Consider the following 57671-nt stretch of genomic DNA (forward strand, 5'->3'; position numbering starts at 1 on the left):
GGTCTACGGCCCCGACGACCGCCCTGCCGCCCCCGTCGCCTTCGTCGCCGCCCTGCAGCACCTGCTGGCCATCCTGGTGCCCATCGTCACCCCCGGCCTGCTCATCTGCCAGGCCCTGGGCGTCAGCAGCCGCGACACCACCCTGATCGTGTCCATGTCGCTGGTCATCTCCGGCATCGCCACCTACGTCCAGTGCAAGCGCTTCGGCCCCCTGGGCGCCGGCCTGCTCATCGTGCAGGGCACCAGCTTCAACTTCGTCGGCCCGCTGATCGCCGGCGGCTCGGTGATGGTCAAGCAAGGCACCCCGGTCGAAGCCGTCATGGCAGCCATCTTCGGCGTCGTCATCGCCGGGTCCTTCGTGGAAATGGGCATCAGCCGCATCCTGCCCTTCGTCAAGCGCCTCATCACCCCGCTGGTCACCGGCATCGTCGTGCTGCTGATCGGCCTGACCCTCATCAAAGTCGGTCTCATCAGCATGGGCGGCGGTTTCGGCGCCATGGCCAGCGGCACCTTCGCCAGCGCCGAGAACCTGACGCTATCCGGTCTGGTGCTGGGCACCATCATCCTGCTCAACCGCGTACCGGTCGTCTGGATCCGCAGCACCGCCCTGGTCCTGGCCCTGGCCGTCGGCTACATCGCCGCCGCCTGCATGGGCCGCCTGGACTTCACCGGCGCCCGCGAAGCCGCGCTGTTCCAGATTCCCATGCCCCTGCACTTCGGCCTGGGCTTCTCGTGGGCCCTGTTCGTGCCCATGCTGATCATCTACCTGGTCACGTCCCTGGAAGCCATCGGCGACGTCACCGCCACCAGCAAGGTGTCCAAGCAGCCCGTCGAAGGCCCGCTGTGGATGCAGCGCATCAAGGGCGGCGTGCTGGTCAACGGCGCCAACTCGCTGCTGGCCGGCGTCTTCAATACGTTCCCCAGCTCGGTCTTCGCCCAGAACAACGGCGTCATCCAGCTCACCGGCATCGCCAGCCGCCACGTCGGCGTGTGGATCGCCGGCATGCTGATCCTGCTGGGCCTGTTCCCGTCGGTGGCCGGCGTGCTGCAAGCCGTGCCCGAACCCGTCCTGGGCGGCGCCGCCATGGTCATGTTCGGCGCCGTGGCCGCATCGGGCATCAACATCCTGGCCGGCATCCACCTGGACCGCCGCGCCCTGCTGATCATCGCCGTGTCCCTGGCCCTGGGCCTGGGCGTGTCGCAAGTGCCGGAAATCCTGTCGCACCTGCCGCATGCCGTGAAAAGCGTGCTGGAATCCGGCGTGGCCACCGGCGGCATCTGCGCGCTGGTGATGAACTGGTTCCTGCCTGAGAAGAAGTGAGTGGTGGCAGGCCGGGCTTGCGCCACGCCACGGCGCGCGGGGTCCGGCAGGCCACACACCAGGCCAAGCCGGCCCGCCTTGCCCGCGCCGGCCCGCCGCCTGACAATTTTTTCCAGACCGCATATAATCGCGGTCTTCGCTTCTCCCGCAGCCGTCTTCAAGTAGCACAGGACGCGTTCGCGACCCCCTTGCCCGGGTGGTGAAATTGGTAGACGCAGGGGACTCAAAATCCCCCGCCGCAAGGCGTGCCGGTTCGATTCCGGCCCCGGGCACCATCTAAAAATCTTCTGAAATTTCAATAGATTAGAAGGTTTTGCAGTACAAGCCCCGCACCGGGGGATTTCCCCAGAATTTTGGTCAGGTACAGTTTCGGTACAGTAATGCGGCGCTAGCCTCATACCGGAGTACACATGGCTACGATTGTTAAGACTTCCTCAGGCACTTGGAAAGCCCTCATTCGCAAGACCGGCTGGCCTGCCACGGCCAAGACATTCCGCACCAAGCGGGACGCCGAAGACTGGGCGCGCCGTACCGAAGATGAAATGGTACGCGGCGTATACATCCAGCGGGCTCCTGCCGAGCGCATGACGGTCGAAGCAGCGCTGACCCGCTACCTCAAGGAAGTCACGCCCACCAAGCGCGCCTCGACCCAAGTCGGCGAACACAAGAAAGCACAGGTCATCATCCGGCATCTTGGCAAGTATTCGCTAGCCGCCCTGAACGCCGAGATCGTGGCGCAGTTCCGTGACACTCGCCTGGCTGGCGACCCGGACAAGAATGGCAAGAAGCTACGCCCGCGCAGTAACAACACGGTACGCTTGGAACTAGCGCTGCTGGGCCACCTGTTCACTGTCGCCATCAAGGAATGGGGCATTGGGCTACCCTTCAATCCGGTGTCCAACATTCGCCGCCCGGCTCCCGGCTCGGGCCGCAACCGACGGTTGACCCAAGAAGAACAGAACCGCCTGCTGCAAGCCGTTGATAAGCACTCGAACCCGATGTTCGGCTGGATCGTGCGCATTGCCGTCCAGACCGGTATGCGGCTGTCCGAGATTGCGACGCTGCGTATTCGGCAAGTGGACATCGAGCGGCGCGTCGTGCGGCTGGAGCACACCAAGAACTCTTCGCCCCGCACCGTTCCTCTGACTGCCGAGGCAACGCGCGCGTTCACCGAGGCACTTGCCAACCCCGTGCGCCCAGCCGAAACCGAACTGGTGTTCTTCGGCGAACCCGGCCGGGATGGCATACGACGCCCCTACCTGTTCGACAAAGCGTGGACCGATGCCAAGCGAGCAGCGGGCCTTGAAGACTTCCGCTTTCATGACCTGCGGCACGAGGCTGTCAGCCGGTTCGTGGAAGCCGGCTTGAGTGATCAGGAGGTATCGGCCATCAGCGGCCACAAGTCGATGCAGATGCTCAAACGCTATACGCATCTTCGGGCGGAAGACCTGGTGCAGAAGCTGGACCGCATTGCGCGAAGCGCGCCGTCCGCTTCTAAAATCCGAACTGAAGCCGACCGCCATGCAGAGAACAACGCATAATCGCTCCACCGCGTTGCCATAATGAATAACTTATTGTCTTAACCTACGGAGGAAACTCGTTTTGCATACCGCTATCAAGATCGTCGCCATCAGCAGCCTTGCGCTTACCCTTGCAGCATGCGGCAGCGCCAAGGACGCCAACAAGAGCAACTTCAGCAAGGCCGTACAGGCGTACCTAGACACTCAGAAGGGCCTATGCGCTGCAATACCTGCAAAGGGCTTGCCGTTCACCCTGGCGAATCAAGACATGCTGGGTGGTCAGAACAAGAAGCGCGCCGATGCGCTGGTCGATGCCGGGCTGCTGACGAAGCGAGACACCGAAGTCAAGGCCATGTTCGGCAACAAGATGGAGCCGGCCACCGAGTACCAAGTCACTGACACCGGCAAGAAATTCCTCGTCGCCAATGGTGCCAACACGCTGGCTGGACAAGATGCCTTCTGCACCGGTAAGTACACCATCGTGGAAGTGGACAACTTCACTGAGCCCAGCGACACGATGGGCGTAAAGCTCTCGCGGGTGAACTACCGCTACAAGGTAGAGGGTGCAGATGACTGGGCTAAATCGGAAGGCATGCGTGCCAATTACAAGAATTTTGAGGAACAGACTCAGGGAGATATACAGGGCAAAGCGGCTGTCATCCTGACCAACGATGGGTGGATGCACGAACGCCTGTTCAAGCGCGGATAAACAGCGCTGAATCAGCGCCAAAACGAAAGGCCTTTCACTAATGCGTGAAGGGCTTTTTGCTTATGGAATATTGCATCAGTGGCCCGACATGCCCGGATGGTGCCTGTCATACTCTCGCATCCTGCGACGCAGCTACTCGATACATGGATTTTTCATTGGGCCGGGCCTACCCAAATCTCAAAAAAATGGCATAGCCAACCTAATGCCCCCGTGGTGGGTACACCAAGAAACGAGGAACGGAGTGACCCGCATCAGGCCATTCGGAACATTCATATTTTGTGGATGCGCCAGACAGCGCAATCGACTACATCGCAAATGCCGCCTTGATACTCACTTTATCAGGTGCTTGTTATCGTACAGCGAGACGGGGTAGAGCCAGTTTCTTTCCCGAACTGGTTAGGTTTCCACCATTCGCCTGTTTATCCTGCCGGAGTCCGGGGCGAGACCTGAGCATCAAGGGTGCAGATATGGGTTTAATGTCGTTGAATGGTTTTAAGCTGGTAGTGACAATGCTAGCCAGCCTTGCTAGGATGAGATTGCTACGTCTGGTTCCTAGCAGGTATCTGCAAGAATTAGAGTACCGAAGCCCTGTGATTCTGTCACGGGGCTTTTGTACATTTATCACCGGTCATTTTTAGACGTATGAAACGTCGGCAATGGAAAAAATCTAATTACCGTGATGGCAGTTTCAACGTATGCAGATCCAGCAACGTAAAGCGACCAGCATCCTGCCATCCCCCGGTATCAATGTAATAGACATTGCCGAGTTTCATGGGCTTGCGCAGGGTCATATGCCCATGAACCACCGCGCGTACGTTGCGAACTGGTTGGGCGTACTGCGCTCGATAACGGTCTATTGACCACAGGCAGGCATTTTCATCTTCTTGGCTGAAACCAGCGCCATGAATGGCGTTCCAATCGTCATAGGGGAAGTCGGCGTGAACCATTCCGATCAAGCCAAGCGGCGTTTCCACCTCGATAGCCAGCGGCAACGCACTCAAACGAGCCGCAATGCGCCCGCGAATATCGCTCACACACGCATCTAACCATTCGCCGCCGTGGGCACGGTGATCGAAGTCCGGAATCGGATTGCCCATTGCCCGTCGCAACGTCATCAGGTCATGATTCCCACAGATCGCATGAAACCATGGGCGTTCCAACCATTTCAGTACGTCTGGGGATTCAGGCCCCCTGTCCACCAAATCACCCACGGAAAACAATCTGTCCTTTTCGGGTGCGAACTTGACGGCGGCGAGCGCGGTATCGAGCCGGCCAAAATGACCGTGAATGTCACCCACGGCGAAATCACGACCATTAGTATTCAAGCGAAAGCGCTGGACTCGGACATTACCGACGTCATTCCTAATTTCCATGCAACTCCATAGCGACTCGTCCTGCATATCTCTCATGATACTTGGACTTTAGGGCTGCATGAAGCCAAAACGATGATCTAGCCACAATCAACCAAAGGTCCTGTTCAACGTGCGACGAAGCTTTCGTCGTTGGAAATTTTCCACAAAATTTTTCATACACAAACACGATTCCGGCGCTGAAAAGTAGCCATTCCGAAGCCCTTTCCTAAGTCGTTGATTTCCAAATTTATTTGATGCGACTCGAGCACTCGTGAAAATCCAATATGCCCTATCTTGGCATTTGACGATGCCCAATTTTGGCTTTCGCAGATACCCAATTTTGGCCTTTAGAATCAATCACTTAAGTACGTTTTTAGGTTGACATTTATGCTCCCACAGTAAAGACTCGTATTACCTACTGTGAACTTGTGAGGCATATGAATGACTACTGGAGAATACTTGTTGGGACGGTTTGGGCCGTTAATGAGCATCGTTGATGTTGCCACATTGCTAGGCCGATCTCCCGATGGCGTCCGCGTGGCGCTTTATGCAGACACTGAATTTTCGCGCAGGATGAAACCCGCGATGCTGAGGGTCGGCCGCCGCCTCTATTTCCGGACCTTGCAGGTCACGGAAGCACTGAGCCTGGAGCAACCTACAGACGACGAAACTATGCCTGCAGCGACATCGACGAAAGGGCCACGAGCATGAGTCGACAAAGAACCGTCAGCGACCAGATATGGCGCTCCACTCGCATGTCAGGCTTTACAGAAGAAGACAGATATGCGCTGCTCTACTTTCTGACTTCGCCATTCAGCAACGTCATCGGCGCGTATGAAGTTGTCATTCGGATTGCAGCTTCGGAAATGGGTTGGGACCCCGAATCACAACTGATGCCAGTGATGCGTCGTCTCATCGATGCCGGCATCTTGGATTTTGATCCTCAGGCGAATTACATCTGGGTCAAAGATTGGTGGGATCATCACTCAGCCAAGATGGCAGTGGCAACGACACTTAGGACAAAAACACTCGAACAGATTGAGGCACTACCTCATGGCTGGCGTGACGCATACGTGAGTGACTTTATCAATCGCCTGCCTGTCGGCGATCCCCTGCGCAGAACAGTGGCGAAAGCCCTCGCATACGGTCCATATAGGCTATCGACACCCTATGCAGAACCCGACGACGGTCGGATGTCCATTTCGGCATGCGCAAAGGATCTCCATAGAAATCAATCACTTAATGAAGGACATACGCTAGGGATAGCCTATCCCGAGGCTATGGACAGAGGCCCGGGTAACACTACTACTAACACTAACCTTATCTATAACCCTACTACTACGAGAGGCGACGACGGCCTGCATTACCCTAGAGCGCTCGTTACCGCTGAAAAGATGTCGATCCAAAACCTGCTGACCGACGTCCCATTAGCGGATGCGCAGGCGTTACTTGACGAACTGGAAGGGGCGATCAAGAAACCCGGGACCATCCAAAAATCAAAGGTCGCGTATTTCAAAGGACTCCTTAACAATCACCGCAAGGGTGGCTTCGTGCCGGCCGCAGGTATCCTGGTCGCAACAAGAAGGGAACATCAGACAGCGACCCATGATGCGTCGCGGGCATCGGATTCAGTGCAGCTCAGTAAGACTGAAACTCAAGCCCAGATTCAAAACCTCAAGGCTCAGTTGGGCATGCACACGAGGATGCCGAAATGAAAAACGACAAGGCCACCCTCAGTGTTCGACTCAATGGCGATCTAAAGCAGCGTTGGCAGGCGTTCTGCGCCCGCCAAGACACCAACCCCAGCGATGCACTGCGACAGGTGATCGTGCGGCTGCTCAACGGTGTGTCAGCGAGCGATTCGACCAAGCCGTCAGCGTATGAGCAACCGGACACCTCACGCCGCCGCATGGAAGTCCGCCTGACCGAAACGGAATATGCACGCGTCGAGACACTGGCCTTTCAGCAGGGCATGTCAGCCAATCGCTGGGTCATTCACCTGATACGCGCCAATCTCAGCGGCGAACCGCAGTTCGGCATGTCAGAACTGCGAACGCTGGGCGAATCGAATTCGAGGCTGCTTGCCATCGGCCGCAACCTTAACCAGATCGCCCGGCACATAAACGCAGGACGCACGCCGGAGACGGTAGTCACTGCCGAGCGTATCGACACACTGACCCGTCACATCAAAGCCCATACCGCGCGGGTGGCAGACATCATGCGCGCCAACATTGACCGCTGGAGGTTGGAATGAGTCGAGTCATTGATGGGATTCTGAAAGACTGGGGCGAACGCATCTATACCAAGCCCGTCACCAGCCAAGGGACAAAGCGCACAGTGACGCGGTCACGCACGTCGCCGCCGTCCAAGCCGCTACTGTTGACCGGTAGCGCTCGCGTTCGCGACAAGTTGATGCTGACCACCCGCAAAGCGCCCGAAGTCATGGTGAAGATCTCCGGTGGCGGCAAAGGCATCGCGCAGGTCAAAGCGCACCTCGACTACATATCGCGCAACGGCCTGGTAGAACTGGAGAACGAAGACGGCGAAATCATCCTTGGCCGTGAAGCGGTGCAGGACGTGCGCGACGAATGGAAAAGCGGCCAGTATGGCTTGCCTGACAACGGCACGCGCCGCGAAACGTTCAATATCGTGCTGTCCATGCCCCCTGGCACCGACCGGCGCGCAGTCAATGATGCCATCCGTGCATTCGCGAAAGCAGAGTTCGGCGACAACCATGCGTATGTCTTCGCCATTCATGACGATGAAGCGCATCCCCACGGCCACCTTTGCGTCAAGGCTCTGGGCATCGACGGCAGCCGGCTCAATCCGAGAAAAGCCGACCTGCAACGATGGAGAGAACGCTTCGCCGAAGCGCTGGGTGAACAAGGCATCGAGGCCAACGCCACACCGCGCAGGGCGCGGTCACACACGCGCGTTACCGTCAAGCAGGCGACGCGACATGCCGCCAAGCGTGGCAAGAGCACCAAAGCGACCGAGCGGGAACAGCGCAGGCGTTCCGGCGTTTCACGCGCCATCAGGAATGGCTACGGGCACATCGCAAAAGCCTTGGCCGCTGGTGACGACAAGGACAAATCGCTTGCCCTGAAAATTGTTCGGTTCCTCGATCCCACGCAGGACAGGAAGCTACAGGCTCCACAGCATAGCCAGAGCGACACCGAAGCGACCAAGGACGCTCAGCGACTGGATAAGACCCACCGTTCAGGCAAAGACAACCTGAGCCGTTAACTTGATTGCGCAAGAAGGACCATAAAGATGGCTTTACGCTACGACGCCCTGCAAGACTACTGCGATGATCCAGCGCGCACTGGTGACGTGCAGATCATCCTGTATGCGCACTACTGGAAGGGCTTTGCCTTGGCCGTACAGAACGGCACTACAGAGTATCCCGTCATGGATGACAAGGGCCGGCCGTTCCGATTCCGAACAGTAGAAATGGCACTGGCGGAGTTGGCGAATATCTCGTACCTGTCAGACCGCATCATCATTGACCGCAAGATGTGGTGGCCGTAGTCGGGAAGCTACTTTGCATTAACCGTAAGTACAATCAACTTCGGTTGTACTTTTAACTAATACGAACGCTGCAACCGCCCCAAGAACGCTTCGGCGTACCGGGTGCCGGCCCGAAAAGAAGGGCCTGACGCGGGGAGATAGGCCGCGTGACCGCACCGAAGAGTAGTGTGCTGACTGCCTCGGAAAAGTTGAGGATGACTGCCCCGGAAAAGCAGGGGATGACAACACGGTAGAGACGTGTCTTTGAAAGCCCCAAGAACACTGAACATGTGTGCTGGGCAAGAGCCTTAAATAAGCTCCCAATGACCGGCTGGAAAGACGGCCCAGCGTTCGCCATCAACCCTACTAAATGGAGTGGCGAACATGAAGAAATTATTAGCATCTTGCATTCTGGCCGTCGGCATTGCCGCGTCATCGGCTGCCTTCGCGCAAATCCCCGTGACGGATGGCGCTTCCATCGCCAAGAGCGTGGAAAACCAGATCGAAACGATGGCGAAGTGGAAGATGCAGTACGACCAGATGGTCAGCCAGATCGACCAGATGAAACAGCAATACGCTGCGGTCACCGGCGCACGCGGTATGGGCGAACTGTTCAACAACCCGCAACTGCGGGACTACCTGCCGCAAGACTGGCAAGGCGTCTACGATTCCGTCAAATCAAGTGGCTATGCCGGCCTGAGCGGGCGCGCTGAGTCCATCTACAACGACAACCAGGTGTATGACGCATGCACCGGCTTTGCCCTGACAGAGCAGCGCACGAACTGCGAAGCCCAAGCCGTCAAAGGTGCTCAGGATAAAGCCTTCGCGCTAGACGCCTACGACGCGGCGAAGAACCGCCTCAGCCAAATCGACCAGTTGATGCGGCAAATCAACCAGACCCAGGACCCGAAGGCTATCGCTGAACTGCAAGGCCGCATCGCCGCCGAGCAAGCCATGATTCAGAACGAGCAGACCAAGCTACAGATGTACCAAATGGTCGCGGCAGCCGAAGACCGCCTACAGCAACAACGGCAGAAGGAGATCAACGCAAAGATTGTTGATCAACGGGACTACCCCACCCTTCAAGTCTTCAACCCGCTTGCTCGCTAAGGAGGAAATCATGGCACCGTTCTACGCAATAACACTGGTCGTGGTCGTATTACTTTGCTTTCCCATCTATCGTTTTTGGGCTTGTGCTCGCCGCTTAAGTCCCGAGCATTACCGAGAGCTTATACGGCGTGCTCCGCTGATGAGAACCCTAGATGCCATTGCATTCCTCATGGCTGCGTTCACGGCCTACTACGCAGCTATGGGATTGTGGGGATTCACGCTCCCACCCCTTGACGACGAACCCTTGCCGGCATGGATGAATATCCTGCTATCGGCGGTTACGAGCGTTGGCTGCTTCGGCGTCATTTGGACAAACGCGCCAAATCGCTTCACGGACCCGACATGGGGTGGCATGCGCGAAAGCGTCGTGCGAACCCTTGCAGCGCTACGCATTATTGAGGCCGCCGAGGTGGCCCACGCACTCAACATCATCAACACACGTGAGGCGCACAAATGAAAAACACCATCTTCCCTTTCCTTGTCGTTCTCACACTCGCAGCTTGCAGTGATAACACCCCGGTTCAAACTGTCGATTGGTACAAGGCGCATGACCCCGAACGCAAGGCAATGATCGCGAAATGCGAAGCTAATCCAGGCGAGCTCGCCGCCTCCGCCAATTGCATCAATGCCAAGACCGCAGAGAACCACCTAGCCGTCGATAAGCGTGGCTATTTCGACCTTTCGCCTATTAATCCATTGAAGGGAGGCCAATAGTATGAAATTTGCGCTTTTTCAATGGGTAGGTGACAGTCTGGATTCCATGCTGAACTCCTTTATTTCGGGAACAGCATCTAATGTGATTTTCGGATTTCAGATGCTGATGCTAACGGGAGTCACCCTGTATATCACCATGACCGGTTACGCGATCAGCATGGGGGCAGTGGAGGCTCCGTTCCGGACGTTCCTCAAGCAATGCGTGAAGATCATCATCATCGCGACATTTTGCATGACGGCAGACTCCTATACGGCGACCATTGTGTCTGCCATTCAGGGACTGGAAACGGGTCTGGCCGACATCATGTCTACGTCCAACGCTCAGGCTATGAATATCTATCAAGTGCTCGACAACTCAGCCGACAAAGGGCTAAATGTCGCCTATGACATGCTCGGCAAGGTTGCGAAACGGGAGTTTTACGAAATCGGCCATATGGCCTGGGATACCGTGAACGCGCTATTAATGTCCGTCGCGGTATTTTTAGTTCACCTGCCGGCCGCAGGTACGATTATTTTGGCGAAACTATTTTTAGGTGTGATGCTCGGAATTGGCCCAGTTTTTATTGCTGCATTGATGTTCCCGATCACCGCAAAATGGTTCGACAAGTGGTTTCAACAGGTAATGACATACATATTGGAGATTGCCATTTCCATGGTTGTCGTGTCAGTAGGAATGGGCCTATTCAAAACACTCTACGACAAGTTGATTGGGACAAATACAGATATTCCTATAAATTCTTTCTTCTATATCATCATGCTGGCAGCTCTAATCTTCTTTGCTCATAGGAAGACGAGCGGCTTGGGTGCTCAACTAGCGGGGGGTCTCGCCTTTGAAGCCGTTACGCTCAGAAGCATGGCACAGGGCATGGGTAATGTGGTGAATCCCAAGACAACGCGTCGCGATATGCAGTCTGGCATGATGGTCACTGCGGGCCGCAGTAACCACATGATTGCAGGCAACACCATGTGGAACCCGGCCTATCGTCAACACGTCTTGCAGAACATGGGCAAGCACTGGGGACCGGCAACCGGTGGTTCAGTCAACGGCAAGTGACGTGCGTGTTGGCATCCGCATAGGCCTTGCCATCAGCAAGGCCTTTTCATTTATCGCCGCGCATACTCCGCGCTTCGCTTGGGCAACCCCTTCGGTTGCATCCCGCGTCCGTTCTTGCCGGACTGGCTGCGGGGGCAGGCCCGGCGGCCTTGCCTTGTTCCTACCCCCTGCCGACAGGCTGCATGGCCTCAGACGCGTCAAGGGTGAAGGCTACGCCCGGCATCCTCACCGTTCCCTACGCCTTGCTTCGGGCTGCGGCCTCCGGTCCCGCCCTTGACACCTCTTCCAGCCGGAGAATCACCAGCTTCGACCTCATACCGGCTTTTGATAGCACGGATGACGGGTCAAGGGGTTGGTGCGGCCCGCAGCCTTATGGGCGAGGACACGGCCCCTTGACGCGGCAGGAGTGACAACACGCTGCGCCCGGGGGAGGTGTTCAGGGCCGTCGGCCCGTAACCCCTGCCCCCGAGGCTCCCGCCGGCGAGGGTGGAGAGTCCAGAGAGGCAAAGCCTCTTTGGGAAGTGGCCTCGTTCGCAAATACCCGAGATAGCCGTCAATCGGGGAAATCTATTGGTTGGCAGAAAAACAAGACAATTTCTGCGCAAGGTCTTTTCTGTCGGCCTTGCCTCAAAGCCACAAAAAAATCCCACGTCTTGTAATATAGCGTTACCTAAAGCACGGGAGGCAACCATGGCTGAGAACGGTACGCATGAAACAGGGCTAAGCAAAACGTTATCCGATGTCGAGCGTGGTCGGCGTGAAGTGGCCGTTGATTACGCATGCGCATCTGTCAGCTTGGAGGGATTCTCGCTCAGCGCTTCATCAATGGAGAAATCGACCTCAACGAGTTTGTGACGCGGTGTGATGCCTTAGCGCACCTAAAAGCTTAGTCATGACGAAGAAACTTGAGGTGGTTGAGACTAGTGCAGGATAGGCTGTCGCCGGGTTTTGCATTACATGTGCATGCCAGTGTTTAGATAAGGTGGAAGTTCTGTAAAGACGCTGACTCAGAATCGTCTGCTGTCGGCCAGATTGAGACAGTCAAGTAATCAATGAAATCGCTCATTTTCATTGATATAGATTTGAAGGATTCTGCGCGGTGAAAATCAGAAAAATAAAGATCACGAACTTTCGGGGCGTGAAAGAGCTTGACTGGAGCCTTCCCAACGCCGACATATTCTGCCTGATTGGGAAAGGGGATTCTTCAAAATCCACCATTATTGAGGCCATCAGGTATGCCTTCTATCCTCAGTGGAACCTGACCCTAAGTGACGCCGATTTCTACCAGTGCAAGGTAGCCAACTCTATCATCATAGAAATCACCATTGGAGCCTTGACCGAAGCCTTCTGCGCCTTGGACAAATACGGTCAGTACCTCCGTGGCTGGGATTCCGCAGCCCTCAAGCTCACCGACGAGCCGGAAGACCACCTGGAGAGTGTCCTGACCGTGCGGCTTACGGTCGACAAAGATCTTGAGCCTAAGTGGATGGTTGTCTGTGATCGTCACCCTGACGGTGTTCAGTTCAAGCAGGGCGATAGGAACAAGGTCAGTGTCGGCCTCATTGGTGCCTATAGCGAGAAACAGTTTTCATGGGCTACAGGCACGGCGTTGGCGAAGCTCACTGAGGCCCAAAGTCTGAACGAGTTGCTGGCAACGGCCTCTCGCACGGCCAGAGCCTCTTTGGATGCGAACCGACCTGTCACTCTCAAGAACTTCGATGCTGCGGCTGAGAAGTCTCAAGACATCGCAAAGCTGTTGGGTGTGCCTGTATCGGAGGCTTACAAGGCTCATCTCGATCTGGCCTCTATCAACCTCAAGGTTGGCGGGCTGGTTCTCCATGACGGCGACATTCCTCTTCGTCAGCTAGGTCTGGGGTCACGGCGAATGCTGCTGTGCGGCATTCAGAAAATGGGCCTGGAAGAAGGACACATCACTTTGTTTGACGAGGTGGAGTTCGGCTTGGAACCACACCGAATCACTAGGCTCATCAAACACGTGCGAGAAGACAAGAAAGGCCAATACTTCCTCACCACGCACTCGCCTACAGTTCTGCGGGAACTGACGGTCAATGACCTGTACATCGTTCACAGCAAGGCAGGAACCGTACGGGTCACTCCCGCTTACTGTGAAGGGTTGGCTGCTCACGAGGCGCAAGGAAGAATTCGTTCTAGTGCCGAGGCGTTCTTGTCGAAGAAGGTTGTGGTCTGTGAGGGAGCTACCGAGGTCGGGTTCATGAGGGGCTATGACGACTATCAGGTTGGCAAGGGCAACGATCCATTCTCCTATCACGGCGTGTCTTTGCTGAATGCAGGTGGGGCGAGCAAGATTAAAGCTCTGGCAGAGGCTTTCAAGCTTCTCGGTTATGACGTCTGCGTTGTAGCTGACGGGGATGCAGAGAAACAGTTTTCTCCTGCTCATGAGGCTGAGTTGAGAGACAAGGGCATTTCGGTCCACGTATGGACCGACAAGCTCTCATTGGAGCAAAGAGCATTTCAGGACTTGCCGTGGATCAGCGTGATTTCGAGTGTGCAACTCGCCCAAACTGTTCCCAGTCTGTCTGTCTACGACAACGTGCGCTCTTGGTATAAGAAGCCACTTGATGAGGACGTTATCAAGTGGGAAGACAGCCCTGAGCTGAGGCTTGCTATCGGAAATGCAGCGAAAAGCAGCGACTGGTTTAAGGACATTACCCGTGGCGATTCGTGGATGCAGACTATCAGCCCTGCGTTCGATGACGCAGATTTCTCAAAGAAGGACATGGCCGCGAAGCTCGCCCAGCTTTGGGCTTGGGCAGAGCGTGTCTGAGGAACTGGCTCTCAAGCTCAACGACTTCACTACCAAGGGGTATGTGATAGCGCCGGCCGGCTATGGAAAGACACACCTTATCGCCATGGCGGTGAAAGCGGCTAGCAAGCGGCAGCTCGTGTTGACTCACACCTTTGCGGGTGTGAACTCCATCAGGGCCAAGATGAACAATCTTGGTGTGCCTGCTTCGAAGTACCATATTGACACGATTGCGAGCTGGTCCCTTCGGCTCTGTCTCGCCTACCCGAAGACTTCGGCGTGGAAAGCAGAGCACCCTACGGGTAAGCAGTGGAACAAGCTCTACGAGTGCTGTTCAGAGCTGCTTAGGAAGCAGTTCATTCGCCGCGTTGTCGCAGCCACTTATGCCGGCGTCTACGTGGACGAGTACCAGGACTGCTCCGATCTGCAGCATTCCCTAGTCTGTTCGTTTGCTGAGTTCATGCCGTGCCGAATTCTAGGCGATCCTATGCAGGCCATCTTTGACTTCGGTGGCGACGAAGGCAAGCCCGTTGATTGGACGGTAAGTGTCTATCCGGCCTTCACTTGCCTTGGTCAGCTAGAGACTCCATGGCGCTGGAAAACGACTGGAGATCCGACCCTTGGAGCTTGGCTCAAGAAGGCGAGAGAGACACTAAAACAGGGGCAGAAGATCAATATTTCAAACGGCCTGCCTGCATGTGTGAAACGTGTTCCCACCACCCCAGAATTCTTGGCGTCAAAGCAGTACTCCTCACTGATGGATTTGTTGGACCATCAGGAGAGTGTGATTGCCCTTCATTGCGGCGACCAGCAGTCCAAGAACAAGACCCATCTCTTGGCAAGAACCATGGGTGGACGGTTTTCTTCCATTGAAGAAGTTGAAGGCAAAGACCTTCACTCGTTCATCAGGAGACTGGTTTCAGCCAAGACACCCCAGCAAAGCTTTCTTCTGGCTTTGGATTTTTCCAAGAAGTGCTTCACCGGAGTGGGCGAGATCTTGACCGCCGGCACTAAGAGAGGCGAGGTCGCGAAGCAGAGCAAAGGAACCAAATATCCCTTGGTTCTTCATGCTGCGAATATCTACCTCAAAGAACCGACAAGTGCGCACCTTAGAGCTTTCTTCTTGGCGCTGAAAGCGAATCCCGATACATCAGCCTACCGGCGCGACTTGCTGTATCGCTTCTTCAATATCTTGAAAATTCACATTGACGGGGGAGCGGCGACATTGACGGAGGCAGCAAAATTGTACCAACGAGACATGAGGCACACGGGGCGACCGATCAGCCACCGCAAGCTCATCGGCACAACTCTACTGGTCAAGGGGTTGGAATACGACCATGCAGTCATCCTTGACGCTGACACACTGGACGCCAAGGATCTGTACGTTGCAATGACCCGTGGGTCCAAGTCATTGACGATCATTAGTTCCAAACACGAATTGCCTGTGAAGTAGCGGACGTTTAAATCCTGTTTGTACGCCAGCGGGCTTTCCTAAACGAACTTAGGCTTTTGGCCGCTAGCAGCAGGAAAGAGTAGGCACGCAAAAAGTGGCTATTTTCTTTACATTGGAATAGGGTCTGTAGCTGCGATCCAATCTGGAGGAATTTCCATTTCTCTGCCAGATTTACCCGTGTCTTCCATAAAAAGATTTAAGTGCTCTTTGTGCTGTTTTATTGCCCATGCCAAGCTCTGGAACTCAAATGCAACCCGCAGAAATGATTGCGTTGATACCCTAAACCCCCCGTCCAAAATATTTCCTGTGGCTGAAATTTGAGCATACCAATGCTCGTCCTGCAGGAAAATTATATGCAGACCATTTTTCTTAAATCTTCTCTTTATGACCTGGAAGTCTAAAAGAACCACTATGCTTAAATTTCCGTTGATGAAATTGTAGATATGCTCGGGATTTAGCGAAAGATGAAAAGGTGTATAGGGATGCCAATTCATTACTCTTTTATATTCGTTTAAATTGAGTATATGAATGTACTTTGAAGATATCTGGTCAAAAATTTCTTGCTTGAATTTTGTTATAGCTAGATAGTGAATTCCACTCTCTGGTGAAATATGGCTAGTGCCTTCTTCATAGGACTTACTTATGCAATCATTGATAGCTCGTAAGTGATACTGTTCTTTTCCTATGTGTTCGCGTCTTATTACAGGACCTACGCCTCGGAAGTTTTCAGCCTCATCTTTGATGAAAAATCCATTTAGCTCATCTATTTTCTTAAGTTGCCTCTCCCCTCTTTTGTCAAGTTTATTTGATGTTTTTACTTCAATAGGATAGGGGTCATTATGACCTAGTAGGCATACATCGCCATGCCTTAGCGTATTTGTAAGGTCGCAAAGCACTGCAGGCACATTATTTTGAGCCGCCGCTTTTAGAAGCATTATTTCCGCTTTGATGCCTTCCTTTCCGGAAATAAATCCGGCAGTTTCCTTTACATGATAATTTTCATCGTAAAGAAAGTGCTTTATTGCATATTTATCACAAAAATGAAATGCGATGCTATCTCCATACATCTTCCATATATAAATTATATACTTATAGCCCTCTATTTTTTCATCAAATCTCTTTATAAGCCCTGTTATTTCTTTCGACCGCTCTTTGGTTGGTCTATCATTTGCTTTCTCAAGACGCAGTTTTCTAATTACTTCTTTTGTGAGAATAATTGATTTTTCTGCCTCTTTAATTTTTTTCAAAAGCAACAATTGAAAATCTACGATTGCTCCTGTCGGCAAATTCTTTCGTGTCTTGATAATGTGAAGCATCATTGTTAATTGCTCAAGGCTCTTCTTGTATCTACCGACCATTATCATCCCCCCCCCCAAAAAAGCATGCTGCAAAACGTGTCATGAACTTACCACAAAGGCCGGCAGCCGTGCGGCTTGCGGCAGCCTTTAATAGCCCCGCAACAGGCGGCGAAATCTCGCCGGATCCAAAGCTCCGTTCACCCAAAAAATAATTTTGATCTTATTTTAATCGTGGTGGAAAGATAACGCGGCGTTATTCTCGAAACACCGAGCTAAAAAAGCTGCTTACCGCCACCCCATCCTTTTCTGTGCTAATGAACAGATTGGAAGCGCGACAGAAAAGCTAGATTGCGCAGGTTTGGTGACCGCTTTGGGTCGAGGCTGTGTGAAAACACAAAAATCTATCAACGTCTCAGCAAGTTGGTCAGTAGATTGCGGATGAAGCCCTATTTCAGCAGCTTTTGGGAATAAGAGCGGTCTCACCTCTTTGGTGGCGTTTCTGAGCGCTTTGATGCCCTGATTTCACACCTAAAAAGGGCTCACCCACCCACCAGACGCATTGCAGCCATTGTCTTGTCAAACCCAAGAATGCAAAGTACTCGCTTGAGGTTGTAGGCCAGTACATTCAAGCTCATCTCGGTACTGACGTTGCGCAGCCGCTTGGTCAAAAAGTGCGTGTATCCCATCCAATTCTTGAGCGTGCCAAACACGTGCTCGACTGTCCTTCTTCTGACCATCATGGCGTCGGGCATTTGCTCCAAGCGCTGTTGTGCGCGCTCCAGCACATCTTCGTGCTCCCACCGACTGATGCGGCGGTAGTCACTGGGTGTGCATTGGGATTTCATCATGCATTGCGTGCAAGCACTGCTCCAGTAGCGTCGTATCTGCAGTCCATTCTCTTCGCGCGTGAAGCGGTAGGTAGCACGTTGTCCAGCAGGGCATTGGTACTCATCCTCGCTCTGGATGTAGACGAAATCTGAACGGTCAAAGCGCCCTTGGGCTCGTGCACCTGATGTGTTGGGTTTGGGAAGAATGGCTGCAACGCCTGTGTCTTCACACGCTTTGATCTGCTCGCCGCTGTAGTAGCCACGATCCGCAATGGATTGCAGCTTGCGCTTTCCCATCGCCTTGCGTGCAGCCAGCGCCATTGATGCCAGAGCACTTCTGTCATGCCCCAGGTTGGTAACTTCCTGAGCAACGATGAGGTGATGTTTGGCATCCACCGCCACCTGAACGTTATAAGCCACCATGCCCGAGCCACGGCCACTGGTTGCCATGGAGCGCGCATCAGGGTCTGTCATTGATAGCTGCTTCTCAGGCAGTTCTTTGAGCTGCCCCTTCACTTGCTCGAGCACTTGCATTTGTTTGCGGAGCATGGCGATCTTGTCTTGGAGTCGCGCGGTACGTGCTTCAAGTTCCACAGGCTGCGTGCGATCTGCCGTATCCAGGGCCGCCAGATAGCGCTGAATACTTTCTTCGATCTGCTGCTGACGCTTGTCTATCTTTCCCAAGGTAAAGTTTTTGTCACGCGCGTTGACGGCCTTGAACTTACTACCGTCAATTGCAACCAGCGCCTTGCTGAACAGCTTCAAATCACGGCAGAGCACCACAAATCGTCGGCACACATTGCGGATGCCCGGGCCGTTGTCCCGACGAAAGTCAGCAATCGTTTTAAAGTCAGGCGCCAAGCGTCCCGTGAGCCACATCAGCTCAACATTGCGCTGAGCCTCTCGCTCCAGGCGACGACTGGATTGGATGCGATTGAGGTATCCGTAGATGTAGACCTTGAGCAGCACTGCGGGGCGGTATGCCGGGCGCCCTGTGGCTGCTGGCGTTGATCCATCAAAGCCAAGTGAGAGCAGGTCCAGCTCTTCAACGAACGCATCGACAATGCGCACAGGGTTGTCTTCGCCCACAAAGTCATCGAGACATTCTGGCAGCAAGGTCACTTGCTCGCGGCTCTGGCCTTCAATGAATCTCTTCATAGGTCACCTCGCTCAAAACGGGTGCCGTGATTTTAATTTCTGAAGCGCCTTCAACCAAGCGTTTTCACACAGCCTCGGTCGGAAGAGGTCTGCTGGCTCGACGTACTTTCCGCCCAGGTTACGGCCAACTTCAGTAAACCATGCTAAGAATCTGCCCCGGGTCCTACGTAGGGCGCGCGTCCATACGCCGTCCAATCGTCACATTCCTCGCGGCGTCTCAGCCTCTCGAATTCCGATTTCCCCGGTTCCGATAATGCCGCGATTTCGACATCTGGGCGGCCGGAGCCGGAGGCCGCCCGTTGGCGGGCGGCAGTGACGAGGTTCAGCGATCGCAGTTGTAAAAAGGTTGCCGCCTTCTTGACCCAGGGAATCTGGCGCATCCGTACCTGCCGAAGCTCAACAAGGACGTCACGGTTCGAAAAGATCATATGCAGTAATTCCCAATCCCAACAATTGACCAAATGTGGACTTCCGTCCACGCCTCCATCCTGGCATTGCGCCGCGAGCATGGAAAAAAGGACGTTCATCTCGTCCGGTAGCAAAGCGGTGCTTGAAGATAGACGAGCCAGGGCAAAGACCTTAGCGTTTAGGTACTCCCGCAGTCGCCGAGTCGGGCGCGAGCAGCACGTGCGTCAAAGTTTCAAGCGAATACGGTTTCTGCATCACCGGAAACGGGACGACCTCTTGGCCACTGATTGCGTCACTGTACCCGCTGGCGAGTACCACCCGTATGTCAGGCCATTGCGCTCGAATACGGCGACCCAATTCAACGCCATTCACACCAGGCAGGACGACGTCGAGGATCGCGATGTCACAGCCCCCCTTCCCTCCGTCAGATGCGCCAGCGCAGCCTCCGCGTCGAGAAGCCAGGTCGCATCTTGGCCCATGTCCTTTAACATCGAGACCACCACCTCGCCCACCGGCTCATGCACTCGCACGTCGTTACTCTCGACGAACTCGGGTATCTGCCATTCAGCCAAGCCGGCGGCGCGCTGCTGTTCCACCTCATCAGCAAGCTCTACGAGCACACAAGCCTCATCATCACCACCAATCTCAGCTTCGCTGAATGGGCAAACATATTTGGGGACGCAAAAATGACGACTGCTTTGCTCGACCGACTCACCCACCACTGCCACATCGTCGAGACCGGCAACGACAGCTACCGATTCAAAAACAGCAGCACACAGCCCAAAAAGGAGCGTAAAACAGCCGAATCTGTAGCAACCCTGACCCAATCAAATTAGGGCTGGGTCAGTTTTCGATGCAAACGCTGGGTCAGTTTGGGACTTCACTGCGTTGTGTGGGTTGGCAGGAGACGACCAAGATGAGCGTTGATGCGGTTAAATGTGCGCATGAACGACTCAAATCTCTACGCAAAGATTTTGGGCTTGCGCAAGCCGTGGCGAGTATTGACCATTACGGTCAGCGAGGCTTTGAAGACCATCACAGTGTTCATCGGGCCGGAGCCAGGCAGCCGGTTACGCTGCCCGCATTGCCGGCAGATCTGCCCCGGCTACGACAGTCGAGCACGTCGCTGGCGGCACTTGGATACCTGCGAGTATCAGACCTGGATAGAGGCCGATGTTCCGCGGGTGCAATGTCCTGAGCATGGTTGTGTGCAGGTCGGCATCGCCTGGGCCGGCAGCCATAGCCGATACACCAAGAAGTTCGAGATGATGGTGCTGGACTGGTTGCGCGAGACGACCATCCTCGCGGTCAGCCGCCGTCTGGGGTTAAGTTGGAGCGCGATTGACGGCATTCTGCGTCGGGCGGTAACCCGGGGCATAGATCGGCGCCGAGTCGCCAACGATGCCCATATTTGCGTCGATGAGGTCGCGTTTGCCAAGGGGCGGGATTACGTGACGATCGTTTCGTCGGCGCAGCGTGTGCTGGCGGTGGAAGACGGACGGGCTGCCGAAAGTCTGCGCCGTTACTTCAAAGTTCTGGGGCGCAAACGCTGCGAACGGCTTGAGTCCGTGTCAATGGACATGAGCGGGGCGTACATCAAAGCCGCGCTCGACAGCTTGCCCGATGCGCGAGAGAAGGTGGCGTTCGATCACTTCCACGTAGCCAAGGCGCTCAGTGAGGCAGTGGACAACACCCGCAAAAGCGAACTACACCGGGTTGACTATGGTCTGCGCCGGGAAATCCATCGCAGTCGCTACGACTGGCTGCGACGCGGCACACACCTGTCAGATTTTGGCCGCGAGCGGATGCAAGCGCTGTCAGTCAGCCTACTGGATACGGCTATGGTCTGGATGCTCAAGGAAAAGGCGCGCGAGATCTGGCATACAGGCTACCACCCGAGACAATCAGCCAAAACGTGGCAAGTGTGGATCCAGGCGGCTCGCCAAACGGGCATCACAGCATTGCGCGGCGTGGCCAACCAGATCGAGGCGCGGCTCTGGGGCATCCTCAACGCCATGCGGCTCAGGGTATCCAATGCCAGAGCCGAAGCCCTAAACAGCCAGATCCGGGCGATGCGCGTGAAGGCAAGGGGTTATCGCAACAAAGCGCGGTTCATGCTTGGCATTCTGTTCCACTATGGCAAGCTGAATATGGCTCACTAACATTTTTAATGTAGATCAGCGTCTACACACGAAGAAACCTACGATTAGCATTCCGATTAAGGTTCCGCCTATAGCCAGCGCTGCGCGCTCAGCACGCTCGGAACCGTGAAAATACAAAATGCATGAGGCCGCAGCGGTAACGGCAATTAGAAGGCCTAGGATAAATGGGCGCCAATTGTTCCGAAACGCACAGCACACCCCGCGCAAGGCAAATCTAAGTTTGCTCATGGGCTTCTGCGAAAAGAAATGGCCGGGATTTGATTCTGCCAAACATTCCGCCAGTGGAACAGTCTTTTCCGGTGGCGAGTCTAATCGCAAAAATTCAGATTTACTGCGGGGGAACCTACCTTTGGGTAGATCAGAGATGAATATCTCACGCGACCGAGTTTTTACAGAGGCCGCTGCGCCAATCGTGGCAATGAGAACTAGGCTTTTATGCCCAAGATCTCAATTCTGATTCCCCCATTCGCCCTATTAACTCGTTCTTGGGAGCTAATCCGAAGACCCACACAGATGGGTGAAGACCCGTCAGTTTTCAGTGCAAACCAACAGACACTCTAGTGATGCCCCCCCGAGGCGTCCAATTTAAAAGATTGAATCCACTATCTGCATCCTCGATAGGCACGTTGCATGAGGAGCACCCCATAGAGAAAAGGCACGACCATCCAGGAAGACGGCATCTAGTCCAGTGACGCTGCTGGCACGATCCCGGACACCGCTGCCGCGCCCGCCTTCGGCCGGCTGCCGAAAGCATCTCCCCTGCGGCCGAGTCGTTGATACCTCCATGAGGCAAATTTCCATTCGCTTGTCCGCAAGAGATTGAACTGCTTCAACGCAGCCACGGTCAACTGTGCGCGTTTGCGAGAAAGCTTGATTCCAACACCTAGGACCTCTTAGACGGTTCGCGCGACAACGAGCTTTATCTGTACACATAAGACAAAGCTGGGAACGATCACCCCGCCTAGGGATTTCCCTAAGACTTCGCTAGAACAGCAGAGTTTCGAGCAAAGAAACCCGGAGCAGACCTAAAAGACCGCTTTGCACACGTTCAATTTTCGGATTAATCTAATCACAAAATACATTAGAGGATCCGATGGAGACACAACCGAATCAACGGTGGCGCTCGGGAGCCGTCCTATACACCGGCTGTAGAAGCTCTACCGCTCGACAGGGCCGAGGCAGGGGTATCGGGGTATTCGCCCTCGCCGGCCCACGCCAGTTGGCTCCGTTGGGCGAGCAGGCAACGCCGGAAAATCCGTCCTATCTAGCATTTGGCCTCAGCGGTCGCGTGCTTTATGCCGCGCATGGCGATGGCACGACGGTCAGCGCATACCAGGTAGCGGAGGACGGCGGGCTAGCACCTATCGGCCTGAGGGACTGCGGCGGCAGAAATCCCGTGCATCTGCTGGTAAGCCGATCAGGACGCTGGATGATGGTGGCGAACTACGCCACCGGAACCCTCAGCGCGTTGCCCATTCTTGCCGACGGCGCATTGGGGCCCGTTGCGTCGTCGCTCGCCTTGCCCGGAGACGCCGGGCCGCATCGCACGCAGCAAACGGGTGCTCACCCGCACCAGCTTGTCTACCACCCTGCGAGCGACTGGATCGCGGTGCCGGACAAAGGCACGGACGCCATCCATACCGTGCGCATCGACGAGGCAACTGGCGCATTGCAATGGCAAGGCAACGCGCGCCTACCCGCCGGCAGCGGCCCTCGCCACCTCGTTTTCAGCCCCGACGGCGCCACTGCATGGATCACGCTGGAACTGTCCAGCCAGGTTCTTGCCGCCGCCGTATGCCCCGACAGCGGCACGTTCACCCCCACGCAGCGGTTATCGACCCTGCCGGACACCTACACGGGCGACAACACCGCCGCCGGCATTGTGTTGCTGTCCGATGACCGCCTGTTTGTTTCCAACCGAGGCCACGGCAGCGTCGTTGCGTTCAGCGTCCAAGGGGGCCGAATGACGTCCCCACGCTGGTACCTCACGCATGGCACGATTCCTCGCTTCATTACGGCGACGCCTGATCAGCAGCGCCTGTGGGTCGCCAACGAAGACAGCGATGTCATCGAGTGCCTGGATGGTGCAGGCCCGCTTCAACCGATCGTTCATACCGGCAGCCCAGTCTGCATCGTATTCAAGCCCGGAGTTTCAGCATGACCCAGCCCCCCCTTCCCCGCCAAGCCCCAATCCGTGCCACCTACATGCGCGGCGGCACCAGCAAAGGCGTGTTTTTCACGCTTGACGACCTTCCTGCCTGCGCACGCCGCCCCGGCGCGCTCCGCGACGCGCTGATGCTGCGCGTGAGCGGCAGCCCGGACCCATATGGCAAGCAGATCGACGGTATGGGCGCCGCCACATCGAGCACCAGCAAAGTCGTGATCGTCAGCCGCAGCGAGCGCGACGACTGCGATGTGGACTACCTGTTCGGCGCCGTCGCCATCGAAGATGCGGTAGTGGACTGGAGCGGCAATTGCGGCAACCTCAGCTCGGCCGTCGGCCCGTTCGCAATCCAGCGCGGGCTAGTCGATGCCCCAGCCGAGGGCTGGGCGACTGTTCGCATCTGGCAAGCGAATATCCAGAAGCGAATCGTGGCGCACGTTCCCGTCAGTGGAGGCCAGGTGGTGGAACTGGGTGACTTCACGCTGGACGGCGTGACGTTCCCCGCGGCGCAAGTCAAGCTCGAGTTCCTGGATCCCGGCGCCGATGACGATAGCGAAGGCGGCGCCATGTTTCCCACGGGCAACCGTATTGATACCTTGCGAGTGCCCGGGGTTGGCGATGTACAGGCAACGCTGATCAACGCCGGTAACCCGACGATCTTCGTCGCTGCCTCGGCGCTCGGTTTGCAGGGCAACGAATTGCAGCAGGACGTCAACAACAACGCCGAACTGTTGGCCCGCTGCGAAGCGATCCGTGCACATGCCACGGTTGCGATGGGCCTGGCCGCCAGCGCTCAGGAAGCGACCGAGAAGCGCCCGCATACACCCAAACTTGCCTTCGTCGCCAAGCCCACCGGCTACATCGCGTCCGATGGCAAACCCGTCGATACCGCATCCATCGACATCTGCGCGCGAATTCTATCGATGGGCAAGCTGCACCACGCCATGACAGGCACCGGCGCCGTCGCTATCGCGGTTGCCGCGTCGATTCCCGGCACTCAGGTGTCCGAACTGCTGGACAACGCCGCCCGTTCGGAGATCCGCTTCGGGCATCCATCCGGCACCTTGGCGGTCGGCGCGCAGGCAGTGCAGCGCGACGGCGAGTGGGTGGTCGAAAAAGCCCAGATGAGCCGGTCGGCGCGTCGCCTGATGGACGGCCAGGTCTACGTGCCCGCATCCCTTGTTCTGTAATTACCACGCATCATGAACGAACTTCCTATTCTGCCGCTGGCCGGCCGCACTATTTGCTACGTCCCGATCGCCAGCTTGCCCGGTGTGGAGCGGCTTCCCTTTTCCCTGCGCATCCTGCTTGAAAATCTGGCGCGGCAAGCGCGCCAGGGGCTGGATACCGCGTCCGAGATGTCCGCGCTGTTGAATCGCGACACCGGGGCCGGACTTACCTTCTACCCAGCGCGCGTCTTCGGCCAGGACATCCTTGGCCAGGTCATGCTGGTCGACATGGCGGGTCTGCGGGATGCCGTCGCCGATGCAGGCGGCGACGCCAGCGCGGTGCGCCCCAAGGTGCCGGTGGATGTCATCATTGACCACTCGCTGCAGGTGGACCGCTGGGCCAGCGCCGACGCGCGCCAGGTCAATCTGGACAAAGAGTATGAACGCAATGGCGAGCGCTTCGCGTTCTTGCGCTGGTGCAGCAGCAGCTTCGAAGGCGTGCGAATCGTGCCGCCGGGCAAAGGAATCATGCATCAGATCCATCTTGAAAACATCGGGCAGGTGGTTCGCATCGAGACGCAGCGGGGCGAGGAATTGGCCATTCCCGATACCTGTGTCGGCACCGACAGCCATACGCCCATGATCAACGGCCTGGGCATCCTGGGCTGGGGCGTGGGCGGCATCGAAGCAGAAGCCGTGATGGTCGGAAAGCCAGTTGCGCTGGCGTTGCCCGAAGTGGTAGGCGTTGAGGTGCGCGGCCAACTGCGCGAAGGCGTCATGCCCACGGATCTTGTACTGGCTATCACGCAGCAGATGCGCAAGATCGGGGTGGTAGGCCAGTTCGTCGAGTTCTTCGGCAACGGCCTTGAAACCCTGTCCCTAGGCGACCGCGGGATGATCGCAAATATGGCACCGGAATACGGCGCCACGGCGGTTTACTTTCCCATCGACCACCGCACCCTCTCGTACCTGCGCATGACAGGCCGCGACGAATCCCAACTGGAACTGGTGGAGGCCTATGCCAAGGCGCAGGCCCTCTGGCGCGATGCCGCCACGCCGGCGCCGGTGTTCGACCGTGTCATCACCATCGTGCTGGACGACATCGCTCCGTGTCTTGCCGGCCCGCGCAACCCCGAAGATCGCGTGCTGTTGGGCGAGGCGAGGCGCGCGTTCGAACAGCATCACATCGACATCGCCGGGGTACCCGTGGATGACCGTCGCAAGGTGGCCGTGCAGGGCGCGGACTACGCGCTGCACGACGGCGCCGTCGTCATTGCAGCCATCACTAGTTGCACCAACACGGCCAACCCGGTCAACATGATGGCGGCGGGCCTGGTGGCGAAGAAAGCCGTTGCTTTGGGACTGCGCACGCAGCCATGGGTAAAGACGTCACTGGTGCCCGGCAGCCATGTGACCGCCGCAGTGCTGGAAAAGGCCGGTTTGCAAAACGCCCTGGATACCCTGGGCTTTCACGTCGCAGGCTTTGGCTGCACAACGTGCAACGGCGGCTCCGGTCCGCTGCCCCAGCCCATCGCAGACGCCATCGAACGTGAAAAGCTGGTGGCCACCGCCGTGTTGTCCGGCAATCGGAATTTTGAAGGCCGCATCCATCCCAATGTGCGCGCGGCCTATCTGGCGTCGCCCGCCCTGGTCGTCGTGTATGCGCTGACCGGCACGCTGCTGCACGACGTCACCACCGACTCCATCGGGGTGGATGAGGCCGGCAACCCTGTGTACCTGCGAGACGTGTGGCCCACCGCGACCGAGATCGCCGCGCTGGTGGACACCACGTACGAACCGGAAATCTTCCGCGCCAAATACGCGGATCTTTTTGACGGCGGCCCGCAGTGGGACGCGCTATCGGGTACGGCCAGCGAACGTTTCAACTGGCAGCCCGACAGCACCTACATCCGCCAGCCCCCGTACTTCGACGGGCTGCGTGCGCAACCTTCGCCGGTGTCCGACATCATCGGCATGCGGCCGCTCGCCATCCTTGGCGACTCCGTCACCACGGATCATATTTCGCCGTCTGGCGCGATCAGCCTGGGCACGCCCGCCGCCGATTTCTTGCTGGCCAAAGGCGTGCAAAAGGCGGACTTCAACAACTACACCACGCGCCGCGGCAACCATGACGTCGCTGTGCGTGCCACGTTCGCGAACATTCGGCTGCGCAATCGTATCGTTCCCGGCGTAGAAGGCTGCTATACACGCCTGATGCCCGAAGGCGAGCAAATGCGGATCTTCGAGGCGGCAGAGGCCTATCTGCAACGGAAAACGCCGCTTACCGTGATTGCAGGCCGCAACTACGGGTGCGGTTCGTCGCGCGACTGGGCGGCCAAGGGCGTGGCATTGCTAGGCGTGAAGACCGTGATCGCCGAAAGCTTCGAACGCATCCATCGCACCAATCTCGTGGGCATGGGCATACTGCCGTTACAGTTCGAACCCGGCACCACAGCCGATTCGCTGGCGCTTGACGGCTCTGAAACGATTGATGTCCTGGGCTTGAGCGAACAACTAGCTGTTGGGGATCGTGTCAAGGCCGAAATTCACCGAGCTGACGGCACCACGACCACAATTGCGCTGATCGTGCGGCTGGACACGGCCGAGGACGTCGAATACTGGCGCCATGGCGGAATCATGCCCCTCGTCTGGCGAGACTATCTGCACCAAAACAGCCACCCCTAACCCCCTCCCCGCAGCGCGAAAGGCTCGCCCGGCATCGACCGGGCGGGGCATCGTTCGCCCTGCGATTTGATAACCATAACAAAGCCAGGAGACAAACCCATGCTTACCCTGCTTGCCTACGGGATGATCATCGCGTTCATGGCGCTCATCATGAGCGGACGAGCTACCGCCCTGATCGCCTTGATCACTGTTCCCATCCTGTTCGCCCTGCTTGGCGGCTTCGGCCCGGAGATCGGCCCGATGGTCATGAGCGGCCTGCGCGCCATTGCACCGACCGGCGTATTGCTCATGTTTGCCATTCTGTACTTCGGCCTGATGATCGACGTGGGGCTGTTCGACCCGCTGATCCGCGCCATCGTCCGCGTCTGCCAGGGCGACCCCATGCGGGTGATCGTCGGCTCTACCCTGCTCGTGCTGTTGGTGTCGCTGGATGGCGATGGCTCAACGACCTACCTGCTGTGCCTGACAGCCATGTTGCCCTTGCACCGCCAACTGGGGATCAATTCGCTGATCCTGCCCTGCCTGGCGATGCTGAGCAACAGCATCATGAACATCTCGCCCTGGGGCGGCCCGACGGCACGCGTCATGAGCGCGCTTCATCTGGATGCCTCTCAAGTCTTCCTGCCGCTGATTCCCGGCATGATCGCCGCGTCCGCCGTGACGCTGGGCATCGCATGGTGGTTCGGCCGCCGTGAACGCGCCCGGCTCAAGACCATTCAATGGCGCGACGCCGCACCGGTCATGGAATCTCCGCTGGGCGGCGACGCTCAGCTGTCCAGCCATCCTCGCAGCAAGCCGCTGATGATTTTCAACCTGATCCTGACCTGCGCGCTGATGGTCGGGCTGGTGGCCGGTGTACTGCCATTGCCGCTGCTGTTCATGGGCGCGTTCGCGATCGCGATCTCGGTGAACTTCCCGTCGCTGCAAGACCAAAAAGAGCGCATGGCAGCACACTCAGCAAGTGTGGTTGCCGTGGTTTCCGTGATTTTTGCCGCAGGGATCTTCACCGGCATCCTGTCGGGCACGAAGATGACTGACGCCATCGCCCAAAGTGTGATCGGCATCATCCCGGAGTCGGCGGGCAATTTCCTTCCGCTGATCACGGCGCTGCTCAGCGCACCGATGACTTTCTTCCTGTCGAACGACGCCTTCTACTTCGGTGTCGTGCCGATCCTGGCCGAGGCGGGCAAGGCCTACGGCATCGCGCCCGAGATCATCGCGCGCGCTTCGTTGCTGGGGCAGCCGGTCCACCAATTGAGTCCCCTGGTGGCCGCGAACTACGTACTGATAGGCATCGCGGGCGTGGAGTTCGGCGCGCACCAGCGGTTCACGTGGAAATGGGCAGTGCTGCTGGCGCTGGTGATGATTGCCGTGGCCGGTTTGATCGGCGTGGTGCCGCTGTACTGACGCGCAGCAGCAAAGCCCAGACTGAAGCACATTACAAAACACCTGAGGAGACAACCATGGACATTCACATGGCTACTGAGTATGACATTCAAAACGAATCCCGGCGCCGCGCCATGCGATCCTTATCGGGCTTGGCCATGGCGGCGCTGTCCCTGCCGCTGTCCCGGATGAGCTTGGCGGCGGGCCAGTATCCCGAAAAGGCCATTTCGCTCATCGTTCCGCAACCTGTCGGCGGCGATGCGGACGCCGTGTGTCGGCTGCTGCAACCGCTTTGGCAAAAGGCGCTGGGCCAGTCCGTAATCGTAGACAACCGCGCCGGGGCCGCGGGCAACATCGGCACGGCCGCCGGGTCCCGTGCGCCCAATGATGGTTACACGCTGACGTTTGTGAACCAGGGAACGATGACCATCAACCCCTTTCTATACAAGGACCCTGGCTATCACGTGGCAGACCTTGCGCCCGTGAGCCTCATGACGTCGATTGATCTCATCATCTGTGCGCATCCATCAGTACCCGCCGCGAACCTTGCCCAGTTCCTGGCGCTTGCCCGCAAACAACCTGGCGGCTTCACCTACGGCACTGCCGGCAATGGCAGTGCCAATCACCTTGCAGGCGAGATGCTCAAATCCATGGCGGGCGTCGATCTCGTTCATGTGCCCTATCGAGGCGGCGGCCCGGCAATGATCGGTGTTTTGGGCGGCGAGATATCCACGGTCGTTGCCTTTCCGTTGGCCGCGTTGCCGCACATACGCTCTGGCAAGCTGAAGGCCTTGGCCATTACCGGCAGCCAGCGCAACCCCGCTCTGCCGGACGTGCCCACGGTGGCTGAAAGCGGCGTGCCGGGATATGAATTCACGTCGTGGATGGGCCTAGTCGCGCCCAAAGGAACACCCTTGGACCGGATTGAAACTGTGGCCGACGCCACGCGGCAAGCCATGGGAGATCCATCGGTCCGTCAGCGCCTGAACGACGCAATGACCACGCCTGATGCGGGCGGACCGGAAGCGCTACGCGAAATCATCAATAAGGATTCGGAAAAGATGTCCGCGCTGATATCCAAGTTCCAGCTCAAAATCGACTGATACTCGGGGCGGCGGCCACTACGCCGCTTCATGGACGGCGACGCGCTAGAATCCTGCCATGGAGAAAACGAAGGAACTTACCTCGGTACAAGCCCGCGTTGTCCGCGAGATCGTCGCACTGGTGCGCCGTGAGAAGCGCGAGGCGGGCAGCCCTCTGGCAGAAGTCGCGCTTGCGGAAGCGATCGGTACGTCGCGAAGCCCCGTACAAGTCGCCTTGCGGCATCTGTCGGAGCTGGGCCTCGTGCACCGGGACGCCAACCGCCGCTTCGTGCTGACACGAGCTGCGCAGGACCTGGACGAAGAGGCGCGGACCTTACTCGCAGAGCCTGACGATCCTCTCTACGACAGGATCGCCCGCGCACGGCAAGCGGGGGAACTGCCTGACGAGGTCAGCGAAGCTCAGTTGATGAGGCTGTTCGGCGTCGCGCGCAGCACCCTGCGAAAGGTACTTTCCCGGATAGCAAAAGAGGGGTGGGTGGAACAACGGGTCGGCAACGGTTGGTTGTTCCTACCTATGATCGACTCCCCACAGGCCTACGAAGAGAGCTATTTGTTCCGGCAGTCGATAGAACCAGCCGCGATTCTGAGCCCGTGGTTTACAGCAGATCGAAACGAGCTCCAAGGCTTGATCCTGGAGCAGCGGTTCATCGTTGACGGTGGCTATCAAACGATGACTGCAATTGAGCTCTTTGAAGCAAACTGCCACTTCCATGAAACCCTAGCAAAATGGTCTGGCAACCGATTCGTCCTGCAGGCGATTCAACGCCTAAATGAACTTCGCCGCCTGGTAGAGTATCGGCAGGCCAGTGCGCGTACGCCACGGCGCGCCCAAGCAGAAGAGCATCTGGCCATTCTCGCCGCGATTCAAACGCAGGATCTTATAGAAGCTGCCGGCCTGATGCGCAAACATCTCGAGGATGCCAGACGCGCGAAGGTCTACGGACAGAGCGGGTTCTCTGCCAAAGAAGTCCAGGACCGGCCAAATGGTGTCTTAGCGCTTCAAGGGATGGAAGATTCCACGGTTTCCACGCGAGAAAGGTCTTGATCAGCATCGCATATGGCCTTATGCAGGGGGCGTGGCCAGCATCGATATGACTTTTTGAGTTCCCATGGACGGCCGCGAAGGTCAGCTCCCGGCCGATTCTGTTGAAAAACTCGCGGCCGTCTCGGTCGTCTGGCAGAATTTGCAAAGCGCCAACGAGTTCGGAGAGCACCGACATGATGGGTCATCAAGCGAGCGGGCAAGAGCGGCTGTTCTACGCTTTCAACCTTGAAGACGTCGTTCCGCCGACCCATCTTCTTAGAGCCATCGATCGCTGTCTGGATCTGAAGGAACTCCACCAACACCTGGCGAAGCACTACAGCCATACGGGCCGTCCGTCCATTGACCCCGAACTTATGATCCGTATGCTGATCGTTGGGTATTGCTACGGCATCCGCTCCGAGCGTCGTCTGTGCGAAGAGGTTCAACTGAATCTTGCATATCGATGGTTCTGTCGTCTCGGCCTCGAGGATGCAGTGCCCGATCACTCGACCTTCTCCAAGAACCGACATGGACGTTTCCGCGCCAGCGATACCTTCCGCTGGTTGTTCGATGAAGTGGTCCGTCGTTGCATGGCTGCGGGCCTAGTAAAAGGCGAAGGCTTCGCTGTCGATGCCAGCGTCGTGGCTGCTGATGCGAACCGCCAGCGCGGTGTTCCTGCCAGTGAGGCCACCGACTGGTCGAACCCCGCACTCAGCACGCGTGCCGTGCGCGAGTATCTCGAAGCGCTCGACGACGAAGCGTTCGAACAAGCCGTTCCCCGGCGAATCTCGCTGACCGATCCGCAGTCACGGTGGACGGCCGCCCCTGGCGGTCCCGCATTCTTCGCTTATTCGACAAACTATCTGATCGATACCGAGCATGGCGTGATCCTCGACGTCGAAGCCACCCCTGCACATCGCACCGCAGAAGTGGACTCTACCAAGACGATGGTGGATCGTGTCGAGGAACGATTCGACATCATCCCTGATCGGCTCATCGGCGATACCGCTTACGGCACGGCGCCGATGCTGGCGTGGATGGTGCAAGACAAGGGGATAGAGCCGCACGTCCCCGTCTGGGACAGAACCCAGCGCAAGGACGACAGTCTATCGAGCAGCGACTTCGAATGGGATGGCGAGGCCAACGAATATCGTTGCCCCGAGGGGCATGCACTGCGCAGCGAGCGGCACACGTTCAAGATCGAACGCACTCACGTCACCAAGGCGGGCACCGTAATCTACCGAGCCAGCAAAACGGACTGCGGTAAGTGCGCGATGAAGTCGCAATGCTGCCCCAATACGCCGATGCGCAAGATCGCTCGCAGCATTCACGAGGATGCACGCGATGCAGCCAGGCGTATCGGCGCCACTGTGCAGTACCAGCGCTCACGTCACGAACGAAAGAAAGTCGAGGTGCTGTTTGCACACCTCAAACGTATTTTGAAGATCGACCGCTTGCGGTTGCGCGGACTTACTGGTGCAGCAGACGAATTCACGCTTGCAGCAGCCGTTCAGAACCTACGTCGTCTTGCGATGCTTACCTCTCCGGGGCCACCGATTCAGGGCACAGGTGCGCCCAGTTGAGGCGAAACCCACCGATTAACAAGGCAACCGGGCATCAGTACCCGGTTCCAATCGAAAAAATGGCGAAAGCCGCCAGGTCATCGGCCTTGTAAGCGCGACCAAGCGCGCGCGCAATCGAGTTTTTCAACAGAATCGGCCAGAAGCAGTCATACCGCGGCGTCAACATGCAACTGCGGGCGTCTACATAGCGGCGTGGCTGATTCCCGTGAGCGATGCTAATCTGCCCGGACTCATCTGCGTAGTGGGAGATGGCATGGATCGAATTACTGACCGCTATTTAAGGGTTGCCAAAATCGAGGCGGCGGGTCGCTCGCCGTTGTATGAACAATGGGCATTGCATGTCGCGAAATCGTCTAACGCATTAGCATTTCTGAACGATCTACCTGTAGATAAGCAGCAACCCAATCTGCTGTTTACAGCGCTCCGGCATACCGTAGGCGCGCCCTCACATCGACTGCAGATTACGACGCAGGCCTGGCACAACATGGCGCCGCCATCCGGGCTCTTATGCTGGCTCGTTCCGCACAGACCACGAGCCTGGGCGCTGTGCGGTGTTGATGCCCGCTCTCGCTTCAATCGGTGGCAAGATAACGCTAATCGAAGTGGGGGCCTCTGCAGGGCTGTGCCTGCTGATGGAGAAATACGGCTACGACTGGGGTTCACAACGTCTGGTTCCCTGTCCCAATGAATCGGACTATCCGGTCTTCCCCTGTGAGGTCACCGGCGCTGCCCCGCTGCCCCGCACTTATCCTGAAACTGTGTGGAGGGCGGGATTAGACCTGAGCCCAATCGACGTCCGTTGCGACAAGTATAGGAAGTTGCTGGAGGACTTGGTGTGCCCGATGATGAAGATCGACTCACCCGCCGTCAGTCGGCGCTACGGATCTGCAGACGCGAGCTACCTCAGATCGTCCGGGGCGATCTGTTGCGGGTTGTTGCTTCCTTAATCGAACAGGCACCGGCGGAAGCGACTGTTGTCGTGTATCACTCCGCCGTTCTGAACTACGTTATGGATCAGGCACAGCGAAATGAATTTGCACGCGGCATGCTGGCCTCGGGTTGCATCTGGATTAGCAACGAAAGTCCGCTGGTATTTCCACAATTCTTGCCTTCGGACGCGCGGCAGCCGTCCGGCATGTTCCTGTTATGCGCCGATGGCCAAGCGTTGGCCTGGACGGACCCGCATGGTGCCGCGCTGCAACGGCTGTGATTCAGCGCTTTCTTCGCTGACCGCCGTCGGAAAGATCTAATGAGCACATGGAGATATCATGAAGTTCGACGTTTACGGTAGATTTGCGCTGGAGGTGCTTCATACGACCCGCGGGTGGGGGCGTATCGCCTTACCGACGGCAAGCATGTGCGTGCGGATGACGTCATCATCTCGGCGGATATGGCGCCTGGAGACATCGCGGAATACCTGTCCTTAGCGCGCTGCTCCTCCATGATTCCATGAAGGTAGGGGAAAACCGCGTTGTCGAGCTTGCGCAAGATAAAGTCTCGATCCCCTTCGTGTGCCTTAGCATTCACAGGGGAGGCGCGGCACGCCGTCCTTCATAGGAACTTCCTCAATAAAGGCATCGTACGCGTTGGCGAATGTCGTCATCTCGAGCTGAGTGGTCATATCAAGCCAATGATTGACTTTTATCAGCGTCCCCACCGCCGCCGGACTTGCAATCTGCTGTTTGGTGTACATGGCCTCTGGTTTCTTGTGGGAGCGCTCAGCAAAGCGCAATGCTCGCTCTACGTCGTTCTCGAAAAATTAGACACCAGGGCCAAGCCAGTCGTAATCATTGCGACTCTGGTCGAGGGATACCACTCGTCGGCTGACCAAGTCGTCACGGACTACCGCATCGCAACCGTAGTACCCGACAATCAGATGTCCTGCTTTCACCGGTAGAACGACTGGAGGTTGCCGGCCTCGTCGAGGATCCCTGCGCGCTTGGCAATCTCAATGGCCTTTTAACGCCCAAGGATCGGTACGTTTTGGAGCCGCGAAAGCGGTATAGCTAACCGCCTTCGGCCGGGCTTTTTAGCCGTCTTAGCAGCTGGCTTAGGATCCACTGCATTCTTTGCGGCGCTCACCGGTTCGCCTGCTTACTTCCGCGGAGCTTTGCTCTTCGGATTTGGCGAGCCGGTTTGGACAACATAGCGAACTATAGGTAAGTACCCAGTTGTCTTAGGTGGGCGTTTGCGAATGATTGCCATGAGCTTATTTTCGCACATGGTGCCTCGGTGGGACACCTCTTCCCAGACCTAGGGGGCATGCTGCGACGGTCAACGCCTTCTCCTACCGGCCGCCCCGTAGATCAGGGCGGCCGAGCGCGCCGTCGCCCGCCCCCCCCCCCGCCACCAGATCAGCCGCATCGCAGGCGGGTTCGTCCAGCAGCAACGAACGCAGTAGTGCCACGGCGGGGTCAGACGCGCCGGGATAGGCCGCGGCATACCAATCGACAAGCGCGCGCTTGGCGTGCCTGCTGACCTCTGCGGACAGGGGTTCTTGTTGGATCTTGTCGGCAAAGGCGCGCAACACTTCGATGGCAGGCATGCGGCAGCTTTCACGTGACGTTCGGTTTTCTCTGAGGCATCTGGCTGGATAGCCAGGCCCTGCCGAGTCTAGGATCGCCCACTAGGCCGCCGCAACGCGGAAATTCCACCTGATGGAATTGAGCGCGAGCCACGCGCAAGGCGCAAGCGCTAGTGCTCGCCGCCCAGTAGGCTCAACACATGAGGCAATAGCGGCAAGGTATTGGCGGGGTTCCATACTGCCGAGTACTCCGCTTCGACCACCAGGCCATCGATATCCTTGAACACCACGCCCGGGACACCCGCGCGGGCGAATGACCGCGGCACGAGCGACACGCCGCGCCCCATGGCAACCAAGCTCACCACCGACACGAGGTGTTTGGCGTAATGCATGATCCTGGGGCTGAACCCGGCCTCCATGCAGGCGGCGATTGTCAGGTCATGAAAACTTGGCCCGCTGTGCCGCGGAATGGCGACGAAGGCATCTTCGGCCAACTCTTCCAGCTTGACCCGCCGGCGTCGCGCCAAGCGGTGCCCTTCGTCCAGCGCAATCACCAGCCCGACGCGGCCCACGGGTATCGACTTCATGTCGCCCACGCCCTGAGAAACCTGCGCAAAGCCGATGTCGATGCGGTCCTGCTCCAGCGCCTGTAGCTGCTCTGACGACCCCATTTCTTCCCAAACGCTTTCCAGGCCGGGCAGATCGCGTTCCAAGCCCAGCACCACTTCCCGGATATCCATGAACAGCACGGCCGCCACAAAGCCGATGCGCAAGCGCCCCGCATCGCCACGCTCGGCGCGCTGCACCGTGCGGATCGAGAGCTCGGTCTGCGCCAACAATCTGCGGGCTTCCTGGACCAGCGCCGTGCCGGCCACCGTCAGTTTGACGCTGCGTTTGTTGCGGTCAAAAAGGGTGACGCCCAGCCGTTCTTCCAACTGCTGGATGGCCTTGGTCAACGGCGGCTGGGAAATGAAAAGACGCGCGGCGGCCCGCCCGTAGTGAAGCTCTTCAGCAAGCGCAAGAAACATGCGCATCGACTTCAAATCCATGGAGCGGGACGTCAGAAAGGGGAAAGCGTGAACGGGACCGCCAAATTCAGTAATTCCGAATAAGAATTACTGACATCCGAAAAACATATTGGACGGCTATTACACAGAATAAGCAGAATCGCTCCATAGAACAATATTCATATCGGAGACTTTCATGCGCAGCCCCTATTTTCGATGGTTTGCCGCAGTTGGCGCTTGCGCGCTGGCCGCGGCCAGCGGGGTGGCGCAAGCCGACTATCCCGAACGCCCCATCCGCCTGATCGTGACGTTCGTCCCAGGCGGCGGCGCCGACTTGCTGGCGCGATATCTGGGCCAGGCCCTGACGGCGGAATTGAAGCAGACCGTCGTCGTGGAAAACCGGCCGGGTGCGGGCGGCATGATCGGCGTCGAGACCGGCCGCAACGCGCCCGCAGACGGCTACACGCTGACGCTGATTTCCTCCAGCTACACGGTCAACCCCAGCCTTTACCGGATGTCGTTCGACCCGGTTGCGGACATCACACCCATCGTGCAGGTGTCGCGCGGCCCCTTGTTGGTGGTGGCCAGCCCCGGCTTCGCCCCCAATACCGTGCCCGAGCTGATCGACTACGCCAAGAAGCATCCTGGCGCCATCAACTACGCCTCTTCGGGCCAGGGCAGCGTCATTCATCTGGCCAATGAAATGTTCAACCGCAAGGCGGGCGTCGAGATGACTCACATCCCCTACAAGGGCGGCGGCAATGCACAGAATGATCTGATGGCCGGACAGGTCCAACTCTATTTCGCGGCCACCGCCAGCGCCCTGCCGCACGTAGCGTCCGGCAAGATGAAGGCGCTGGCCGTCACCACCGCAACCCGCATTGCCGCATTACCCAATGTGCCGACCATTGCCGAATCGGGTCTGCCTGGCTACGACGCCACGCTCTGGTACGGCTTGATCGGCCCCAAGAACCTGCCCGCCCCCATCGTTGAAAAACTCAACGCCGCCGTCAATCGCGCATTGCTGACCCCGGACGCCCGGGAAAAGTTGTTGGCCGATGGCGCCGAACCGGCCGGCGGCACGCCCGCCGAATTCACCACCACGATCCGCAACGAGATTTCCCAATGGGGCAAGGTGGTTCAGGACCTGGGCATCAAGCCCGAATAATTCAGGAGCAAGCATGGCACGCGTCAGCCCCCCGCAGGTTCAGGACATGTCCGCCGAACAAAAGCGTATTTACGACCTCATCGCCTCCGGCCCGCGTGGCCGCGTGCGCGGCCCGCTGGCGGTATGGCTGCACCGGCCATCCATGGCCGAACCCGCGCAGGCGCTGGGCCAGTTCTGCCGCTACGACAGTTCGCTTTCCCCCCGCCTGTCCGAATTCGGCATTCTCGTGCTCGCGCGCTGGTGGGGGTCGGAATTCGAATGGTGGGCGCATAAGGCCATCGCGCTCAAGGCGGGCGTATCCGAAGCGGTGATCGACGCGTTGCGCGATGGCAAGCCCATCCCGTTTGGGCAAGCCGATGAAGCCTTGATCCATGAGTTCCTGACGCAGCTGCACGAGACACGCCGCGTGTCTGACGACGTCTACGCACGCGCTGAAGCCATGTTTGGCCAGCACGGCGTCATCGATCTGGTGGCGCTGGCCGGCTACTACACCCTGATTTCAATGACGCTGAATGTCTTTCAGATCGACCCGCCCGAGGGCGAGCCGCACGAGCTGAAAGCCGCCGACAGCGTCACCCCTTAACACTGCATGTCATCAACAGATAGAGCGAAGATCATGAGCAAGAGGTTGGAAGGAAAAGTTGCGATCGTCACGGGCGCGGGTTGCGTCGGCCCGGGTTGGGGAAATGGACGCGCCGTCGCGGTGCGCTTCGCGCAGGAAGGCGCCAAGGTTTTCGCGGTGGACAAAAACGCGGACGCCATGGCTGAAACGCTGCTGCGCGCCCAGGACGCGGGCGGAGACATCACCGCCTGGACGGGCGACGCGACGGTCAGCGCCGACGTCCAGGCCATGGTGCAGGCTTGCGTCGAACGCTATGGCCGCGTCGACATCCTGGTCAACAACGTCGGGGGTTCCCGCCGCGGCGGGCCGGTGGACCTGTCCGAAGCGGACTGGGACGCGCAGATGGACTTCAATCTGAAGAGCGTGTTCCTGGCCTGCAAACACGTCATCCCCGTCATGCAACGCCATGGTGGCGGCGCCATCGTGAACACCGCGTCCACCTCCGGCATACGCTGGACTGGCGCGGCGCAGGTCGGCTACGCCTCGGCCAAGGCCGGCATCATCCAGCTGTCTCGCGTCGTCGCCGTGGAATACGCCAAGCACAACATCCGCGTGAATACGGTGGTGCCGGGGCAGATGCACACCCCCATGGTCGAAGCGCGGCTGGCCGGGCAGCGCGCAGGCGGCAACGTGGATGCCCTGCTGGCCGAACGCCAGGCCCGCATTCCCCTGGGATTCATGGGAGACGGCACAGACACCGCGAATGCCGCGTTGTTCCTGGCCTCCGACGAAGCCCGGTTCGTGACCGGCACCGAGATCATCGTCGACGGCGGCATGAGCGTGCGCTGCGACTGACATCGCCCCTTGAAAAGAGAGAGGCGCACCAAGCGCCTCCCAGGAGACATCATGAATGATTCAACGCGGTTCTTTTCGTCCCAGCGCAGGCGCATCTTGCACACGCTGGCCGGTGCAGCGCTGTTGGCATGTGGCAGCGCTCCGGCGCTGGCGGGGGCCTATCCCGACAAGCCGATCCGGCTAATCGTCGCGTTCTCGCCGGGCGGGCCGACGGACGTGCTGGCGCGGCTCGTCGCCAAGCGCCTGGGCGATGGACTGGGCCAGCAGGTCGTGGTCGAGAACAAGCCCGGCGCGGGCGGCAACATCGCCGCCGAAATGGTTGCGAACGCGCCCGCCGATGGCTACACATTGCTCTACAACAGTTCGTCCATTGCGATATCGCCGGCATTGTTCGCCAACGACAAGCTCGACCCGGGGAAAATCTTCACCCCCGTCGCGTCGGTAGCGAACGTACCCTTGGTGCTGATCGTGAACCCCGAAGTCTCTGCCAACACGGCTGTTGAATTCGTCAAACTTCTCAAGGAAAAGCCCGGCAAGCTGAACATGGGTTCGTCCGGCAACGGCACCATTGATCATCTGACCAGCATTCTTTTCGCCCGCCAGACCGCAACCGACTTCGCGCACGTACCCTACAAAGGCAATGCCGCGGCGCTTCCCGACCTGCTATCGGGCCGCATTGAATTCATGATGTCCGGCAGCCTGAATGCGTTTCTGCCGTATGTGAAGGAAGGCAAATTGAAAGCGCTGGCCGTCACGACGGCAAAGCGCGTGTCGGTACTGCCAGAGGTTCCCACCCTGGCCGAGACCGTCGCCCCCGGTTTCGATTCCGGCACCTGGCAAGGCATTGTTGGCCCAGCCGGCATGCCCGCCGATGTGACCGCTCGCCTGAACCAGGCCGTCAACGACGCCATCAAAGACCCCACCCTTAAGGCCAGCCTGGACGCGCAGGGCGCCGAAGCCACGCCCGGCACGCCCGCCCAGTATGGCGACTTGATCAAGTCGGAATACCGGCGCTGGAGCGCCATCATCAAAGAAACCGGCGCCACCTCAAACTGAATCGAGCCCCCCATGCCCCTAGCCCGTGAACGCTGGGATTGCCATACGCATATCTTTGGCCCCTGGAACGAATACCCGCTTGCCGAGCGCCCCACCTATGTTCCCGACGAAGCCCCCTTCCAGGCACTGGAAGCCTTGCATGCCGAATACCGCATCACGCGCGGCGTCATCGTCCAGGCCACGCCTTATGGCGATGACCACCGCGCGTTGCTGGCGGCGCTGTCCGCCAGCCTAGGCGCGTATCGCGGCATTGCCGTCATCACGGAGAACACGCCCGAGGAAAGCCTGGCCCACATGCACCAGCACGGTGTGCGTGGCATTCGCCTGGGGATGATGAAGCATCTGGCCGGCAAGCCGGATGTCTCGCGTATGGGCGAGCTGCTGGCGCGCATCAAGCCTTATGGCTGGCACGCGTTGGTGCATGCAGAGATGGCCGATGTGCTTGCCACCGTGCCCGCCCTGCTTCGGTATGACGTACCGCTCATCATCGACCACATGGCCCGCGCGCCCGTCGCACGCCCGCAGGAATGGCAGCCTCTGCTGGAACTGCTGCATCACCCCAGCCTCTGGATCAAGGTTTCGGGGGCTGACCGCGTGACGGATGGCGCGAACGGTTTCCAGGCCGCGCTGCCGCTGATGTCAGCATTGATCCAGGGCGCGCCCAGCCGGGCCATCTGGGGCAGTGATTGGCCGCACGTCAACATCCGCTACCCCCAGCCGCGCTTGCCCGACCTGCTTGCCCTGCTGCGGCGCGCCTGCGGCGAAGACCCGGCCGTGCTGGATGCCGTGCTGCACGGCAACCCCCGCCGGCTCTACGGCTAAGTCCATCCATCCCTTCTTGTGGAGGCCCTATGTGGGAACCCTCTCAGCGCTACCCCGACCCCGCCATTCGCACGCTGGCGCCCCAATTTGAGAAATACCATCTGCTGTCCGCCGCCGTGGAACGCTTGGCAACGGGCTGCCGCTGGGCCGAAGGCCCCGTATGGTTTGGAGATGGCCGCTACCTGCTGTGGAGCGATGTACCCAACGACCGCATCCTGCGCTGGGACGAGATCAGCAATTCGGTCCACGCCTACCGCGCGCCATCCAACCATGCCAACGGCAACACGCGCGACCGCCAAGGCCGGCTGATCACCTGCGAACACCGCACCCGCCGCGTGACCCGCACCGAGCACGATGGACGCATCACCGTGCTGGCCGACAGCCACGCGGGCCGGCCGCTCAATTCACCGAACGATGTCGTGGTCAAGTCGGATGGCTCCATCTGGTTCACCGACCCGCCCTTCGGCATCGTCGGCCACTATCAAGGCGAACCTGCCCGCCAGGAACTGCCCGCAAACATCTACCGGATCGACGGTATATCGGGAGATCTCACCGTTGTCGCCGAAGGGGTGAACGGTCCTAATGGGCTGGCGTTCTCGCCCGATGAAAAGCTGCTGTATGTCATCGAATCGCGCGCGCGCCCGCGCAACATCCTGGTGTTTCAGGTTCAGGACGACGGCGTCACGCTGTCGCGGCCGGATGTGCTGTTGAACGCCGGTTCCGGAACGCCCGACGGCTTTCGCGTCGATGTCGACGGCAACCTTTGGTGCGGCTGGGGAATGGGCACCGAAGAACTCGACGGCGTGCGCATCTTTTCGCCCGACGGCGAAGCCATCGGACATATCGCCCTGCCCGAACGCTGCGCAAACCTGTGCTTTGGCGGCACGCACCGCAATCGCCTGTTCATGGCGTCATGCACATCCATTTACTCGCTATACGTCAACACCCAAGGAGCGCCCGGCGGTTGAATCGCCGGCTGCCAGGAGACCTCACACCATGAAAAATAGAATCCTCAGCACCTTTCTGGGCGGCGCGTTGGCGGCCGCATTCGCATTTGCCAGCGTCAGCATCGCCGCGCAGCCGACGCGCCTGGTCGTCGCCTTTCCGCCGGGCGGTCCCGCCGATTCCTTGGCGCGCATTCTGGCCAAGGAGCTTGAAACCGAGCTCAAGACGACCGTCATCGTTGAAAACAAGCCGGGCGCCAACGGCGCCATCGCCGCCAACTATGTCATACGCAGCCCCGCGGACGGCAGCGTGCTGTTCCTGAGCTCGGCGGGCGCCATCGCGATCAACCCCTCTCTGTATCCCAGCCTGTCTTACAAGCCAACCGAAGACTTCACGCCCATTGCGCTGGTGGTGCATACGCCCGAAGTGCTGGTGGTGTCTCCCAAGAACCCGATCAAGACCGCGTCGGACTACGTGGCCGCAGCAGCCAAGCGTAGTGAACCCGCTACCCTGGCCTCGTCGGGCGTGGGCAGCATGCCGCACATGACCATCGAGCTGTTCAAGAACCAGACGAAGGTCGACTTCCTGCATGTGGCCTACAAGGGCGCGGCACCGGCCATCGCCGACACCATCGGCGGTCACGTTGAGGCATTTTTTGGGGATGTGTCGGGCTTGATGCCGTTCATCAATGACGGACAGCTCGTGGCGCTGGGCGTCGCGGCGCCGGCACGCTTGAAGTCCTTGCCCAACGTGCCCACGCTGGCAGAGCAAGGCATTCCGAACGTGGAAGCCAGCAACTGGTACGGCGTGTTCGCGCCCAAGGGCACGTCGGCCGAGGTCGTGGCCAAACTGAACGAAGCCGTACGAAACAGCCTGAAGGCCAACGCGCTGATCGCCAATCTGGCCAGCCTGGGTGTGGAACCCAGCCCCTCGTCACCCGAAGCATTCCGCGATCTGGTGCAAAAAGACACCGCCAAATGGGCGGCGGTCATCAAGGCCGGCAACGTCAAAGCCGAATAAGGCCATCTCGCAAGCCCACATGCCGCGCGCCCCGATTGGGGCGCGCGTTGCATTCTAGCGGTACCGCCGGCGTTCAAGGGTTGTCGGTGATTCCCGCGTCCTTGATGATCTTGGTCCAGCGGCTGTCTTCCCGCCTCACGTATTCGCCCAACGCGGCAGGCGTCCCCACGCTGGCATCCAGGCCTTCCAGTTCCAGCGCCGCCTGGAAGTCGGGCTCGCCCGACACCTTTTTGATGGCCGCGTTCAACTGATCGATGACGGCAGTGGGCGTGCCTCGTGGGACAAACACGCCATACCAGCTGTCCACGAAGTATCCCGGCTCACCCGATTCGGCCACGGTGGGCACGCCCGGATACGACGGCGAACGGTCCTTGGCGCCACCGTGCGTGAAGGGAACCACGATGCTTAACGGCCGTTCCGGGAAGGCGGCCCATGCTTTCGGAGCCGCCAGCACACCCGTCTCTGAGATTGCCGGGCGGCCAGACGGAGAGCTGTTGGCGCTGAAGACCGTATTGCCCATGAATTGGCGCTTTCTGGTCCAGGCACTTTGTGATCGTGAAAGCAGCACTGCTTGAGCCTCATCCACCAAGATCCAGGATCTAAGCGAAATCGCGTCGAGCGGTCGGATGGAATCGGAGGCCGGCGTCCGGTTGAATGCACTGCCAAGAGCGGTCGACGACTCTCGCTGGAACAGCAGAGACATACACCGGCAGAGTCCTCGCGGCCGCTATTGCAGCTGAGATGCTTGCTAAGATAGCTGTTGAAGCTGCTTGCTAGGATAATTCTTTAAGCTGCTGAAACAGAACATCTCAACTACCGCAGAATATTTTCCTTGAAGATATTCAGATGCTAACGAACACGCGATGAACCTCTCTCCCCGCCATCTCCACATGTTTGTTGCACTGGCCCAATCGCTGAATTTCAGTCGCACGGCCGACAGGTTTTGCATTACTCAGCCAACGTTGAGCAAAATTGTGCGAGAGATGGAGATCGAGACTGGTGTAGCGCTTTTCGAGCGTACCACTCGAACCGTCAGATTAACGCGCGATGGCGAAGCTTTGGTAAGCGTAGCGGCACGCGTGTGCGCCGAGTATTCCAAGGGCCTCGTCGAGCTCGAGGCACTTGCCTCGGGGTGGCGCCGACGGGTTTCTGTAGCTGCGCTACCAGCACTTGCGGCAACCCTCCTGCCAGCCGCCCTCGCCGCGTTGCAGCGATCAAATCCCGATTCAACGTTTAATGTGCATGACGTGTACACCGATCAAGCGCTAGATCTTCTGCTGCGCCGGGATGTGGATTTCGTACTGGGCGCCAAGGACATCATTCACTGCGATCTCGATTACGACGAATTTGCTCATGATCCTTTTGTGTTGCTGGCAGCTGCGCATACAAGACTACCCGCAGAATTGCAAAGTTGGTGTCCACAGACGCTGGCAACCATGCCCATGCTGAAACTGGGAAAAGACACAGGCATGCAAAAGTTCATTGACCGCCATTTCTGTCAAGCGGGCGTGACGCTAGCTTCGCCGCTTGAACTGAACAATGTCGGCACCATATCTCAGTTCGTGAAGGCAAGCTTCGGCTTTGCAATGCTCCCGCTATCGACTGCCAAAATGATCTGGACGCCAGGACTGGCGATCCACCAACTTGAAGGAGCGCCTCAGCGTGCACTTGCAATGGTGACTCGCCGACATGATGAGATGTCCGAGCTGACGATGGCCTTGATCCAGCTGATCAAAGTGGAAGCTGAAGTGATGCTGGGTGCGGCACCGGGATCAAACTAACCGCCGCCCTTAAAGCACTCGCTCCACTTGGGGGCCGGGCGGTTATCTCCCTTTGAGATTCAGTAAGCAGCGAGCCTGCGCAGGGGTTGCGATTTCCAGGTTCAATGCTTCGAGCACCGCGCGTATCCGCGTAACCTGCTCCGCGCTTGACTGTGCAAGGCGGCCAAGATCCATCCAAAGTGAGTGCTCCAGTCCTACGCGCATATGGGAAGCCATGGGAGCACCTATGCTCGTCAGGGAGATTTGATTTCGGCCCGCCCCTAATATCGACCATTGATATTAATCGTCGAACAATCTGTCAGTTTTACGTTTCAGGTGCAAGAGGTCTTCTGGATGGGCGCCGATGCCACCCAGAATGCCGAATACGGTCTGCACGAATAAGAGGCCTTCGACCAACCCAGGATCCAGGAAATCAGGAAAGATGGCTGACGTCCCGAGTGCCATTCTCCTCGACTGTTTTCAAGATGCTCACGCTCCCAATCGTGACGGAACGCCTTGAACCTGTCGAGCCATGGAGAATCGCAGCCCCGTCATCTGCCGCGTCAATGGCAGCCCGGGCAATCTCCTTGCCGGTAACCGGAAGATGAGGTGACATGCTGGGTGTATGGGTGGCACCTGTCGGTGCACATGTAATAATGACCGGATGACTTTTGCTCATTACAACTCCTTGACGTTCGCCCACTACTTGAGGGTATTGACCGCATCAGTAAACACACGATTCTGGCCGTCCAGGTATTGTCGATAGTCCTCCGGCGCCAGCAGTCTGATCTCTGCCCCGAACAAACTGAGATTCTCGGAAATCTGCGGGCCGTACTTTTCGACGGCCTTGCGAGCCGCGTCATAGATGGTATCGACCACAGCCTGGGGAGTCCCTTTGGGCGCCAGAATGCCGTAAAGCGTCGGACTGCCAAGCTTGTACCCCGACTCCTTCAACGTGGGCACGTCGGGATAAGCTTTCAAGCGAGTGTCGCCAAATACAGCAAGTGCGCGCAATGTGCCGGCTTTCAGATGAGCTTGCGCTGGGCCTATCGCGGTGGACGCCACGTTCACATGGCCCCCCAGCAAAGCGGTGATCGCGGGACCGCTTCCCTGAAACGGGACATGAGTCCACCTGACGCCCGCTTCCTGGCCAAATGCCTCACCCAGTAAATGCGTAATGCCGAGCGTACCTGAGCTCGCGAACGTGATGATGTCAGGCGTTGTTTTGGATTCGTCTACAAGTTCTTTCAACGTCTTCCACTTCGCCGAAGAATGAACCACCAACATCAGCCCACCTTCAGCCAGCGCGGCGATCGGCGCGAACGAGTCAGCCGTGTAGCGAAACTCCTTATTGCCAAGGGGCACGACGACAATTGACCCAGGCGAACTTCCCACCACCGTATAACCGTCGGGCGCACTGGTTGCAACGGCCCCTGCGCCGATACCCCCTCCAGCACCCGGGCGGTAGTTGAGCACCATCGGCTGCCCCAGGAACTCGCGCATCTTCTCAAGAAAGGGACGCAACATGTTGTCTGTGTCACCCGGCTGAAATGGAATGACGACCTGGATTGGATGGTCGGGAAATGGCGCGGCCTGAGCGCTCGCGGGCATAAGATGACTTGCGATGCTTATAGCCATCGTTATCGCTAAAGCAAATACGGCCCGGAACTGCATGACACGTCTCCTTCGTCGTTTATTTATCAGGCGATCGCTTTCTTCTGATTCGCGCGGTGCAAACTCGTGCTCGGAATGACGGTCGGCAACCCCCTCAGTTCTCCCTCCCTTCGTGGTCGACCTGCATCGCTTCGAGAAAACGGGAAACTAGGTTGTAAGCACCAATTGTTGCGGTCAACTCCACCAGCTCCCGCGAATTGAAATGCACCTTCACGGCATCAAATAAATCCGTTGGCACGTGCACACCCTGTGTGCTCGAATCGCAATAGGCCAGAATGGCCTTGTCGACGTCACTGAAAAGATCCGTTTTCCCGGCGCGCAGTCCGTCGATCTGGGCATCGGTCATACCCTCCTCTATGGCGAACGGACGGTGGGCGGCAAACTCGTATTCCGCGCCATTGAGAAGCGCAATCCGAAGAATGACCAGCTCTCGAACACGACCGGAAAGGCTACACTTTTGACGGATCGCCGTCAGAAAAGAGAGCCATCCTTCAGCCACAGGGGGACTATGCAGCAGCATGCTGTAAAGATTAAGGACCTTACCGCGCTCACCTTTGATTCGGTCCACCAACGGTGCGATCTCCGATGCATCCAGGTCGGGATAGGGAATACGTGCCATTCAAACGCTCCATTTGATAAAGATCAGTCGCAACGCGCGCTCATGCCACCATCGACAATGATCTCGGTCCCCGTCACGAATCGCGACTCGTCGCAAGCCAGAAAAAGCGCGGCATTCGCGGTATCTCTTCCATCCCCCATGAACGGCAAGGGGATGCGCCGCTGGCGCTTCTCGAGCAGCGCATCAATATCCCCACCCGTTTGGTTCCTGGCAAGAATGGCTTCGACCATTGGGGTATGCATCTGGCCCGGCAGCACCGAATTGATCCGAATGCCCTTGCTGGCCATTTCGACAGCCGCCACTTTCCCGAACTGTATGACGCCTGCTTTCGCAGCTGCATAACCTACCTGTGAAGCGCCTGTCCAGCGTATGCCGGAAGTCGAGGCGATATTGACGATCGACCCAGTACCGTTCTCCACCATCAAGGGCATAACGTGCCTGCACATCAGGAAAACGGACGTCAAGTTCACATCCAGTTGGGCACTCCACTGCGACTCGCTCAACTCGATGGGTCCGCCAGGCGTCGGCCCACCGACATTATTCACCAGCACGTCGATCTTGCCGTAACGGGTCACGCAAGCAGCGACCAAGGCGGCAATTGCCTCACTATCCGTGACATCGCAGGTGTACGGCGTTACATCGCCACCCTCAGCATGAATAAGATCGAGCGTCTCCGCCATGGACGACAAGTCCTTATCCACCGCAAATACTCTGGCGCCTTCCAGCGCAAAGCGATAAGCGATCGCACGCCCGTTCCCCCAACCGGGGCCCACGCATCCAGCTCCGGTCACAATGGCCACCTTGCCATGCATCCTGCCATTACTCTTCGACATGTCGCCCCCTTCAGTCATATTTTGGATTTGAATCAACTAGCGTGTGGCGGCAGTAATGCCGCCATCCACCACAATCTGTTGCGCGGTGATGTACTTGCTCTCGTCGCTGGCAAGGAAAAGGACAGCATGAGCAATATCCCAGGCATCACCCATGTGGCCCATGGGCACCTGCTGATGCCGGTGTGCCACGAAACCGTCGAAATCGCCTTTTGCGTATTTCTGCGCCAACCGTTGCACGAGCGGCGTAAACATCAGCCCTGGAACGACGCAGTTCAGCCGTATCCCACGAGCGGCATACATCACCGCAGTTGTGCTCGTGAGTTGCATCAAGGCTGCTTTCCCAGCTGCATAGGCGACTTGTGGTTTGCCGGCGTAACGCAGTCCGGCGATGGAGGACACATTGACAATGGAGCCGCAGCCCTGTTTCTCCATGAGAGGCAGGACATTCTTGCACGTGAGAAAAGCAGATTTGACGTTGACGTCCATCTGTTCATCCCAGGTTTCTTCGTCCATCTCTACGGGGCCGCCGGGCTCAGAACTACCAACATTGTTGATGAGTATGTCAATCCTTCCATAGCGCGCCACGCACGTATTAACCATGTCCGAGACTTGACTGGAACGGGTTACGTCCGCAGCACACACTTCGATTGTGCCGCCCTCATCTTTGATTAGCGTCTCTGTGATTCGAGCAGCCTCGATATTGCGGTCGGCTCCAAATACCTGCGCCCCTTGCCTTGCAAGCAGCACTGATATCGCCTTTCCGTTACCCCACCCTGCATCAATCGACCCACAACCCGTCACTAACGCGACCTTTCCATCCAGCCTGAGCACGTGTTCGCCCCTTTATGTATGCATGCATGGGCGCTAAAGAAATGTGCACGCCCGTGTCAGTCATCGTAAGGGTGAAGTCACTTGCTATGGAAATTCATTCTTGTCTGCCATTGATAGCCCGAATGCATGAATCCTTTGGCGCAGCGCCCGCGCGCAAGCGAAGACGTGTCTTCGCTTGCGCGGGAATTGAATTCATACTCTCAAATCTCAGTTGGCGGCTCTATAGCCCAATGCGCGAGACAACGTTTGTGCGGCGGCACGCAGCGTCATTGCAGTGGCGCCAGAAGGGTCCGAATTAAAGCTCCCGACCGCCCCAAGGGTACAGATGACTGAAGCGAGTTCCCCCGACCCGTCAAATATCGGAGCACTCAATGCGTGAAATGAACTGGAAAGCTGCCCAGTCACACGTGCAACACCTTGCTCACGGATTTCGGCAAAAAGACTTTCAACCCCCGCCATGCTGGAGGGACACCCTTCAATAGGATTGGCACGCAGCTTGACGAGTTCTGCCTTGACCAGGGGTTCCACACGATTCCAGGGCATCCAGGCACCAAAAGATCGGCCCGTCGCCGATGTCAGGATAGGCAAAACAGCCCCCTCTCGGGCAGTGGCCGATATAAATCCGGGACCGAGCTCTTTCAGAACAATCGTCGGTCCATCATTCCACATCGCAAGAATAGTGGCATGTCCCAACTCAAGCGATATCCCATAGAGCAGTGGCCGAGCGACCAGGATGGAATCAATGGCAGATAGTGCCGACAGTCCGAGTCGGATTGCGCTGGGCCCCAGGCGATAGCGACTTGTCTCTGAATCTTGCTCGACAAATCCAGCACGCGTGAGACTAACCAGATAGCGGTGTACCTTGGCCGGGTGCATATCAACCTTCTCCGCCAATTTTTTGAGCATGGGCATGGGTTCTGAATCGATGAAACCGATCAAGATGCGGAGCACGGTTTCTGCCGCCTGCACCCCTTGCTTACCGCCTTCGGTATCCGTCTTGGCAGCAACTTCTTTTTTCAACGCATATCCCCTGTGATGCCTTCGGCGATGAGAATTGTTGCGGTTTTTTTACCTGGCGTAAAGCTTAAAAAAGGCTCACCTTGGCCCATAAGTCCTCAGTCAGCCCCAGCTCTGGCCGTTTCCTTTCTGCTCTTCCCTGCTTCGGCCAACTGCAACGCCCTTAATTTGCTCGGATGTTGCCTTCCTTGATCACCGTCGCCCAACGCTTGACTTCTTCATCGATCAGCTTACGCGTGTCCTCACCTGACATGATGACTGCCGGCGCACCCATATCTTCGAACTTCTTATTGGTAGCCGTGTCACGTGCTGCTGCCTCGTAAGCGGCGCGAATCTTCGCGACAATCGGCGCAGGTGTCGCCGCCGGGACCGCAAGTGCCTGCCAACCCCATACGTCGAAGTCCTTCACACCTTGTTCGGCCAGCGTCGGCAAATCTGGCAACAAGGTCGAGCGTTGTGCACGAGCGATATTAAGCAGACGGACCTTACCTTCCTTGGCGAGCGGATAGATCTCGTTGTAAGTGTTGAACATCAATGACACTTGACCACCGACCAGATCCTGCATGGCCGGTGCAGCGCCTTTGTACGGAACATGGAGAATGTTCAATCCCGTCTGCCGCTTCAGCAATTCCATCGCGAGGTGGTGAGTCGAGCCTATGCCGACGGATGCATAGCTGCGCTTGGGGCTGTCCTTCGGCAAGGCATCGATCTCTGCTTTCAGTTCAGGAAAGGTCGTTGCCTTGAAGATATTCGGGTTTACCGCCAGATAAAGATCGGCACGCGACGTGACGGTAAGTACATTAAAATCCTTCTGCGCGTCATACGTCACCTTGTCGAACAGGGATTGATTGATTGCATAAACGGCGTTGTTGGCCAGCAATATCGTATAACCATCAGGCTCTGCTCGTGCCACCGCAGCGGCACCAATCATGCCTCCAGCACCCGTACGATTCTCCACAATCACCGTGGTCTTTAGCTCTTCGCCCATTTTGCCGGCAAGAATACGGCCCCAGACATCGGTAAACCCACCCGGTGCAAACGGAATGACCATCTTGATCGGCTTGTTCGGAAAATCACTGCCAGCAGCTTGCGCGACTATGCCAAAGCAGGCAAGCGTCGCTGCTAGAACAAAACTTCCTAGCCAAGGTGTACGTATAGACATCTTAGAGCTCCTCCAGTGCCAGGGGTTCTTTTCAGAACACTCCTTGGCACTTATGATTTAATCGCGGATTGCGTAGGGCAACCAAACGAGAACGTCATCGAACTTGACCCTCCCGCCGAAAGGATGCGCGTGAACTTGACCTTCTCGGCAGTCACCAATCAACAGACTAGAAACGATGTCTGATGCCGACCGCCGCCGTCGTGCTCTTCAGACCGTCGATGAAACCGTAGTCTTTCCCGTACGAACCGTAGGCATAAAAATTCGTGCGCTTGGACAGGTCATACGTTGCCCCAACGGAAAACACGTTCATGGTTTCACTCCCGCCGGTCAGGCGGCCGTTCGAGGGGTTGACGTTTTGCCACGAGCCAAACAAGCTGCTCGACGCGCCGACCGGGACAGTCAGGCCGAGCAGGTACGATTCGGCCTTGAATCCATCAACAAAACGGTAGGACCCAAAAATGGTGGGTGAGCCCGACCCTTCCTGCCCGACAAACCATCCATCCTTCGTCTGACTGACTGCAGCCGACAACTTGACGTCGCCGAACATGTAGTACCCCCCGAGGATAATCTGGCGAGGAGTAGCGCGAACCTGGGCTTGCGATAGCCTATTTGAGGCATTCAATTGATCGTAGGTCAGCGAAATATTGAGTGGCCCATCTGCATAGCGCACCCCCGATGAGATGGCACGGGTGTTGTCTGCCGTCCGGAAGCCAGTCTGCGCTGTGTCGGTCGAATTGGGCGCGAACGAATAGCCTACCGACGCCTCAAATCCATTGAAGGTGGGAGTGCGATAAACGATGAAATTGTCATAGCGTGGCGTGTTGGCTGCGCTGAACCCTGTGCCGATGTTTGCTGGAGGAAACCCCAAGCCAAACGGATCGATCGTCGCAAAGTACTTCGAGGCAATATTCGACTGTCGTCCGAACTCCAGCGTACCCAGAACCGTGCTTCGCAAGCCCACTGTCGCGGCGCGCCCAAACAGACGGCTTCCCTGCGAGGACGTGCCATTAGCCGAACTGAACCCGCTCTCAAGCTGAAAAACTGCACTCAGCCCACTGCCCAGGTCCTCGGTCCCACGCAGCCCCCATCGAGAACCGTTCTGAACCGAATTGACCATGCCAATCCTGCTTGCATCAAGCGAGGCTACGCCCACGTCCCCCTTGATCTTGTTATAGCCGAGGCCTGTGTCAACGATGCCATACAACGTAACCGTCGAGCTTGCTCCAGCAACTGATGTTGCGCCCCATGCTACTGCTATTAACAGAATGCGCCTCATTACGTCTCCTACACGTTGATTGTTTAGTTTTTTATGAAATCCACCGCCTTACCCGACCTTAATGTTCGCGTCCCGAATGATCTTCTTGAACACCTCAACTCTTGTTTGGATTGTCTTGAAGGCAAACTCGGACGTCCCGCCCCTCATCTCCGCGCCCGCTCGTGCAAACTCCTCCACGATTGCGGGCTCAAGAATGATCTCGTTGAGCTCCTTGTTAAGACGCGCCACAGCGTTCGGAGGAGAGTTCTTGTGCATCTGCATCGAGAACCAGGCGTTGATATCGGACCCAGGAACAATCGTCTCGTCCAGAGTCGGAATATCGGGGTAGTTCTTCATGCGCTTGATGCCGGAAAGCGCGATGGGATGAACTTGCCCGGCCTTGATGAACTCACCAAACGTCGCCATCGTTTCAACCGCCATGGCCACCTGACCACCCAGAACATCCGTCATCATCGGTGCGCCACCGCGATAAATCACGGGCTGCAGCTTTGAGCCTGTGGCGAGGTTGATGAGGTTGATGACTAATTCGCCGGTCCCGCCTTTATTGGGAATGCCGACAAAAGCCTTGTCGGGGTTCGCCGCAGCCCAAGTGACAAGCTCTTCCGGCGAGGAAAAGACGCCATCACGGGTATTTTGCGCCAGCACCATATTGACGTCGGCAACCAGCATGAGCTGGACGAAGTCGTTGAGAGGGTCATAACGCACCGCATTCAAGAGCGGAAAAATATTGAAGGTGGTTGATGAGAACATTACCGCATGCCCATCGGCCGCTTGCTGCATCAGATTTTCTGCTGCAATCGACGAACCGGCGCCGGGACGATAGTCCATGACCACAGGCTGCCCTAGCCGCTTGGCCAGTCGGTCGGTTATGAGGCGCGACAACCCGTCCGACCCACCTCCCGGCGCGGCTGGCAAGATCCACTTCAGAGGGCGGGTGGGCTTCCACTCTTCCTGCGCCAACACTCGGCTTGCCACCGGATAAACCAACGCCGACCCTACACATGCCTTTAAGAATCTTCTTTTGTTCATGCTTGTCTCCACGCAACGAAAAGGCGAGCCAATTGGTGAGTTATGGCTTTTATATTTGGAGCACATCTTGCGATGTGAGGTACTTCGGAAAAGGCAAACCTAATCGGCACGCGGGCTGGAACCCGGAGGCCAGGCGATCGGCTTGTCGCTCAGGTTCCAGTAGGTGCTCTTGATCTGCAGGTACTCCAGAATGCCCGCAGTACCGTTCTCCCTGCCGATTCCACTTTCCTTGAACCCGCCCATCGGGACACTCGGCTGGCCTATCTTGTGAGTATTCACCCAAACAGTGCCCGCCTTGATGGCCTTGGTGGTGCGCATGGCCTTTCGATAGTCTGAGGTCCACACTCCGAGGGACAGTCCAAAGACGGTGTCGTTGGCCATATGAATCAACTCGGCCTCATCACGGAATTTCAGAACCACACCGACTGGCCCGAAAATTTCCTCCTGTGCAATCGCGCAACGATGATCTAACGCCTCAAACAATGTCGGCACCACGTAGGCACCATCACGCAAGAGTGAATCTGATGGTCGTTCGCCGCCGACCAGTAGATTGACTTTTGGATCGGCTTTACCCATGGCGATGAACCGTTCAATGCTGTCGCGTTGCTGGAAGCTTGCGACAGGTGCAACGGCGGTTTCTGGGTCCGTAGGCGAGCCAACCTTCAGCGCCGCTGTCGCCTGGGTCAGACGCCTCATGAATTCGTCGTAGATGGATTCCTGAACCATGATTCTCGAACCCGCAATGCATGACTGACCCGCGTTGGAAAATATCCCGTAAAGAACGCCAATTACGGCCTGGTCGATGTCGGCGTCCTCGAACACGATGTTTGGCGACTTGCCACCCAGCTCGAGAATGCAGGGGATGATCTTTTCCGCCGCCGCTGCGCCGATCAATCGTCCCGTGCGTGTACCGCCCGTAAACGCGATCATGTTCACCAATGGGTGTTTGACGAGTGCACTGCCAACCTGCGCTCCACCGGTGACCACGTTGACAATTCCGGGCGGGATACCAGCCTCCAAGGCCAGGCGCCCGTATTGCAACCCGATCAACGGAGTGAATTCCGATGACTTCAATACCACAGCATTACCTGCAGCCAAGGCCGGTGCGATCTTTCCGGCTTCATGGAGAATGGGGGAATTGAAAGCCGTCATGGCTGCAACGACACCCATTGGTTCATAACTCTGATAGACGAAATAGTCACCACGAGCAGGAATGAGAGGAGACTCGAGCGTCTCGCAAACAGCGGCGCAGTACCGGAATTTTTGCACGGCCCCTTCGACGTGCTGATAACCTTCGACCAGCGTTTTCCCGTTATCTTTGGTCTGTAGGGCGACCAATGAGTCGCGATTGGCGGTGATAAGATCAGCATATCGATTTAGCAACGCTGCACGCTTGTGCGCCGGCATGGCGCGCCAATCTGCGCGTTCAACGGCGGCGTGAGCACCTTTCACCGCATCATCAACATCACTTGGTGAGGCGATGGCGACTAGGCCTGCAACGGTCCCGTCAGCAGGGTTGATCGATTCAAAGCTTTCGCTGCCGTTTCGCCATTCGCCATTGACTAGAAACTTTTCCATCTTTGCTCCAATTATTTGTCGGCAACTGCAATTTTCTGCTGCTGCTTGATTTCGGAATAGCCGCCAGTGCGCAACGGGCCAGAGGCATAGGCCTCTTCGAGATAACGCATGGCATCGGCGTCCAACTTGACATCAACCGCCGCAACGGCCTCAGTGATGTGATGGGGCTCTAATGCCCCCACCAGAATGGAAGAGATCTCCGGGCGGGCGAGTATCCAGGCCATGGCCACACGGCTAGCCGGCATACCCAACTCGCCAGCCAACTGCTGTAGCCGGGAACGGACAGCGAGATCCGATTGACCTCCGTAGAGGACTTGCTGCTTCACATCAAGTTTTTGGCGAACCGCTTCACGAGAGGTTAGGCGAGCGCCCTCATCCGCACCCGAAACCAGCCAGCCTCGCGCCAACGGGCTGTACACCATGACGCCCACGCCGTTATCGCGGCAATAGGGAATGGCTTCCCTTTCCTCTTCACGGTAGGCCAGATTGAACTGGAGTTGCGTGGCCGCCAAGCCATGATGGTGCCGAGCCAAGGTATGACCATGCGCTCGCGCAAGCTGCGCTGTCCTGAAGTTCGACACGCCGTAATAAAGAATTTTCCCGGCACGCACCAAGTCTTCCAGTGCATCGAGCGATTCTTCGATCGGCGTTTCGGCATCCCATTTATGCAGCAGATATAGGTCTACGTAGTCGACTTTCAATCGGCGTAAAGAGGCGTCAATGCCCTCACGTATCCGCTTTCGAGAATTGCCCTGTTCGTTGACTAGGTCGCTCATTGGCATGCCGACTTTGGTTGAGATGACCAACTCTTCACGCCGGACACCTTCGAAGGCGTCCGCCATTGCTTGCTCACTGGCACCGAAAGAATAAAAGTCGGATGTATCGAAAAAGTTGATTCCAGCATCAAGCGCCTGGCGAACGAATCCCCGTGCCGCCTGCTTCTCAAGCACCCAAGGCTGCCACTTCGGGTCACCGTATGACATCATTCCGAGACACAGCGGAGAGACCTTAAGACCGGTAGCGCCCAGATTCCTATATTGCATTTCAGTTCCAATCCAAATTGTTTTTTGCAGGGCATCAAGATGACCGTAGCGAGCCCAGCGTCAGTGTGCGTTTGGAGAACAGCCAGCGCTCGTTCCTGAGGACTATCGTGTCTTGATAGCTCCCAACAGCCAGCACGCGGGGCATGTCGAACCCTTCGTCGCTATCGACAACCAGAAGCATGGCGCTACCTTGGACAACAGCGTCGACAAGTTCAAACTTCAAGTCGGCGTTCCAGTGCCGCACGTCCGATGAAGGCGTCAACGCGAGCTTCGCTGACCGCGCCAGAACAAATGACTCAAGTCGCTGTCGGCCAGAATACGTCTGGGCAGGATGAACAAACTCTCCTGTTTCGATGAAGGTGTCGGCCCATCCCGCGTCATCACCGGCATCAATCGTTTGGTTGTATCGCTCGTAAAGCTGCAGAATTGCGACGAGATCTTTATTGCTCAGCATCCGTTTTCCTTAGCAATCGTCATCAAGCACGCACATAAGAAGTTTTGATGGCGGTGTAGAAATCCATGGCGTAACGCCCTTGTTCGCGCGCGCCGTAGCTCGAAGACTTGCGCCCTCCGAACGGCACGTGATATTCCGAACCCGTCGTTGTCAGGTTCACCGCGACGGTACCCGCCAGCGAATGGCGCCTGAAATGGGTGGAGTGATGGAGCGAGTCGGTGCAGATCCCTGAAGACAGGCCGAACCGGGTATCATTGGCTACCATCAATGCTTCTTCATAATCGGCCACTTTGAGCACCGAAGTCACAGGCCCAAATACCTCTTCCTGATTGATCCGCATACCATTGCTTGTATTCAGAATGAGCGCCGGTTCCATGTAGAAGCCTTGGGTATCGCGCTGCAGACGTTGCCCACCAATCACCTCGCCACCATCAGCCTTTGCAATTTCGATATAGCGCTGGTTCTGTGCGAGCTGACGCTCATCGACGACTGGCCCGATTTCCGTGCCCTCTTTTTGAGCATGATCGATGCGCAGTGTCTTCATGCGAGCTATCATGCGATCGACGAATTCGTCGTAAATCCCTCGAGCAACAATCAGCCGGCTTGACGCCGTGCACCGTTGGCCTGTCCAGAAAAATGCCCCATCGATCGCACAATCGATGGCGATATCGAGATTGGCGTCATTAAGCACAACAAGGCCGCTCTTGCCTCCCATTTCCGCCTGAACTTTCTTGCCACCCGCTACTGCCGCTGCGGCGATCTTTTTCCCCGTGGCAATCGAGCCGGTAAAGCTCACCGCATCAATGTCCGGGGAATCCAACAGTTGCGGCCCGATCGTGCTGCCGCTGCCCATGACGAGATTGAGAACGCCGGCCGGCAGCCCGGCTTCCTGCAGGATCCTGACAAGCTCCAACGCGCTTGCGGGAACTAGTTCTGCGGGCTTGAGTACCATACAATTGCCATAGGCCAAGGCTGGCGCGATTTTCCAGGCCGGTATTGCGATGGGTACGTTCCAGGGCGTGATCGCTGCCACCACGCCGATTGGCTCGCGGCTTACCAGGACTTCGGCACCTGGCCGAGTCGATGGGAAAATCTCACCGGTGGCGCGCACGACTTCGCCTGCGAAAAAGGCGAAAATTTGCGCAGCACGCACGACCTCGCCTTCGGCTTCAGGTCGTGGACGGCCCTGTTCACGAGAGAGCAGCGTACCGATACGACCCGCATTGCTGGTCAACAACTGCGCAGTCTTGAACAAGATGTCGGCGCGTTTTTGTGCTGGGCAGAGCGCCCAGGTGGGGAATGCTTGCCTCGCAGCGGCAATGGCTTGCTCGACCTCGCCGTGATCTGCACTGGCGAACTCACCAACGATGTCAGTCACGTCAGATGGGTTAATGTTGGGCACGGTGCGCGCTGCGCTCGTCCATTCGCCTGCGATGAAGTTCTTTCCATACAGGTTCTCAGTCGTCGTATTCATAGTCATCGTTTCAATCCAGATTTCTTCCGATCGCTTGCCGGAGGATACTTATGGGATCAAGGTCCAACGCATCACCACGCCACGCGACATGGCCATCGGGACGGACGAGTGCGTAGCGGCATTTGTAGAGATCAGAAGCGGCCGGTTCGCGAACGGAATGTATTGAAAACGGCACCCCGGTCTCAGTCGCGGCTTGAGTCCAGGCTTGCCGCAGGGAGTCCGATGGACCGGTCTGAGTCGGCGATGCCGCGCACGACATGTCAAGCAGCACGAATCCGTGCCCGAATAGGTCGATAACGGAGCGGCCGTCGTTTAGAAAAAAGTGCGGCGCACGATGTCCCGGCCGTGCGGTGGGGGTGTAAATCGACAGATCGTCTTTTGGCCGAGGTTCTGGTTCAGTAAAGACAATTGGAGAATCCTCATACGCATATCCGAGATGGACCCCAAGCGTCTCCCACTCTTGGCGC

The 57671-nt window shown here is 57.6% G+C and carries 51 protein-coding genes, 1 tRNA gene and 3 pseudogenes (1 of these 55 running past the window's edge); 33 read left to right on the forward strand and 22 right to left on the reverse strand.

Annotated features, from left to right (window positions below; translation table 11 throughout):
* The 4 genes from A9974_RS24270 to A9974_RS24285 form a co-directional block, all read left to right on the forward strand.
* Nucleotides 1-1321 (forward strand): nucleobase:cation symporter-2 family protein (locus tag A9974_RS24270; RefSeq protein ID WP_183004332.1); only part of this gene is annotated, 1321 nt, incomplete at its 5' end.
* Between the two features lie 190 nt (nucleotides 1322-1511).
* Nucleotides 1512-1596 (forward strand) — tRNA-Leu (locus A9974_RS24275).
* A 135-nt stretch (nucleotides 1597-1731) separates the two neighbouring features.
* Nucleotides 1732-2862, forward strand: a complete 1131-nt coding sequence (locus tag A9974_RS24280) for a site-specific integrase (protein ID WP_183004333.1) — start codon at nucleotides 1732-1734, stop codon at nucleotides 2860-2862.
* Nucleotides 2863-2923: 61 nt separating this feature from the next.
* Nucleotides 2924-3550, forward strand: a complete 627-nt coding sequence (locus A9974_RS24285; protein ID WP_183004334.1) for a hypothetical protein — start codon at nucleotides 2924-2926, stop codon at nucleotides 3548-3550.
* 671 nt (nucleotides 3551-4221) lie between these two features.
* On the opposite strand, the gene A9974_RS24290 is transcribed toward A9974_RS24285, so the two are convergent.
* Nucleotides 4222-4923 carry a metallophosphoesterase gene (locus A9974_RS24290; RefSeq protein ID WP_183004335.1) on the reverse strand — a complete coding sequence of 234 codons (702 nt, stop codon included), beginning with the start codon at nucleotides 4921-4923 and terminating at the stop codon, nucleotides 4222-4224.
* A 734-nt stretch (nucleotides 4924-5657) separates the two neighbouring features.
* On the opposite strand from A9974_RS24290, the gene A9974_RS24295 reads away from it, so the two are divergent.
* The 10 genes from A9974_RS24295 to A9974_RS24340 all read left to right on the forward strand — a co-directional run bounded on the left by A9974_RS24295 (nucleotide 5658) and on the right by A9974_RS24340 (nucleotide 15528).
* Complete coding sequence (locus A9974_RS24295) at nucleotides 5658-6617, forward strand: hypothetical protein (protein ID WP_255468143.1); 960 nt, start codon at nucleotides 5658-5660, stop codon at nucleotides 6615-6617.
* Entirely contained in the window at nucleotides 6614-7156 is a 543-nt protein-coding gene (locus A9974_RS24300; RefSeq protein ID WP_183004337.1) for a plasmid mobilization relaxosome protein MobC, read from the forward strand. The genes A9974_RS24295 and A9974_RS24300 overlap by 4 nt, the downstream gene beginning before the upstream one ends.
* Nucleotides 7153-8148, forward strand: coding sequence for a relaxase/mobilization nuclease domain-containing protein (locus tag A9974_RS24305; RefSeq protein WP_183004338.1), 996 nt, complete (start codon nucleotides 7153-7155; stop codon nucleotides 8146-8148). The genes A9974_RS24300 and A9974_RS24305 overlap by 4 nt, the downstream gene beginning before the upstream one ends.
* Nucleotides 8149-8175: 27 nt before the next feature.
* Nucleotides 8176-8433: a hypothetical protein gene (locus A9974_RS24310; protein WP_183004339.1), complete on the forward strand. Its 258-nt coding sequence runs from the start codon at nucleotides 8176-8178 to the stop codon at nucleotides 8431-8433.
* A 363-nt stretch (nucleotides 8434-8796) separates the two neighbouring features.
* Nucleotides 8797-9522 (forward strand): P-type DNA transfer protein VirB5, encoded by a 726-nt coding sequence (gene virB5 / locus A9974_RS24315; RefSeq protein WP_183004340.1) that lies wholly within the window; start codon nucleotides 8797-8799, stop codon nucleotides 9520-9522.
* Between the two features lie 10 nt (nucleotides 9523-9532).
* Nucleotides 9533-9979, forward strand: coding sequence for a hypothetical protein (locus tag A9974_RS24320; protein ID WP_183004341.1), 447 nt, complete (start codon nucleotides 9533-9535; stop codon nucleotides 9977-9979).
* Nucleotides 9976-10236 (forward strand): EexN family lipoprotein, encoded by a 261-nt coding sequence (locus A9974_RS24325; RefSeq protein ID WP_183004342.1) that lies wholly within the window; start codon nucleotides 9976-9978, stop codon nucleotides 10234-10236. Before A9974_RS24320 ends, A9974_RS24325 begins: the two co-directional genes overlap by 4 nt.
* 1 nt (nucleotide 10237) lies before the next feature.
* Nucleotides 10238-11290, forward strand: coding sequence for a type IV secretion system protein (locus A9974_RS24330; RefSeq protein ID WP_183004343.1), 1053 nt, complete (start codon nucleotides 10238-10240; stop codon nucleotides 11288-11290).
* A gap of 1099 nt (nucleotides 11291-12389) precedes the next feature.
* A complete protein-coding gene (locus A9974_RS24335; RefSeq protein ID WP_183004344.1) occupies nucleotides 12390-14096 on the forward strand; it encodes an AAA family ATPase in 1707 nt (568 codons plus the stop codon).
* Nucleotides 14089-15528 carry a UvrD-helicase domain-containing protein gene (locus A9974_RS24340; RefSeq protein WP_183004345.1) on the forward strand — a complete coding sequence of 480 codons (1440 nt, stop codon included), beginning with the start codon at nucleotides 14089-14091 and terminating at the stop codon, nucleotides 15526-15528. Before A9974_RS24335 ends, A9974_RS24340 begins: the two co-directional genes overlap by 8 nt.
* A gap of 107 nt (nucleotides 15529-15635) precedes the next feature.
* On the opposite strand, the gene A9974_RS24345 is transcribed toward A9974_RS24340, so the two are convergent.
* The 3 genes from A9974_RS24345 to A9974_RS29685 all read right to left on the reverse strand — a co-directional run bounded on the left by A9974_RS24345 (nucleotide 15636) and on the right by A9974_RS29685 (nucleotide 19681).
* Nucleotides 15636-16847 carry a hypothetical protein gene (locus A9974_RS24345; protein ID WP_183004346.1) on the reverse strand — a complete coding sequence of 404 codons (1212 nt, stop codon included), beginning with the start codon at nucleotides 16845-16847 and terminating at the stop codon, nucleotides 15636-15638.
* A gap of 518 nt (nucleotides 16848-17365) precedes the next feature.
* Nucleotides 17366-18811: an IS1182 family transposase gene (locus A9974_RS24350; protein WP_183004347.1), complete on the reverse strand. Its 1446-nt coding sequence runs from the start codon at nucleotides 18809-18811 to the stop codon at nucleotides 17366-17368.
* Nucleotides 18812-19390: 579 nt separating this feature from the next.
* Nucleotides 19391-19681: a response regulator gene (locus A9974_RS29685; RefSeq protein ID WP_370539627.1), complete on the reverse strand. Its 291-nt coding sequence runs from the start codon at nucleotides 19679-19681 to the stop codon at nucleotides 19391-19393.
* Nucleotides 19682-19719: 38 nt separating this feature from the next.
* Here A9974_RS29685 and A9974_RS24360 point away from each other — a divergent pair.
* From A9974_RS24360 to A9974_RS29695, 11 genes and pseudogenes are all read left to right on the forward strand, one after another.
* Nucleotides 19720-20055: pseudogene (locus A9974_RS24360) on the forward strand (ATP-binding protein); the annotation flags it as partial.
* 108 nt (nucleotides 20056-20163) lie between these two features.
* On the forward strand, nucleotides 20164-21381 hold the full coding sequence (locus A9974_RS24365) for an ISL3 family transposase (protein WP_155865383.1): 1218 nt from the start codon (nucleotides 20164-20166) through the stop codon (nucleotides 21379-21381).
* 1093 nt (nucleotides 21382-22474) lie between these two features.
* The gene (locus A9974_RS24370) at nucleotides 22475-23542 is read left to right on the forward strand and encodes a lactonase family protein (RefSeq protein WP_183004348.1); all 1068 of its coding nucleotides are present in this window, start codon (nucleotides 22475-22477) and stop codon (nucleotides 23540-23542) included.
* On the forward strand, nucleotides 23539-24735 hold the full coding sequence (prpF, locus tag A9974_RS24375) for a 2-methylaconitate cis-trans isomerase PrpF (RefSeq protein WP_183004349.1): 1197 nt from the start codon (nucleotides 23539-23541) through the stop codon (nucleotides 24733-24735). The genes A9974_RS24370 and prpF overlap by 4 nt, the downstream gene beginning before the upstream one ends.
* A gap of 12 nt (nucleotides 24736-24747) precedes the next feature.
* Nucleotides 24748-27399, forward strand: a complete 2652-nt coding sequence (gene acnA, locus A9974_RS24380) for an aconitate hydratase AcnA (protein WP_183004350.1) — start codon at nucleotides 24748-24750, stop codon at nucleotides 27397-27399.
* A gap of 99 nt (nucleotides 27400-27498) precedes the next feature.
* Nucleotides 27499-28806: a CitMHS family transporter gene (locus tag A9974_RS24385; protein ID WP_183004351.1), complete on the forward strand. Its 1308-nt coding sequence runs from the start codon at nucleotides 27499-27501 to the stop codon at nucleotides 28804-28806.
* A gap of 56 nt (nucleotides 28807-28862) precedes the next feature.
* Complete coding sequence (locus A9974_RS24390; protein ID WP_183004352.1) at nucleotides 28863-29888, forward strand: tripartite tricarboxylate transporter substrate binding protein; 1026 nt, start codon at nucleotides 28863-28865, stop codon at nucleotides 29886-29888.
* Between the two features lie 58 nt (nucleotides 29889-29946).
* Nucleotides 29947-30933: a GntR family transcriptional regulator gene (locus A9974_RS24395; protein WP_183004353.1), complete on the forward strand. Its 987-nt coding sequence runs from the start codon at nucleotides 29947-29949 to the stop codon at nucleotides 30931-30933.
* Between the two features lie 173 nt (nucleotides 30934-31106).
* The gene (locus A9974_RS24400; RefSeq protein ID WP_183006771.1) at nucleotides 31107-32495 is read left to right on the forward strand and encodes a transposase; all 1389 of its coding nucleotides are present in this window, start codon (nucleotides 31107-31109) and stop codon (nucleotides 32493-32495) included.
* 253 nt (nucleotides 32496-32748) lie between these two features.
* Nucleotides 32749-33183 carry a DUF2332 family protein gene (locus A9974_RS29690; RefSeq protein WP_220805928.1) on the forward strand — a complete coding sequence of 145 codons (435 nt, stop codon included), beginning with the start codon at nucleotides 32749-32751 and terminating at the stop codon, nucleotides 33181-33183.
* Nucleotides 33083-33705: pseudogene (locus tag A9974_RS29695) on the forward strand (DUF2332 family protein). Before A9974_RS29690 ends, A9974_RS29695 begins: the two are co-directional and overlap by 101 nt.
* Nucleotides 33706-34011: 306 nt before the next feature.
* Here A9974_RS29695 and A9974_RS24410 read toward each other — a convergent pair.
* The 3 genes from A9974_RS24410 to A9974_RS24420 all read right to left on the reverse strand — a co-directional run bounded on the left by A9974_RS24410 (nucleotide 34012) and on the right by A9974_RS24420 (nucleotide 36068).
* Entirely contained in the window at nucleotides 34012-34188 is a 177-nt protein-coding gene (locus A9974_RS24410) for a hypothetical protein (RefSeq protein WP_183004380.1), read from the reverse strand.
* A 594-nt stretch (nucleotides 34189-34782) separates the two neighbouring features.
* Nucleotides 34783-35040, reverse strand: coding sequence for a hypothetical protein (locus A9974_RS24415; RefSeq protein WP_183006772.1), 258 nt, complete (start codon nucleotides 35038-35040; stop codon nucleotides 34783-34785).
* Between the two features lie 149 nt (nucleotides 35041-35189).
* A complete protein-coding gene (locus tag A9974_RS24420; protein ID WP_183006773.1) occupies nucleotides 35190-36068 on the reverse strand; it encodes a LysR substrate-binding domain-containing protein in 879 nt (292 codons plus the stop codon).
* Nucleotides 36069-36222: 154 nt separating this feature from the next.
* On the opposite strand from A9974_RS24420, the gene A9974_RS24425 reads away from it, so the two are divergent.
* Genes A9974_RS24425 through A9974_RS24455 form a run of 7 tightly spaced genes read left to right on the forward strand, consistent with a single transcriptional unit; the run spans nucleotide 36223 to nucleotide 42454 of the window.
* The gene (locus A9974_RS24425; protein WP_183006774.1) at nucleotides 36223-37194 is read left to right on the forward strand and encodes a tripartite tricarboxylate transporter substrate binding protein; all 972 of its coding nucleotides are present in this window, start codon (nucleotides 36223-36225) and stop codon (nucleotides 37192-37194) included.
* A gap of 46 nt (nucleotides 37195-37240) precedes the next feature.
* Nucleotides 37241-37777, forward strand: coding sequence for a carboxymuconolactone decarboxylase family protein (locus A9974_RS24430; protein WP_255468311.1), 537 nt, complete (start codon nucleotides 37241-37243; stop codon nucleotides 37775-37777).
* A gap of 33 nt (nucleotides 37778-37810) precedes the next feature.
* Nucleotides 37811-38611 carry an SDR family NAD(P)-dependent oxidoreductase gene (locus A9974_RS24435; protein ID WP_183006775.1) on the forward strand — a complete coding sequence of 267 codons (801 nt, stop codon included), beginning with the start codon at nucleotides 37811-37813 and terminating at the stop codon, nucleotides 38609-38611.
* Nucleotides 38612-38662: 51 nt separating this feature from the next.
* Complete coding sequence (locus A9974_RS24440; RefSeq protein WP_175171143.1) at nucleotides 38663-39667, forward strand: tripartite tricarboxylate transporter substrate binding protein; 1005 nt, start codon at nucleotides 38663-38665, stop codon at nucleotides 39665-39667.
* Nucleotides 39668-39679: 12 nt separating this feature from the next.
* Entirely contained in the window at nucleotides 39680-40489 is an 810-nt protein-coding gene (locus A9974_RS24445; RefSeq protein WP_183006776.1) for an amidohydrolase, read from the forward strand.
* Between the two features lie 29 nt (nucleotides 40490-40518).
* Nucleotides 40519-41457, forward strand: coding sequence for an SMP-30/gluconolactonase/LRE family protein (locus A9974_RS24450; RefSeq protein ID WP_183006777.1), 939 nt, complete (start codon nucleotides 40519-40521; stop codon nucleotides 41455-41457).
* 28 nt (nucleotides 41458-41485) lie between these two features.
* Nucleotides 41486-42454, forward strand: a complete 969-nt coding sequence (locus A9974_RS24455) for a tripartite tricarboxylate transporter substrate binding protein (protein WP_183006778.1) — start codon at nucleotides 41486-41488, stop codon at nucleotides 42452-42454.
* Between the two features lie 73 nt (nucleotides 42455-42527).
* On the opposite strand, the gene A9974_RS29550 is transcribed toward A9974_RS24455, so the two are convergent.
* Entirely contained in the window at nucleotides 42528-43157 is a 630-nt protein-coding gene (locus tag A9974_RS29550; RefSeq protein ID WP_255468312.1) for a tripartite tricarboxylate transporter substrate binding protein, read from the reverse strand.
* 160 nt (nucleotides 43158-43317) lie between these two features.
* On the opposite strand from A9974_RS29550, the gene A9974_RS24465 reads away from it, so the two are divergent.
* Nucleotides 43318-44235, forward strand: a complete 918-nt coding sequence (locus tag A9974_RS24465) for a LysR family transcriptional regulator (RefSeq protein ID WP_183006779.1) — start codon at nucleotides 43318-43320, stop codon at nucleotides 44233-44235.
* A 42-nt stretch (nucleotides 44236-44277) separates the two neighbouring features.
* Here the strand turns inward: A9974_RS24465 and A9974_RS24470 are convergent.
* The 14 genes and pseudogenes from A9974_RS24470 to A9974_RS24535 all read right to left on the reverse strand — a co-directional run.
* Nucleotides 44278-44893 (reverse strand): annotated as a pseudogene (locus A9974_RS24470) (3-keto-5-aminohexanoate cleavage protein).
* 23 nt (nucleotides 44894-44916) lie between these two features.
* Nucleotides 44917-45888: a tripartite tricarboxylate transporter substrate binding protein gene (locus tag A9974_RS24475; protein ID WP_183006780.1), complete on the reverse strand. Its 972-nt coding sequence runs from the start codon at nucleotides 45886-45888 to the stop codon at nucleotides 44917-44919.
* 94 nt (nucleotides 45889-45982) lie between these two features.
* Nucleotides 45983-46507 (reverse strand): carboxymuconolactone decarboxylase family protein, encoded by a 525-nt coding sequence (locus tag A9974_RS24480; protein WP_183006781.1) that lies wholly within the window; start codon nucleotides 46505-46507, stop codon nucleotides 45983-45985.
* Between the two features lie 23 nt (nucleotides 46508-46530).
* Entirely contained in the window at nucleotides 46531-47340 is an 810-nt protein-coding gene (locus A9974_RS24485; protein WP_183006782.1) for an SDR family NAD(P)-dependent oxidoreductase, read from the reverse strand.
* Between the two features lie 36 nt (nucleotides 47341-47376).
* A complete protein-coding gene (locus tag A9974_RS24490) occupies nucleotides 47377-48171 on the reverse strand; it encodes an SDR family NAD(P)-dependent oxidoreductase (RefSeq protein WP_183006783.1) in 795 nt (264 codons plus the stop codon).
* A 207-nt stretch (nucleotides 48172-48378) separates the two neighbouring features.
* Nucleotides 48379-49191: an IclR family transcriptional regulator gene (locus A9974_RS24495; protein WP_183006784.1), complete on the reverse strand. Its 813-nt coding sequence runs from the start codon at nucleotides 49189-49191 to the stop codon at nucleotides 48379-48381.
* A 160-nt stretch (nucleotides 49192-49351) separates the two neighbouring features.
* Nucleotides 49352-50350, reverse strand: a complete 999-nt coding sequence (locus A9974_RS24500) for a tripartite tricarboxylate transporter substrate binding protein (protein WP_183006785.1) — start codon at nucleotides 50348-50350, stop codon at nucleotides 49352-49354.
* A 166-nt stretch (nucleotides 50351-50516) separates the two neighbouring features.
* The gene (locus A9974_RS24505; protein WP_183006786.1) at nucleotides 50517-51626 is read right to left on the reverse strand and encodes a porin; all 1110 of its coding nucleotides are present in this window, start codon (nucleotides 51624-51626) and stop codon (nucleotides 50517-50519) included.
* Between the two features lie 48 nt (nucleotides 51627-51674).
* Nucleotides 51675-52655 carry a tripartite tricarboxylate transporter substrate binding protein gene (locus A9974_RS24510; RefSeq protein ID WP_183006787.1) on the reverse strand — a complete coding sequence of 327 codons (981 nt, stop codon included), beginning with the start codon at nucleotides 52653-52655 and terminating at the stop codon, nucleotides 51675-51677.
* 99 nt (nucleotides 52656-52754) lie between these two features.
* On the reverse strand, nucleotides 52755-54233 hold the full coding sequence (locus tag A9974_RS24515; protein WP_183006788.1) for an aldehyde dehydrogenase: 1479 nt from the start codon (nucleotides 54231-54233) through the stop codon (nucleotides 52755-52757).
* Nucleotides 54234-54244: 11 nt separating this feature from the next.
* Entirely contained in the window at nucleotides 54245-55276 is a 1032-nt protein-coding gene (locus tag A9974_RS24520; protein ID WP_183006789.1) for an aldo/keto reductase, read from the reverse strand.
* 34 nt (nucleotides 55277-55310) lie between these two features.
* Nucleotides 55311-55730 carry a nuclear transport factor 2 family protein gene (locus tag A9974_RS24525; RefSeq protein ID WP_183006790.1) on the reverse strand — a complete coding sequence of 140 codons (420 nt, stop codon included), beginning with the start codon at nucleotides 55728-55730 and terminating at the stop codon, nucleotides 55311-55313.
* 22 nt (nucleotides 55731-55752) lie between these two features.
* The gene (locus tag A9974_RS24530) at nucleotides 55753-57204 is read right to left on the reverse strand and encodes an aldehyde dehydrogenase family protein (protein WP_220806110.1); all 1452 of its coding nucleotides are present in this window, start codon (nucleotides 57202-57204) and stop codon (nucleotides 55753-55755) included.
* 10 nt (nucleotides 57205-57214) lie between these two features.
* Nucleotides 57215-57671, reverse strand: the 3' end of a protein-coding gene (locus A9974_RS24535; RefSeq protein ID WP_183006792.1) for an FAD-dependent monooxygenase. Its footprint extends 1214 nt past the window's final position; only the last 457 of its 1671 coding nucleotides appear in the window; its start codon lies beyond the right edge, outside the window — the gene reads right to left on this strand; it ends in the stop codon at nucleotides 57215-57217.

Origin of the sequence: Achromobacter sp. UMC71, from assembly GCF_014170305.1 — a bacterium.
Taxonomy (GTDB): domain Bacteria; phylum Pseudomonadota; class Gammaproteobacteria; order Burkholderiales; family Burkholderiaceae_B; genus Achromobacter.

Excerpts from the sequence above, each read along its gene's own strand:
- A9974_RS24280 (WP_183004333.1), top strand. The coding sequence starts at position 1,732 with ATGGCTACGATTGTTAAGACTTCCTCAGGCACTTGGAAAGCCCTCATT.
- A9974_RS24290 (WP_183004335.1), bottom strand. The coding sequence starts at position 4,923 with ATGGAAATTAGGAATGACGTCGGTAATGTCCGAGTCCAGCGCTTTCGC.
- A9974_RS24295 (WP_255468143.1), top strand. The coding sequence starts at position 5,658 with ATGTCAGGCTTTACAGAAGAAGACAGATATGCGCTGCTCTACTTTCTG.
- A9974_RS24300 (WP_183004337.1), top strand. The coding sequence starts at position 6,614 with ATGAAAAACGACAAGGCCACCCTCAGTGTTCGACTCAATGGCGATCTA.
- A9974_RS24305 (WP_183004338.1), top strand. The coding sequence starts at position 7,153 with ATGAGTCGAGTCATTGATGGGATTCTGAAAGACTGGGGCGAACGCATC.
- A9974_RS24310 (WP_183004339.1), top strand. The coding sequence starts at position 8,176 with ATGGCTTTACGCTACGACGCCCTGCAAGACTACTGCGATGATCCAGCG.
- virB5 (WP_183004340.1), top strand. The coding sequence starts at position 8,797 with ATGAAGAAATTATTAGCATCTTGCATTCTGGCCGTCGGCATTGCCGCG.
- A9974_RS24320 (WP_183004341.1), top strand. The coding sequence starts at position 9,533 with ATGGCACCGTTCTACGCAATAACACTGGTCGTGGTCGTATTACTTTGC.
- A9974_RS24325 (WP_183004342.1), top strand. The coding sequence starts at position 9,976 with ATGAAAAACACCATCTTCCCTTTCCTTGTCGTTCTCACACTCGCAGCT.
- A9974_RS24330 (WP_183004343.1), top strand. The coding sequence starts at position 10,238 with ATGAAATTTGCGCTTTTTCAATGGGTAGGTGACAGTCTGGATTCCATG.
- A9974_RS24345 (WP_183004346.1), bottom strand. The coding sequence starts at position 16,847 with ATGATGCTTCACATTATCAAGACACGAAAGAATTTGCCGACAGGAGCA.
- A9974_RS24350 (WP_183004347.1), bottom strand. The coding sequence starts at position 18,811 with ATGAAGAGATTCATTGAAGGCCAGAGCCGCGAGCAAGTGACCTTGCTG.
- A9974_RS24365 (WP_155865383.1), top strand. The coding sequence starts at position 20,164 with ATGAACGACTCAAATCTCTACGCAAAGATTTTGGGCTTGCGCAAGCCG.
- A9974_RS24370 (WP_183004348.1), top strand. The coding sequence starts at position 22,475 with ATGGAGACACAACCGAATCAACGGTGGCGCTCGGGAGCCGTCCTATAC.
- prpF (WP_183004349.1), top strand. The coding sequence starts at position 23,539 with ATGACCCAGCCCCCCCTTCCCCGCCAAGCCCCAATCCGTGCCACCTAC.
- acnA (WP_183004350.1), top strand. The coding sequence starts at position 24,748 with ATGAACGAACTTCCTATTCTGCCGCTGGCCGGCCGCACTATTTGCTAC.
- A9974_RS24385 (WP_183004351.1), top strand. The coding sequence starts at position 27,499 with ATGCTTACCCTGCTTGCCTACGGGATGATCATCGCGTTCATGGCGCTC.
- A9974_RS24390 (WP_183004352.1), top strand. The coding sequence starts at position 28,863 with ATGGACATTCACATGGCTACTGAGTATGACATTCAAAACGAATCCCGG.
- A9974_RS24395 (WP_183004353.1), top strand. The coding sequence starts at position 29,947 with ATGGAGAAAACGAAGGAACTTACCTCGGTACAAGCCCGCGTTGTCCGC.
- A9974_RS24400 (WP_183006771.1), top strand. The coding sequence starts at position 31,107 with ATGATGGGTCATCAAGCGAGCGGGCAAGAGCGGCTGTTCTACGCTTTC.
- A9974_RS29690 (WP_220805928.1), top strand. The coding sequence starts at position 32,749 with ATGGATCGAATTACTGACCGCTATTTAAGGGTTGCCAAAATCGAGGCG.
- A9974_RS24410 (WP_183004380.1), bottom strand. The coding sequence starts at position 34,188 with ATGTACACCAAACAGCAGATTGCAAGTCCGGCGGCGGTGGGGACGCTG.
- A9974_RS24415 (WP_183006772.1), bottom strand. The coding sequence starts at position 35,040 with ATGCCTGCCATCGAAGTGTTGCGCGCCTTTGCCGACAAGATCCAACAA.
- A9974_RS24420 (WP_183006773.1), bottom strand. The coding sequence starts at position 36,068 with ATGGATTTGAAGTCGATGCGCATGTTTCTTGCGCTTGCTGAAGAGCTT.
- A9974_RS24425 (WP_183006774.1), top strand. The coding sequence starts at position 36,223 with ATGCGCAGCCCCTATTTTCGATGGTTTGCCGCAGTTGGCGCTTGCGCG.
- A9974_RS24430 (WP_255468311.1), top strand. The coding sequence starts at position 37,241 with ATGTCCGCCGAACAAAAGCGTATTTACGACCTCATCGCCTCCGGCCCG.
- A9974_RS24435 (WP_183006775.1), top strand. The coding sequence starts at position 37,811 with ATGAGCAAGAGGTTGGAAGGAAAAGTTGCGATCGTCACGGGCGCGGGT.
- A9974_RS24440 (WP_175171143.1), top strand. The coding sequence starts at position 38,663 with ATGAATGATTCAACGCGGTTCTTTTCGTCCCAGCGCAGGCGCATCTTG.
- A9974_RS24445 (WP_183006776.1), top strand. The coding sequence starts at position 39,680 with ATGCCCCTAGCCCGTGAACGCTGGGATTGCCATACGCATATCTTTGGC.
- A9974_RS24450 (WP_183006777.1), top strand. The coding sequence starts at position 40,519 with ATGTGGGAACCCTCTCAGCGCTACCCCGACCCCGCCATTCGCACGCTG.
- A9974_RS24455 (WP_183006778.1), top strand. The coding sequence starts at position 41,486 with ATGAAAAATAGAATCCTCAGCACCTTTCTGGGCGGCGCGTTGGCGGCC.
- A9974_RS29550 (WP_255468312.1), bottom strand. The coding sequence starts at position 43,157 with ATGTCTCTGCTGTTCCAGCGAGAGTCGTCGACCGCTCTTGGCAGTGCA.
- A9974_RS24465 (WP_183006779.1), top strand. The coding sequence starts at position 43,318 with ATGAACCTCTCTCCCCGCCATCTCCACATGTTTGTTGCACTGGCCCAA.
- A9974_RS24475 (WP_183006780.1), bottom strand. The coding sequence starts at position 45,888 with ATGCAGTTCCGGGCCGTATTTGCTTTAGCGATAACGATGGCTATAAGC.
- A9974_RS24480 (WP_183006781.1), bottom strand. The coding sequence starts at position 46,507 with ATGGCACGTATTCCCTATCCCGACCTGGATGCATCGGAGATCGCACCG.
- A9974_RS24485 (WP_183006782.1), bottom strand. The coding sequence starts at position 47,340 with ATGTCGAAGAGTAATGGCAGGATGCATGGCAAGGTGGCCATTGTGACC.
- A9974_RS24500 (WP_183006785.1), bottom strand. The coding sequence starts at position 50,350 with ATGTCTATACGTACACCTTGGCTAGGAAGTTTTGTTCTAGCAGCGACG.
- A9974_RS24505 (WP_183006786.1), bottom strand. The coding sequence starts at position 51,626 with ATGAGGCGCATTCTGTTAATAGCAGTAGCATGGGGCGCAACATCAGTT.
- A9974_RS24510 (WP_183006787.1), bottom strand. The coding sequence starts at position 52,655 with ATGAACAAAAGAAGATTCTTAAAGGCATGTGTAGGGTCGGCGTTGGTT.
- A9974_RS24515 (WP_183006788.1), bottom strand. The coding sequence starts at position 54,233 with ATGGAAAAGTTTCTAGTCAATGGCGAATGGCGAAACGGCAGCGAAAGC.
- A9974_RS24520 (WP_183006789.1), bottom strand. The coding sequence starts at position 55,276 with ATGCAATATAGGAATCTGGGCGCTACCGGTCTTAAGGTCTCTCCGCTG.
- A9974_RS24525 (WP_183006790.1), bottom strand. The coding sequence starts at position 55,730 with ATGCTGAGCAATAAAGATCTCGTCGCAATTCTGCAGCTTTACGAGCGA.
- A9974_RS24530 (WP_220806110.1), bottom strand. The coding sequence starts at position 57,204 with ATGAATACGACGACTGAGAACCTGTATGGAAAGAACTTCATCGCAGGC.